At 62.3% G+C, this 56578-nt stretch carries 48 protein-coding genes, 3 tRNA genes and 1 pseudogene (1 of these 52 cut by a window edge); 24 read left to right on the forward strand and 28 right to left on the reverse strand.

The features are described 5' to 3' along the window. Positions 1 to 308 precede the first annotated feature (308 nt). The 10 genes and pseudogenes from MFF34_RS18785 (at position 309) to MFF34_RS18830 (ending at position 11656) form a co-directional block, all read left to right on the forward strand. A complete protein-coding gene (locus tag MFF34_RS18785; RefSeq protein WP_099455110.1) occupies positions 309 to 1952 on the forward strand; it encodes an acetolactate synthase large subunit in 1644 nt (547 codons plus the stop codon). Positions 1953 to 2149: 197 nt separating this feature from the next. Next, positions 2150 to 2482: pseudogene (locus MFF34_RS18790) on the forward strand (FAD-dependent oxidoreductase); the annotation flags it as partial. A 173-nt stretch (positions 2483 to 2655) separates the two neighbouring features. Next, positions 2656 to 3552: a nitrilase family protein gene (locus tag MFF34_RS18795; RefSeq protein ID WP_238215788.1), complete on the forward strand. Its 897-nt coding sequence runs from the start codon at positions 2656 to 2658 to the stop codon at positions 3550 to 3552. 11 nt (positions 3553 to 3563) lie between these two features. Further along, the gene (locus MFF34_RS18800) at positions 3564 to 4715 is read left to right on the forward strand and encodes a hypothetical protein (protein ID WP_238215790.1); all 1152 of its coding nucleotides are present in this window, start codon (positions 3564 to 3566) and stop codon (positions 4713 to 4715) included. Beyond that, positions 4712 to 5701 carry an asparaginase gene (locus MFF34_RS18805; RefSeq protein ID WP_238215792.1) on the forward strand — a complete coding sequence of 330 codons (990 nt, stop codon included), beginning with the start codon at positions 4712 to 4714 and terminating at the stop codon, positions 5699 to 5701. Before MFF34_RS18800 ends, MFF34_RS18805 begins: the two co-directional genes overlap by 4 nt. A gap of 90 nt (positions 5702 to 5791) precedes the next feature. Then, complete coding sequence (locus MFF34_RS18810) at positions 5792 to 6343, forward strand: UPF0149 family protein (RefSeq protein WP_238215794.1); 552 nt, start codon at positions 5792 to 5794, stop codon at positions 6341 to 6343. Positions 6344 to 6516: 173 nt separating this feature from the next. Next, a complete protein-coding gene (locus MFF34_RS18815; RefSeq protein WP_099430232.1) occupies positions 6517 to 7146 on the forward strand; it encodes a glutathione S-transferase family protein in 630 nt (209 codons plus the stop codon). Between the two features lie 29 nt (positions 7147 to 7175). Next, on the forward strand, positions 7176 to 9206 hold the full coding sequence (locus MFF34_RS18820; RefSeq protein ID WP_238215795.1) for a pyridoxamine 5'-phosphate oxidase family protein: 2031 nt from the start codon (positions 7176 to 7178) through the stop codon (positions 9204 to 9206). 86 nt (positions 9207 to 9292) lie between these two features. Continuing rightward, on the forward strand, positions 9293 to 10189 hold the full coding sequence (locus tag MFF34_RS18825) for a LysR family transcriptional regulator (RefSeq protein ID WP_238215797.1): 897 nt from the start codon (positions 9293 to 9295) through the stop codon (positions 10187 to 10189). A 171-nt stretch (positions 10190 to 10360) separates the two neighbouring features. Continuing rightward, on the forward strand, positions 10361 to 11656 hold the full coding sequence (locus MFF34_RS18830) for an MFS transporter (protein ID WP_238215799.1): 1296 nt from the start codon (positions 10361 to 10363) through the stop codon (positions 11654 to 11656). Positions 11657 to 11803: 147 nt separating this feature from the next. Here the strand turns inward: MFF34_RS18830 and MFF34_RS18835 are convergent, their stop codons facing one another. The 9 genes from MFF34_RS18835 to MFF34_RS18875 all read right to left on the reverse strand — a co-directional run bounded on the left by MFF34_RS18835 (position 11804) and on the right by MFF34_RS18875 (position 21714). Then, positions 11804 to 12673, reverse strand: a complete 870-nt coding sequence (locus MFF34_RS18835) for an aldose 1-epimerase (RefSeq protein ID WP_238215801.1) — start codon at positions 12671 to 12673, stop codon at positions 11804 to 11806. Between the two features lie 25 nt (positions 12674 to 12698). Then, the gene (locus MFF34_RS18840; RefSeq protein WP_238215803.1) at positions 12699 to 13622 is read right to left on the reverse strand and encodes an EamA family transporter; all 924 of its coding nucleotides are present in this window, start codon (positions 13620 to 13622) and stop codon (positions 12699 to 12701) included. A gap of 53 nt (positions 13623 to 13675) precedes the next feature. Beyond that, positions 13676 to 14956: a TRAP transporter large permease gene (locus tag MFF34_RS18845; RefSeq protein ID WP_238215805.1), complete on the reverse strand. Its 1281-nt coding sequence runs from the start codon at positions 14954 to 14956 to the stop codon at positions 13676 to 13678. Then, a complete protein-coding gene (locus MFF34_RS18850) occupies positions 14957 to 15484 on the reverse strand; it encodes a TRAP transporter small permease (RefSeq protein WP_238215806.1) in 528 nt (175 codons plus the stop codon). A gap of 66 nt (positions 15485 to 15550) precedes the next feature. After that, positions 15551 to 16522 (reverse strand): TRAP transporter substrate-binding protein, encoded by a 972-nt coding sequence (locus tag MFF34_RS18855; RefSeq protein ID WP_085272382.1) that lies wholly within the window; start codon positions 16520 to 16522, stop codon positions 15551 to 15553. A gap of 63 nt (positions 16523 to 16585) precedes the next feature. Next, positions 16586 to 17464, reverse strand: a complete 879-nt coding sequence (locus MFF34_RS18860) for an SMP-30/gluconolactonase/LRE family protein (protein WP_238215808.1) — start codon at positions 17462 to 17464, stop codon at positions 16586 to 16588. Between the two features lie 24 nt (positions 17465 to 17488). Beyond that, positions 17489 to 18295: an NAD(P)-dependent oxidoreductase gene (locus MFF34_RS18865; protein ID WP_027594703.1), complete on the reverse strand. Its 807-nt coding sequence runs from the start codon at positions 18293 to 18295 to the stop codon at positions 17489 to 17491. A 187-nt stretch (positions 18296 to 18482) separates the two neighbouring features. After that, positions 18483 to 19721 carry an OprD family porin gene (locus tag MFF34_RS18870; RefSeq protein ID WP_238215810.1) on the reverse strand — a complete coding sequence of 413 codons (1239 nt, stop codon included), beginning with the start codon at positions 19719 to 19721 and terminating at the stop codon, positions 18483 to 18485. A 514-nt stretch (positions 19722 to 20235) separates the two neighbouring features. Continuing rightward, positions 20236 to 21714 carry a PLP-dependent aminotransferase family protein gene (locus MFF34_RS18875; RefSeq protein WP_238215812.1) on the reverse strand — a complete coding sequence of 493 codons (1479 nt, stop codon included), beginning with the start codon at positions 21712 to 21714 and terminating at the stop codon, positions 20236 to 20238. A gap of 101 nt (positions 21715 to 21815) precedes the next feature. Between MFF34_RS18875 and MFF34_RS18880 the strand changes: the two genes are divergently transcribed. Further along, the gene (locus MFF34_RS18880; protein WP_238215814.1) at positions 21816 to 22274 is read left to right on the forward strand and encodes a GNAT family N-acetyltransferase; all 459 of its coding nucleotides are present in this window, start codon (positions 21816 to 21818) and stop codon (positions 22272 to 22274) included. A gap of 54 nt (positions 22275 to 22328) precedes the next feature. Here MFF34_RS18880 and MFF34_RS18885 read toward each other — a convergent pair whose 3' ends face one another. The 3 genes from MFF34_RS18885 to MFF34_RS18890 form a co-directional block, all read right to left on the reverse strand. Beyond that, positions 22329 to 23579, reverse strand: a complete 1251-nt coding sequence (locus MFF34_RS18885; protein ID WP_027594698.1) for a ribonucleotide-diphosphate reductase subunit beta — start codon at positions 23577 to 23579, stop codon at positions 22329 to 22331. 490 nt (positions 23580 to 24069) lie between these two features. Beyond that, positions 24070 to 24201, reverse strand: a complete 132-nt coding sequence (locus MFF34_RS28115; RefSeq protein ID WP_283236624.1) for a hypothetical protein — start codon at positions 24199 to 24201, stop codon at positions 24070 to 24072. Between the two features lie 138 nt (positions 24202 to 24339). After that, positions 24340 to 27219, reverse strand: coding sequence for a ribonucleoside-diphosphate reductase subunit alpha (locus MFF34_RS18890; RefSeq protein ID WP_027594697.1), 2880 nt, complete (start codon positions 27217 to 27219; stop codon positions 24340 to 24342). Between the two features lie 623 nt (positions 27220 to 27842). Between MFF34_RS18890 and MFF34_RS18895 the strand changes: the two genes are divergently transcribed. Together MFF34_RS18895 and MFF34_RS18900 are read left to right on the forward strand one after the other, a co-directional pair. Further along, complete coding sequence (locus MFF34_RS18895; RefSeq protein WP_238215816.1) at positions 27843 to 28541, forward strand: response regulator transcription factor; 699 nt, start codon at positions 27843 to 27845, stop codon at positions 28539 to 28541. Further along, complete coding sequence (locus tag MFF34_RS18900; protein WP_099430221.1) at positions 28538 to 30145, forward strand: ATP-binding protein; 1608 nt, start codon at positions 28538 to 28540, stop codon at positions 30143 to 30145. The genes MFF34_RS18895 and MFF34_RS18900 overlap by 4 nt, the downstream gene beginning before the upstream one ends. Before the next feature lie 3 nt (positions 30146 to 30148). On the opposite strand, the gene MFF34_RS18905 is transcribed toward MFF34_RS18900, so the two are convergent. Together MFF34_RS18905 and MFF34_RS18910 are read right to left on the reverse strand one after the other, a co-directional pair. Further along, entirely contained in the window at positions 30149 to 30850 is a 702-nt protein-coding gene (locus MFF34_RS18905) for a 4'-phosphopantetheinyl transferase (protein ID WP_099430220.1), read from the reverse strand. An 80-nt stretch (positions 30851 to 30930) separates the two neighbouring features. Beyond that, positions 30931 to 31722: a dienelactone hydrolase family protein gene (locus MFF34_RS18910; RefSeq protein WP_099430219.1), complete on the reverse strand. Its 792-nt coding sequence runs from the start codon at positions 31720 to 31722 to the stop codon at positions 30931 to 30933. A gap of 129 nt (positions 31723 to 31851) precedes the next feature. Here MFF34_RS18910 and MFF34_RS18915 point away from each other — a divergent pair, with 129 nt between their 5' ends. The 4 genes from MFF34_RS18915 to MFF34_RS18930 all read left to right on the forward strand — a co-directional run bounded on the left by MFF34_RS18915 (position 31852) and on the right by MFF34_RS18930 (position 36315). Next, a complete protein-coding gene (locus tag MFF34_RS18915) occupies positions 31852 to 32457 on the forward strand; it encodes an outer membrane beta-barrel protein (protein WP_027594692.1) in 606 nt (201 codons plus the stop codon). A gap of 130 nt (positions 32458 to 32587) precedes the next feature. Beyond that, entirely contained in the window at positions 32588 to 33265 is a 678-nt protein-coding gene (locus MFF34_RS18920) for a response regulator (RefSeq protein ID WP_238215818.1), read from the forward strand. Continuing rightward, a complete protein-coding gene (locus MFF34_RS18925; RefSeq protein WP_238215820.1) occupies positions 33262 to 34608 on the forward strand; it encodes an ATP-binding protein in 1347 nt (448 codons plus the stop codon). Before MFF34_RS18920 ends, MFF34_RS18925 begins: the two co-directional genes overlap by 4 nt. 384 nt (positions 34609 to 34992) lie before the next feature. Further along, positions 34993 to 36315, forward strand: coding sequence for a dicarboxylate/amino acid:cation symporter (locus MFF34_RS18930; RefSeq protein ID WP_027594689.1), 1323 nt, complete (start codon positions 34993 to 34995; stop codon positions 36313 to 36315). A gap of 60 nt (positions 36316 to 36375) precedes the next feature. Here MFF34_RS18930 and tsaA read toward each other — a convergent pair whose 3' ends face one another. The 5 genes from tsaA to rimO form a co-directional block, all read right to left on the reverse strand. After that, on the reverse strand, positions 36376 to 37071 hold the full coding sequence (gene tsaA, locus MFF34_RS18935) for a tRNA (N6-threonylcarbamoyladenosine(37)-N6)-methyltransferase TrmO (RefSeq protein WP_099430217.1): 696 nt from the start codon (positions 37069 to 37071) through the stop codon (positions 36376 to 36378). A gap of 6 nt (positions 37072 to 37077) precedes the next feature. Then, the gene (locus MFF34_RS18940; RefSeq protein ID WP_027594687.1) at positions 37078 to 37539 is read right to left on the reverse strand and encodes a DUF1456 family protein; all 462 of its coding nucleotides are present in this window, start codon (positions 37537 to 37539) and stop codon (positions 37078 to 37080) included. Between the two features lie 49 nt (positions 37540 to 37588). Continuing rightward, a complete protein-coding gene (locus tag MFF34_RS18945) occupies positions 37589 to 38299 on the reverse strand; it encodes an rRNA pseudouridine synthase (protein WP_238215822.1) in 711 nt (236 codons plus the stop codon). 112 nt (positions 38300 to 38411) lie between these two features. Continuing rightward, positions 38412 to 38870, reverse strand: coding sequence for a GNAT family N-acetyltransferase (locus tag MFF34_RS18950; RefSeq protein WP_238215824.1), 459 nt, complete (start codon positions 38868 to 38870; stop codon positions 38412 to 38414). 258 nt (positions 38871 to 39128) lie between these two features. Then, a complete protein-coding gene (gene rimO / locus MFF34_RS18955; protein ID WP_027594684.1) occupies positions 39129 to 40460 on the reverse strand; it encodes a 30S ribosomal protein S12 methylthiotransferase RimO in 1332 nt (443 codons plus the stop codon). 236 nt (positions 40461 to 40696) lie between these two features. Between rimO and MFF34_RS18960 the strand changes: the two genes are divergently transcribed. Further along, entirely contained in the window at positions 40697 to 42607 is a 1911-nt protein-coding gene (locus tag MFF34_RS18960; protein ID WP_027594682.1) for a potassium transporter Kup, read from the forward strand. A gap of 246 nt (positions 42608 to 42853) precedes the next feature. Here MFF34_RS18960 and MFF34_RS18965 read toward each other — a convergent pair whose 3' ends face one another. The 5 genes from MFF34_RS18965 to MFF34_RS18985 all read right to left on the reverse strand — a co-directional run bounded on the left by MFF34_RS18965 (position 42854) and on the right by MFF34_RS18985 (position 47551). Continuing rightward, positions 42854 to 44146, reverse strand: a complete 1293-nt coding sequence (locus tag MFF34_RS18965) for a virulence factor family protein (RefSeq protein ID WP_099430214.1) — start codon at positions 44144 to 44146, stop codon at positions 42854 to 42856. Then, positions 44146 to 46788: a bifunctional lysylphosphatidylglycerol flippase/synthetase MprF gene (mprF, locus tag MFF34_RS18970; RefSeq protein ID WP_238215826.1), complete on the reverse strand. Its 2643-nt coding sequence runs from the start codon at positions 46786 to 46788 to the stop codon at positions 44146 to 44148. Before mprF ends, MFF34_RS18965 begins: the two co-directional genes overlap by 1 nt. 265 nt (positions 46789 to 47053) lie before the next feature. Continuing rightward, positions 47054 to 47130 (reverse strand) — tRNA-Met (locus tag MFF34_RS18975). A 133-nt stretch (positions 47131 to 47263) separates the two neighbouring features. Further along, a tRNA-Met gene (locus MFF34_RS18980) sits at positions 47264 to 47340 on the reverse strand. 134 nt (positions 47341 to 47474) lie between these two features. Next, positions 47475 to 47551: transfer RNA gene (locus MFF34_RS18985), tRNA-Met, on the reverse strand. A 221-nt stretch (positions 47552 to 47772) separates the two neighbouring features. Between MFF34_RS18985 and dinB the strand changes: the two genes are divergently transcribed. Continuing rightward, on the forward strand, positions 47773 to 48831 hold the full coding sequence (dinB, locus tag MFF34_RS18990; RefSeq protein ID WP_238215946.1) for a DNA polymerase IV: 1059 nt from the start codon (positions 47773 to 47775) through the stop codon (positions 48829 to 48831). Positions 48832 to 48859: 28 nt separating this feature from the next. Here dinB and MFF34_RS18995 read toward each other — a convergent pair whose 3' ends face one another. From MFF34_RS18995 to MFF34_RS19005, 3 genes are all read right to left on the reverse strand, one after another. Beyond that, positions 48860 to 49813, reverse strand: a complete 954-nt coding sequence (locus MFF34_RS18995) for a hypothetical protein (protein ID WP_027594678.1) — start codon at positions 49811 to 49813, stop codon at positions 48860 to 48862. Positions 49814 to 49833: 20 nt separating this feature from the next. Next, the gene (locus tag MFF34_RS19000) at positions 49834 to 51549 is read right to left on the reverse strand and encodes a proline--tRNA ligase (RefSeq protein WP_027594677.1); all 1716 of its coding nucleotides are present in this window, start codon (positions 51547 to 51549) and stop codon (positions 49834 to 49836) included. Positions 51550 to 51709: 160 nt separating this feature from the next. Next, positions 51710 to 52993, reverse strand: a complete 1284-nt coding sequence (locus MFF34_RS19005) for an OprD family porin (protein ID WP_027594676.1) — start codon at positions 52991 to 52993, stop codon at positions 51710 to 51712. 765 nt (positions 52994 to 53758) lie between these two features. Between MFF34_RS19005 and MFF34_RS19010 the strand changes: the two genes are divergently transcribed. Both MFF34_RS19010 and MFF34_RS19015 read left to right on the forward strand, forming a co-directional pair. Further along, positions 53759 to 54181: an HIT domain-containing protein gene (locus MFF34_RS19010; RefSeq protein WP_238215828.1), complete on the forward strand. Its 423-nt coding sequence runs from the start codon at positions 53759 to 53761 to the stop codon at positions 54179 to 54181. Position 54182: 1 nt separating this feature from the next. Beyond that, complete coding sequence (locus tag MFF34_RS19015) at positions 54183 to 54389, forward strand: SlyX family protein (RefSeq protein ID WP_027594674.1); 207 nt, start codon at positions 54183 to 54185, stop codon at positions 54387 to 54389. Between the two features lie 39 nt (positions 54390 to 54428). On the opposite strand, the gene MFF34_RS28120 is transcribed toward MFF34_RS19015, so the two are convergent. Continuing rightward, positions 54429 to 55022: a cold shock domain-containing protein gene (locus MFF34_RS28120; protein ID WP_027594673.1), complete on the reverse strand. Its 594-nt coding sequence runs from the start codon at positions 55020 to 55022 to the stop codon at positions 54429 to 54431. A 277-nt stretch (positions 55023 to 55299) separates the two neighbouring features. Between MFF34_RS28120 and MFF34_RS19025 the strand changes: the two genes are divergently transcribed. The 3 genes from MFF34_RS19025 to MFF34_RS19035 form a co-directional block, all read left to right on the forward strand. Further along, complete coding sequence (locus MFF34_RS19025; RefSeq protein WP_027594672.1) at positions 55300 to 55773, forward strand: Dps family protein; 474 nt, start codon at positions 55300 to 55302, stop codon at positions 55771 to 55773. 181 nt (positions 55774 to 55954) lie between these two features. After that, entirely contained in the window at positions 55955 to 56284 is a 330-nt protein-coding gene (locus tag MFF34_RS19030) for a ribbon-helix-helix domain-containing protein (RefSeq protein WP_238215829.1), read from the forward strand. A gap of 92 nt (positions 56285 to 56376) precedes the next feature. Next, on the forward strand, positions 56377 to 56578 hold the 5' portion of the coding sequence (locus MFF34_RS19035; protein ID WP_027594670.1) for an FmdB family zinc ribbon protein. It continues 20 nt past the right edge of the window; 202 of the gene's 222 nt are visible here — the first part of the coding sequence; its start codon is at positions 56377 to 56379; its stop codon lies off the right edge, out of view.

Genomic DNA, 56578 nt, shown 5'->3' on the forward strand with positions numbered 1-56578 from the left:
AGTAGGTCATCGTCAAGATTCTTTTCGCAAAACCCCTATCTGCGCGAGCAGGTAGGGGTTTTGTCTTTCTGCCGTTTGTAGCCGCAGATCCGCTGTCTCCAGGCAAAGATGTTTTGTCCGTCTTGTACCTCTCCAAACGCGCTCAAGGGTGCGACAATTAATCCTGTTCGCGCACGTGACTTTGCCCTGCCTAACCTGCGTCAAGACTTAGGTTCGGGGCACCCTCGCGCCCGAATAGAGCGATGCCAGCGTGCCGTGCTGCGCATTTATGGACTTTCACCGTCCTATCACTTGAGGTAGAGAGCAAGATGGCTAAGGCCGCCGATGTCGTTGTGCAATGCCTGGAAAACGAAGGTGTCGAGTATGTGTTCGGCATCCCTGGTGAGGAAAACCTCGACCTGCTGGAATCCCTGCGCAAGTCGAAGATCAAGCTGGTCCTGACCCGCCACGAACAATCTGCGGGCTTCATGGCCGCCACCTATGGCCGCCTGACCGGCAAGACCGGCGTCAGCCTGTCGACCCTCGGCCCTGGCGCGACCAACCTGGTCACCGCCAGTGCATACGCCTACCTCGGCGGTATGCCGATGATGATGATCACCGGCCAAAAGCCGATCAAGAAGTCCAAACAGGGCCGCTTCCAGATCATCGATGTGTGCGGCATGATGGCCCCCATCACCAAGTACACCCATCAGTTCGCCTCGGCCGACAACATTCCTTCGCGCATGCGTGAAGCGTTCCGCCTGGCTGAAGAAGAAAAACCAGGCGCCGTGCACCTGGAACTGCCGGAAGACATCGCTGCCGAGCAGACCGATGCCATGCCGATCCCGCGTAGCCTGCACCGCCGCCCGCTGGCCGAGCACGTGGCCATCGAAGCCGCCATCGAAAAACTGCGCACCGCTCGCAGCCCGATCCTGGTGATCGGTGCCGGCGCCAACCGCAAGATGACCGCCAAGGTCCTCAAGCAGCTGATCGACAAGACCGGCATTCCGTTTGTCACCACCCAGTTGGGCAAGGGTGTGGTCGACGAGCGTAGCCCGCGCTTCCTGGGCAACGCCGCGCTGTCGTCCGGTGACTTCGTCCACCGCGCAATCGAAGCGGCCGACCTGATCATCAACATTGGCCACGATGTGATCGAAAAGCCGCCGTTCTTCATGGTCCGTGGCGGCACCGAAGTCATCCACATCAGCTTCCGCTCCGCCGAAGTCGATGCCGTGTACTTCCCACAGGTTGAAGTGATCGGCGACATCGCCAACGCGGTCTGGCAGATCGCTGAAGGCCTGGGCGACACCTCGCACTGGGACTTCACCCGCCTCATGGCCATCCGTGAAGCCAACGAAGCGCAAATCGCCGAAGGTGCCGACGACGACCGCTTCCCGGTCTACCCGCAGCGCCTGGTCGCCGACATCCGTCGTGTGCTGCCGTCTGAAGGCATCGTTGCCCTCGACAACGGCATCTACAAGATCTGGTTCGCCCGTAACTACAAGGCCCACAAGCCGAACACCGTGCTGCTCGACAACGCCCTGGCGACCATGGGCGCCGGCCTGCCGTCGGCGATGGCAGCGCACCTGGTGTACCCGGACCGCCCGGTAATCTCGGTATGTGGCGACGGCGGCTTCATGATGAACAGCCAAGAGCTGGAAACCGCAGTCCGTCTGGGCATGCACGTCACCGTGGTGATCTTGCGTGATGACGGCTACGGCATGATCCGCTGGAAGCAGGCCAACATGGGCTTCACCGATTTCGGCCTGGACTACGGCAACCCGGACTTCGTCAAATACGCCGAAGCCTACGGTGCCAATGGCCACCGCGTGGAAAGCGCCGAAGGCTTGCTGCCGCTGCTCGAGCATTGCATCAAGACCCCTGGCGTACACGTGATCGACTGCCCGGTCGATTACAGCGAGAACGACCGCATCCTCAACAGCGAGCTGCGTGAGCGCGCGCTGGCGGTATAAGGCTTAACGGCCTATTCGCGGGGCAAGCCCGCTCCCACAAGTACTGCACAGTTCCTGAGGGCTGTGCTTACCTTGGGAGTAGGCACGCCCCCGCGAATGCTTTGCGCCAGATACCAAGTGGTATTAGATAAACACCGCGCCTGTCACTCTACGATTCTCCATTCTCGCGTTCCCCAACCCTTGGCGAACACGAGAACATGACGATCGGATCGACTCACAACCACCCCGCATACTTGGCCGTTGAGCCGTCATCCCCAGCCCAGCCATGGGCTGCACGTTACCCCAATCCACCCGATCTCTGTTTTGATTACCGCCGGTTGCTCGAGCAAGCGGGAGGTATAGCCCGTGCTACTCAGCCGCATCACCGAATATGCATTATCGGTGCTGGTCTAACGGGTTTGACCGCCGCACGGGAGTTGTTGCGTTGCGGTTTTACCCATATCACCCTGATCGAGCAATCGAAGCGTGTGGGCGGGCGTCATTTGACTGTGGTGAACACGCTTGGGGATCACAAGCACCCCACCACCCCATTACCCGCATTATCAAGTGCGGTAATCAGGGCGTCGGCAATCAATATGTAGGACCCTTCCCTCAATAATTCTTCCTTTTCCCTACGATCTTGTGGGAGCGTCCTGACTGTCGCTCCCAGGCTCAACCCCGCTTTACTGGCGCCCTTCCACAACAAATATAAAAGGAAGCCGCCATGTCTGAACACTGCACCCCTGTCAGCCCCGTGCGCATCGCAGTCATCCAGTATGACCCTCAAGTGGGGGTCGAGCACGGTGATAGCAATGTGAGCAGGGGCCTGGCATTGGCCCGGCGCGCCGTGCGCGAAGGTGCCAACCTGATTGTGCTGCCAGAGCTTGCCAACTCCGGTTATACGTTCCACTCGCGGGCAGAAGCCTATGCCCATGCGCAGACCCTGCGCGACGGGCGCAGTGTCCAAGCCTGGGCGGACTTTGCGCGGGATCATCACATCTATCTGGCGGCGGGGTTCGCCGAACGGGATGGGATGAAGCTGTATGACAGCGCCGTACTTTTCGGCCCCGAGGGAATGCTTGGGCACTACCGCAAAGCGCACTTATGGAACCAGGAGAAGCTGTGGTTCACGCCCGGTAACCTCGGCTTCCCGGTGTTCGAAACCCCCATTGGGCGTATCGGCCTGCTCATCTGTTGGGATATCTGGTTCCCCGAAGTCCCCCGCCTGATGGCTGCACAAGGCGCCGACATCCTCTGCAGCCTCAACAACTGGGTGTGGACGCCGCCGCCGCTGTTCGATGAGGCCGGGCGCTGCATGGCTTCTTACCTGACCATGACCGCAGCGCACGTCAACAACGTCTATATCGCCGCTGCCAACCGAATTGGCAGCGAGCGTGGCGGTCGTTTTCTGGGCTGTTCGCTGATTGCCGGCACCAACGGCTGGCCGATCGGAGAAGTGGCAAGCGCGGAAGAGGAAAGCATCCTCTATGCCGATGTGGACCTCAGTGCGGCTCGGTCTGCGCCGATCTGGAACAGCCTCAATGATCTGCCGCGAGATCGGCGTACCGATCTTTATGACCACACCCTCGGTTATCGCCTGCATGCCCCGATGCCGCGCTGAGGAGGCAGAACATGAATGAGATAAGCATTCCGAACAGGCAAAGGCCACCGCTGGTGATATTGGCCTGCCTGACCGTATTGCTGATAGTTAGCTTGGTTTTCGGCCAATGGCCGGACTACGCACAGCTCACCGCCACACTAGATCAACCCCTGAGCCGTTTGCGCTGGATAGTCGGCGACATCAGCGAAGTCGCTTTCTACAAGCACGAGTTGCCGGCTTTGGGCCTGCTGCTGGGGGCCTGTCTGGCGCATTGGGCCGGTCTTCGTGGCTACCGCTGGCAAGGCTTTGCCATTTGTTATGGCTCTGGGCTGTGGCCGTGGGTGTTCACCAGTTCGCTGCTCGGCCTGTTGCTCAGCCACGTCTTGTGGGGGTGGACGCTGGCTGGGGGAGGGTGGCAACCGACCTTCGTCGCTTTCGTGTCGCTGCCGGCTGCCATGGTATTGCTGTTTGGCGGAGGCTGGCAGGTGACGATTACCGGGGCGCTACTCGGTGCGCTGCTGGTAACGCCTACCAGCCTGCTCCTGGTCAATTACCTGTGCATTCCTTTGCAGTTGCCGGTGGTCATCGGCAACGTTGGCGGCATGGCCGTGGCGAGCGTAGTGGCTTTCCTGCTGTGCAAGCTTTTCCCGTCATGGGTGCACCAAGGCAAAAGGCCCGCGGGGTTGCAGCCCGTCACCCGTCAACCTGATTACGGTGTGGTCTGGACCTTTCGACGTGTGTTGGCTGACTTCAGCGAAGCGCCATTTTTCGGCAATGAGCTGGCCAGCCTCGGGTTGTTGCTAGGCCTGCTATTGGCCTACGTGATTGCCCCTGCTGCACCGGCCTACGGTTCGCAACTGGTCGTGCAGATGGTGGCAGGCCAGGCGCTGGCGTCATTGGTGGGGGTGCTGGTGTGGCGTCGTCAATGGCAGGCCCGCGGCTGGTACCCCACTTACATTCCCATTGTATCGATCGTTCCGGCTGCCGTGCTGATTCACGGTGGTGACTGGCAGGTTGTGGTAGCCAGCGCGGTGCTGGGTGCGCTGGTAGCGCCGCCATTGGCGGTGGCCATCAGTGGCCGGTTGCCAAGCTATATGCATGGCTACATCGGCAATGTCTTGTCCATGGCCTTCAGTACATTGGCGATCGTGCCGCTGGTGGGGCTGATAGGGGGGGCGGCATGACTGAGTCTCCACAGTTGCCCCGGCTGTCGATCGCCAGCCTGGGCGGCACCGTCAGCATGCAGGTCGATACGGTTGACGGTGGTGTAACGCCAACGCTCGATTGTGAGAAGCAACTGTCCTTGCTGCCAGCGCTCAGGCAAATGGCGCACCTCGAAGTGGCGACGCTGGGCATGCTGCCCAGCGCCTCGCTTGGGTTTGTGACGCTGCTTGAAGTGCTGGCGTGGGCGCGTGGTCAGATAGCGCGCGGCGCGCGGGCCGTGATGCTCACTCAAGGGACCGATACGCTGGAGGAGACGGCTTACTTCTTCGACCTGCTCTGGCCATTCGATGCTCCCTTGGTGCTGACCGGTGCCATGCGTTCGGCCAGCCAACCGGGCTGTGACGGGCCGGCCAATCTACTGGCGGCCGCGCAAGTGGCGTTAGCCCAGGCCAGTCAGGGGCGTGGCGTGCTGGTTGTGATCAATGACCAGATCCACAGCGCCGCGAAGGTTCGCAAGGTCGCCAGCCTGGCGATGTCCGCTTTTGAGTCACCAGGCAGTGGCCCCGTGGGCGAAGTGGTCGAAGATGTTGCGCGCTATCACCTCCAGCCTTCACCACGGGAGGTACTGCCACTGCCGCATCGTCTCGATCATCGCGTTGCCCTGTTGGAGGCCTGCCTGGATGCGGACACTGCCTTGTTGCAGGCCTTGCCGGCGCTGGGTTACGAGGGGCTGGTGATTGCGGGGTTTGGTGCCGGGCACGTCTCGGGCGCCTGGTCCGAGATGCTGGGCCAGCTCACGCCCGGCTTGCCAGTGATCATGGCTACCCGCACAGGCAGGGGGCCTACGGCGCTGGCGACCTATGGGTTTGTCGGCGGCGAGATCGACCTGCAGAAAAAAGGGCTGCACATGGCTGGGCAACTTTGCCCGCGCAAGTGCCGAGTCCTGCTCTGGCTGCTGATCGGGTCAGGCAGGCAGGCCCTGCTGCCCACGTGGTTGCCACGCTAGCGAAACTGCCCGCAGCCTCGTCGCTGCGGGCAGCCTTCTGGTGCGTGCTGTGCTAGGGTGCGTGCACTTTTGCTTTTCAGGACAACCCCCATGCTCCCCGCGCTCAGCGAAAAAGAACTCGACCGCCTCGAAGACCTGCTGATCACCTACGGCAACGATTATTCGGTACTCAACCTGGCCGAGCTCAATGGTTTTTTTACCGCCCTGGCCAGTTCCCCAATCACCGTCCACCCCGAACAATGGTTGCCAGCCGTGGCGGGTGGCAAAGTGCCGAAATTCAAGAAGCCCGCGCATGAAGAGGCGTACACGGCGTTGATGTTGCGTTACGCCAGCCAAGTGGCGGGCGAACTGGGTGACAACATCGATCAGTTCGAACCACTGTTCGAGGAAAATGAAACCGACGATGGCGCTGTGATCATCATGGAAGAGTGGTGCTTCGGCTATATGCGCGGTACCCAGGTCGCCAGCTGGGACGCGTTGCCGCCTGAGCAGGATCAACTGCTCAAGGCCATTTCCCTGCATGGGCTGGAGGACAACTTCGAGTTGCTCGATCAAATGCGTGAAGAGGACATTCAAGCCTGTGTGCCTCAGGTGATCGAGGCAGCACGCCAGTTGTTCAAGTTCCATAATCAGCGGCACTGAGCCGAAGATGCAGCCTAATCACTCCACTGTAAAAGCGGCCTAGCGCCGCTTCTACAAGCATTATTCCGGCACGCGAAATTATGGTTTCCCCCCAGCACTGATTCTGCTGCCAGCCGAATCGGTCCAACATGGCCTCCACCAGCCCATTCCGGCGCTGATCAGGAGCCAAGCCCATGTCGACCGCGATCAAACTCTACAACTTCCCCAAGTCTGGCCACGCGCACCGTATCGAGCTGATGCTCTCGTTGCTGAAGCTGCCCACCGAGCTGGTTTTCGTCGACCTGGCCAAAGGTGAGCACAAGCAGCCCGCGTTCCTTGCCCTCAACCCGTTCGGGCAGGTGCCGGTCATCGACGACAACGGCACCGTCATCGCCGACTCCAACGCCATCCTGGTGTACCTGGCCAAGAAATACGACAACGGCACCTGGTTGCCCGAGGAGCCCGAAGCCGCAGCGCGCGTGCAGCGCTGGCTGTCGGTCGCCGCAGGCCCATTGGCCTTTGGCCCGGCTGCCGCTCGCCTGGTGACCGTGTTCGGCGCCGCGTTCAACACCGATGAAGTCATCGGCCGTGCCCACACCCTGCTCAAGGTGATCGACGCCGAACTGGCCAAGGCCCCCTTCCTGACAGGCAGTGAGCCCACCATCGCCGACGTTGCCAACTACTCCTACATCGCCCACGCACCAGAGGGCAATGTCTCGCTGGAGCCGTACGCCAACGTGCGCAGCTGGCTGGCACGGATCGAGGCGCTGCCAGGTTTCGTGCCGATGCCGCGCACCGCCACGGGCCTGCAAGCCGGCGATTGAGCCCAACCCCCCCTTCGAGGAATGCCACCATGCACCAGCTTCCAGGCCATCGCGCGTCACCTTGGCACAGCGGTGAGAAGATCCTGCAGGAAAAGGTCGGTGTGTCGGAGCGCATGGAGGTGTTCGGGCAGAAGGTCATTCGCGACTTCATGCCAGACCAGCATCGCGCGTTCTATCAGCAGTTGCCGTTCATGGTGGCGGGCAGTGTGGATGCCCACGGCAGGCCGTGGGCGACCTTCCTGGAAGGCCCGCAAGGCTTCGTCAGCTCGCCCGACCCACGCCAGTTGCTGATCAACGTGGACCTGAAAGCGGATGACCCCGCCACACCAGGGCTGGCGAGCGGGCAGGCAATCGGGCTGCTGGGCATCGAGTTGCATACGCGCCGGCGCAACCGAATCAACGGCCTGATCGGCCAGGCACGTAACGGGCAACTGGAAGTGACGGTGGAGCAGTCGTTCGGCAACTGCCCTCAGTACATCCAGCTGCGCGAGTACACGCGTAGCGATGAGCCGGCAAAAGGGCGCGTCGATGCCACTGCACTGGATGCCCGCGCGGTTGCCATGATCGAAGCGGCCGATACCTTTTTTGTCGCAAGCTACGTCGAGCAAGACGATGGCCCGCGTTCGGTCGATGTGTCCCACCGCGGCGGTCGGCCTGGGTTCGTAAAGGTCGAGGGCAACCGCCTGACCATTCCCGACTACGCCGGTAATTTGCACTTCAATACGCTGGGCAACCTGTTAGTGAACCCGGTGGCAGGGTTGCTGTTCATCGACTTCGCCACCGGCAATGTACTGCAGCTTTGCGGGCATGCCGAAGTGGTACTGGAGAGCCCTGCCATCAACGCGTTCGAGGGCGCCGAGCGGCTGTGGACGCTGGACGTCGAGCACGTGGTATGGCGCCCGGCAGCTGTGTCGCTGCGCTGGGCCTTTAAAGAATACGCGCCGACCAGCCTGATGACCGGCACCTGGGCCGAGGCCGGCGAACGCCTGCAACAGCGTGAGCGTCAGCGTCAATGGCAGGCGTGGCGGGTGGTGCGCCTGGAGCAGGAGAGCCGTGATATTCGCTCGTTCTACCTGGCGGCAGATGCACCCGTGCAGTTTGCGCCAGGGCAGCATATTCCTGTGCGTATCGCGCTGGGCAGCGATGCCCCGCTGATTCGTACCTACAGCGTTTCCAGCGCCCCGTCGGACGGTTACCTGCGCATCAGCGTCAAGGCCCAGGGTCCGGCATCGCGCTATCTGCATGAGCGCATTGCGGTGGGGGACCTGCTCGATGTGCGCCTGCCCATGGGCAGTTTTACCCTGGATGAGCAAAGCGCACGGCCGATTGTACTGATTGGCGCGGGCGTGGGTATCACGCCATTGATCGCCATGCTGCGAGCACAATTGGCCAGGCGTCAGGCGCGGCCTATTCACCTTTTTCACGGTGCGCGAAGCCTGGCTGACTTGCCCTTCCAGCAAGAACTGGCGGCGCTGCGCCAGCAAGCGGGCGAATGGTTGCGTGTGCACCGTTGCCTGAGCCAGCCTGAGGCCGAGGCGGTCAGGGGGCGCGACTACGAGCATGCTGGCCGGCTGGGCATTGAGCAGGTGAAAGCCCAGCTGGCGCTGGATGACTACGATTTCTATGTGTGTGGCCCAGCGAGTTTTACCCAGGACCTGTACGAAGGGCTGCGTGCCGTGCATGTACCCGACGCACGCATCCATGCCGAAGCCTTTGGCCCATCGACGCTCAGGCGGCACACCGACGACGACCAGCCGGTACTGCAGCAGCCCCCGGCTGCCAGCGAAGCGGTGCCGGTGTACTTCGCCAGCTCGGCCAAGGAGGCACGCTGGGCACCGGGTAGCGGCACTTTGCTGGAGCTTGCCGAGGCGCGTGGGTTGTCGCCGGATTTCAGCTGTCGGGGTGGTTCATGCGGCACCTGCAAGACCAAGGTGGTGAGTGGGCAGGTGCATTACCCGAACCCGCCTGCCGAGATGCCGGAAAGCGGTACGGCGCTGATCTGCTGTGCCGTGCCGGCTAAAGTGGAGGAGGGCGCGCAGGCCTTGGTGCTGGAACTGTAGTGCTGACTGTTGTGGCCTGCGCACAGGGCAGCGAAAAAACCGCAGATAATCGATAATCCACACCCCCCGACATCCCAGGAGCCGGCATGGATCAGATTCACCTGATGAAGGTGTTCGTAGCAGTCGGCGAGCTGGAAAGCTTCGCCGCTGCCGCCCGCCGGTTGGACATCTCGCCCGCCGCGGTAACCCGTGCTGTCAGTGCCCTGGAAGACCAGTTGGGGGTCAAACTGCTGCTGCGCACCACCCGCAGCGTACGCCTGACCGAAGCGGGTGGCCGCTACTTGGAGGACACCCGGCATATTCTCGCCAGCATCCACGAGGCCAATGAAGCCGCAGCCGGCATCAACGCCACGCCCAAGGGTGACTTGGCCGTTACCGCGCCGATCCTGTTCGGCAAGAAGTTCGTCATGCCGTGCATCGTTCGTTACCTGCAGCAATACCCCGAGGTCGACGTGTCTGCGTACTTCCTCGACCGGGTGGTGAACATGGTCGAGGAGGGCATGGACGTGGCTGTGCGCATCGGCCCGCTGCCAGACTCCGGCCTGAAGGCGCTGCGGGTGGGCAGGGTGCGGCGCATGCTCTGCGCCTCGCCGGACTACCTGGCGCGCCACGGCGTGCCGCAACACCCATCGGACTTGCCAGGCCATGCGGTGATCGGCACCACCAACTTGTCGCCCCGGGCCGGTTGGCGCTTCGGCGTGACGGATGAGCCGACCCTGGTCCGCATGAAACCGCGACTGACGGTGACCAGCAATGATGGGGCGATTGCCGCAGCCAGTGGCGGGCTGGGGATCGCACGGTTGCTGTCATACCAAGTGGCAGGCGAGATAGCGAACGGGCAGTTGCAGGTCATTCTGGCCGAGTATGAAGAAGCCCCCTGGCCGATTCATGTGCTGCATCGGGAGAGCAAGTACGGGTCCGCCAAAGTCAGGACCTTCATCGACATGCTAGCCCATGCGCTTCGAGCCCAAGGGCTGGATTGAGGTCGTACAACCCCCAGCAATAGCACCCCTGAAGATACACATCCGTTAACAATTTATGTTGTACGACGACCTACGACATGGCAATCTTGCGCCTGAAACAAATTGTCTCAATTAGCGCTGCCAGCGTTGAGGCACTCACCCGCACCTCTAAAAATAAGATTCAGGTGAACCATGAAGATGAAAGGCATCCGTTGGTGGATGGTCAGCCTCGTCACGGCTGGGCTCGTCGTCAACTACCTCGCCCGCAATACCCTCTCGGTGGCTGCCCCCACCTTGATGACCGACCTCTCCATCACGACCGAGCAATACGCCAAGATCGTCGCCGCCTGGCAGGTGTGCTACGCCCTTATGCAGCCGATCGCCGGCTGGTTTATCGACTTCATCGGGACCAAGCTCGGTTTTGCCGTGTTCGCCATGGCCTGGTCGGTGGCGTGTGCTGGCGCAGCTTTGGCCACGGGCTGGCAAAGCATGGCCTTCATGCGCGGCCTGCTGGGCATGACCGAAGCAGCCGGCTTGCCTGCCGGGGTCAAGGCCACCACTGAGTGGTTCCCGGCCAAAGAGCGGTCGGTGGCGATCGGCTGGTTCAACATCGGCTCCTCGCTGGGTGCCTTGCTGGCGCCGCCTCTGGTGGTGTGGGCGATCCTGCACAGCGGCTGGCAACTGGCCTTTGTGATGGTCGGGGTGTCCGGCATCGTCTGGACGGTTTTGTGGATGCTGTTCTACAAACACCCTCGCGATCAGAAGCGCTTGAGCAGCGAAGAGCGTGACTACATCCTGTCTGGCCAGGAAGCGCACTTCAAGGAAGAGAAGCGCGAGAAGGGCGCCTGGAAACGTATCTTCAAGACCCGAAACTTCTACGCCATTGCCTCCGCGCGGATCCTCTCGGAGCCGGCCTGGCAGACCTTTAACGCCTGGATCCCGTTGTACCTGATGACCGAGCGGCACATGAACATCAAGGAAGTGGCGATGTTCGCCTGGCTGCCGTTTCTCGCGGCCGACATCGGCTGTGTGCTCGGTGGTTACCTGAGCCCGCTGTTCCACCGTCACTTGAAGGTTTCGCTGTTCACCTCGCGCAAGATGGTGCTGGTGTTCGGTGCCAGCTGCATGATCGGCCCAGCGTGCATTGGCTTGGTTGAAAGCCCGTATACCGCGATTTTGCTGCTGTGCATTGGTGGCTTTGCGCACCAGACGCTGTCGGGGGCGCTGTATTCGATCACGTCGGACTCGTTCAGCAAGGACCAGGTGGCCACCGCGACAGGTATGGGCGGGATGTGCGGCTACCTGGGCGCGGCGGTGTTTACCCTGGTGTTCGGCATCCTGGTGACGCAGATCGGCTACAGCCCGCTGTTCGTGGTGCTGGCAGCGTTCGATATCATTGCGGCGGTGCTGGTGTGGAAGGTTGCGCGTGAGGTACGGGGTGAGCCGGTCGCGCGTCAGGGCGTGGCCACCGGCGAAGTGCTGGTTTAAAGCTTGAGATCGCGGGGCTGCTCTGCAGCCCATCGCCGGAAAGCCAGCTCCCACCCGAACTGTGTAGCCTCCAAGGCTAGCGCCGCACCTGTGGGAGCTGGCTTGCCGGCAATGGGTCGCAAAGCGACCCCTATAGAGGCAACCCCCTTACAGTGCCCGATACTGCATCTTGAACCCCAAGCTCATCGCCTCACCCTGCTGCAACAACCGCAACCCTGGCCGCCCTGGCAGGTGATGCGCGTTGATCGGGTGGCTGACCGGCTCGAAGCAGAAGAACGCCTTGCCCGGTGGGCAGAACAACAGAAAATGCTCACACCCACTGGCCGTGCACTCCAGGGCATAGCCTGCGCTGGGCTGTGCGATCACGCAGCTGCCAGGCCAACCACCGAACGCATGATCGACCACCCTGGTCGGCAACCCGCCCGGGGTGTCGAAGCACCAGTCATCAGGCAGCTCAGCCGGGTACGACGGCAGCCGCCCCTCTTCTGCCAGCCACACATGCTGCGCCATAGCGCTTAGCTGGGTGTCCGGATAGCGCGGGAAATAAGGATGCAGCCCCAGCCCATACCAGGTGGCCGTTTCATCCAGGTGGGTCACATGCAAGTCGAGGTTCAGGCACCCGTCGAGCAGGTGCACATCCAGCGTCGCCCGGTAGGCAAAGGGCAACTGGCTGTCGAGCGTTAGCCGGGCACGGCGTTCACTGTGGTGGTCCACCTGCCAGGCCTGCTGCCAGGCGGTGCCATGAATCGGGTAGGGGTCGTGTGCGGTGTTAGGCGCCAACGCCAGCCAACCCTCGGGGCGCTCGAACCCCCCTTGGGCAATCCGGTTGGACCAAGGCGCCAGTGGGTAGCACGCCAGTTGCCGCGGCGTGCCGCTGGCCAGCGCGTCTTGGTCCGAGTGGCGCAGCAGCGCCTGCCCGGTCGCTTTCACTTCCCAGTTGATCAGGCTGGCGCCCAGGTCCGGCGCCATGCTCAGGCGGGTCAGGTGGTCTTGCAGGTGCAGTTCGGTAACAGCCATCAGCGGCTCCTTTCAGAATGTTTGCTCAGCTCGCTCGGCGATAGGTCAGCAGCACGATGCCGCACACCACCACGGCACCGCCGATCAGTTGCAAGGTACTCAGGCGCTGATCCAGCAACGCCCAGCCCAGCAGCAAGGTGGCGATCGGTTCGATGTTCATCACTGGCGCGTTCTGCGCCATGTTCAGCCGGGGCACACAGACAAACAGCAGGGTGAAGGCCACGCCATACAGCACCACCAGGCTGGCCAATGCCGCCCAGCCGCTGCTGCTGGCAGGCAGCGACAGCCCGGAAGGCATCACGCCGCTTGCGCCTGCCACCAGCATGCTGGAGAAGACGATCAGCAAGGTCAGCAGGCTGCGTACCGGGCCGCGCACGGCGGCCAGTTTGTGATCGGTGATCCACAGCGCGCAGGCGAAGGCGCACGCGGCGCAGAAGGCCAGGCTGACGCCCTGGGCCCAGTGCGGGTTGGCGTCGGCGCTGTCGGCCAGCCGTGCCGGTACATCCAGCGCCAGCACCAGCCCGCAGAGGATCAGGCCCATGAACAGTACGGTGCGGCCAGTCGGGCGCGCGCCGCCCAACGCCCACGTGAGCAGCGCCAGCAACATCGGGAAGGTATTGCCCACCAGCAGCGCCAGTGCCACCGGGATGCGCGCCACCGCCGAATACAGGCACAGGCTCTGCGTGGCGATCAGCAGGCCAAGCAGTAATTGCCAGCGCCGTGTGCCGGTCGGCAGGCCCACTGCCTGGCGTTGCCACAGCAGCAGGCAGGCCAAGACCAGAAAGGTGATGCCGGAGCGGCAGAGAATCGCCAGCAGCACGCCGGTGCCGTCATCGAAGGCGATGCGTGCGGCAACGTGGTTGGCGGCGAACGAGCAGGCCAGCAGCGCCAGTAGCGCCAGCGCCAGCTTGCGAGGAAAGAGGGGAGTGGCAGAGGAGGGAACAGCCATGTGCAGGATCCATTTGCAAAAGAGGATGGGGCCGCAAGCGGCCCCATTTGGCTTTACAGCACCACGCTGGGCAGCCAGAGCGAGATGGCAGGGATGTAGGTCACGGCCATCAATACCAGGAACAACGCCAGGTAGAAGGGCAACAGCGCCTTCACCGTCGACTCGATGCTCACCTTGCCGACGGCCGAACCGACGAACAGCACCGCGCCCACCGGCGGTGTGATCAGGCCGATACCCAGGTTCACCAACATGATCATGCCGAATTGCACCGGGTCTACGCCGATGCCCGTGATCACCGGCAGCAGGATCGGGGTCAGGATCAGGATCAACGGCGCCATGTCCATCACCGTGCCCAGCAGCAACAGCATGAAGTTGATGCACATGAGGATCACGTAGCGGTTATCCGACAGGGTCAGGAACGCCGTGGTGATCTTCGAGGGGATCTGCATCAGCGTCATCACGTAGCCGAAGCTTGCGGCAAAACCGATCAGGATCATCACGATCGAGATGGTGCGTACCGTGCGGTGCATCAGCTTGGGCAGGTCACGCCACTTGTAGTCGCGGTAGATGAACATGGTCACGAAGAACGACCAGACCACGGCCACGGCGGCCGACTCGGTCGCGGTGAATACGCCCGACAGGATACCGCCGAGGATGATGACCATCGCCATCAGCCCCCACAGCGCTTCGCCAGCGATTTTCAGCGCTTGGCGCAGCGGGATCACTTCGCCTTTGGGGTAGTTGCGCTTTTTCGCAAAGATCAGGCACAGGCCCATCATCACCGCGCTCAGCAACAGACCAGGCATCACCCCGGCCATGAACAGCGAGGCGATCGACACCGTGCCCCCCGCGGCCAGCGAGTACAGCACCGAGTTGTGGCTGGGCGGGGTCAGCAGCGCCTGCACCGAACCACTGACGGTCACGGCGGTGGAGAATTCACGCGGGTAGCCTTTGCGCTCCATCTCTGGGATCAGCACCGAGCCCACCGACGCGGTGTCGGCCACCGACGAGCCGGAAATCGCGCCAAAGAAGGTCGAGGCCATGATGTTGACCAGCGACAACCCGCCCCGCACGAAGCCCACCAGTACCCCGGCGAACGCCACCAGCCGCCGGGACATGCCGCCCTCGGCCATGATCGCGCCAGCCAGTACGAAAAACGGAATCGCCAGCAACGAAAACTTGTTAACCCCACTGGCCACTTGGATCATCATCGCCTGCAGCGGGATATCGATCCACCAGGCGCCGATCAGCGCAGATAGGCCTAGGGCGTAAGCCACCGGCATGCCGATCAGGATCAGCGCGATGAAACTGCCCAACAGAATGAACGCATCCATTTACGCAGCTCCTTCGCTTTCTTCAGCCAGGTCGAAACGCACCACCTTGCGGTTGCTTTGGTCGCCCAGCAGGAGTTTTTCCACGACAAAAATCAGCGTCAGCACGCCCCCCACCGGGATCGGCGCGTAAGTCATGCCCACGCGTATGCCTGGCAGCGAGGCCAGCGACTGGTTCCAGGTGGTGATGCATAGCTTGGTGCCGTAATAGGTCATGAACACGCACACCACGATCATCAGCAGTTGCACCAGCAGTGAAACCAACTGGCGCTGCAGGGTGGGCAGGCGGTCGGTGATCATCGCCACCGCCATGTGCGCGCCGGCCCGGTAGCTGGCGGCGGCGCCGACGAAAGTGAACACCACCATCAGCAGGATCGCGACCGGCTCAGGCCAGCTGGAACCGGTGCCCAGCACGTAGCGGGCGAAGATGCCCCACGGAATGATCAGCGTCATGGCCAGGATCGACAGGCCCGAAATCCAGATGCAGCCGCGGTACAGCGTGTCGTTCACGCTCAGGAAAAGCGATTTCATAGGCATCACCAAAGCGACAGCGCGGCGGCCGCCGCACTGTCGAGGTCGTCTTGGAAGGGGCCGGTATTACTGGACGGCGTCGATACGCTTCATCAGGTCGGCGTACGGTGCACCGTACTTCTCGCGGACCGATGCGGTGGCGTCGAAGAACGGCTTCTTGTCGACGGTGATGAACTCGACACCGGCCGCCTTGAGCTTCTCTTCGCTGGCCGCAGACTTGGCGTCCCACAGCGCACGCTCTTCCATCTGCGCTTCACGCGCGACTTTCTTCACCAGTGCCTGCTGGTCTGCGGTGAGCTTGTTCCAGGTGGTCTTGGACATCACCACCGGCTCCGGCAGGATCAGGTGGCCAGTGAGGGTGTAGTACTTGGCGCTCTGGAAGTGGTTGTGCTCGAGCAGCGTCGGCGGGTTGTTCTCGGCGCCGTCGATCACGCCGGTCTGCAGGGCGCTGAAGATTTCGCCGGTGTCCATGGCAATGCCGTTGCCGCCCATGGCGTTCATCATGTCGATGAACAGTGGGTTGCCCTGCACACGGATCTTCATGCCCTTGAGGTCTTCAAGGCTGCGCACCGGTTTTTTCGTGTAGATGCTGCGCGAGCCGCCATCCATCCAGGCCAGGGCCACCAGGTTGAATTCGGAGTTGGTGATCTTGTCGAGGATTTCCTGGCCGATGTCACCGTCGATGATCTTGCGCATGTGTTCATGGTCACGGAACACGAACGGCATGTTGAACACGTTCACGTCCGGCACCACCGGCCCGACGATCCCCAGGCTGACGCGGGTCATCTGCACGGCACCGATCTGTGCCTGCTCGATCACTTCCTTCTCGGAGCCAAGCACCCCACCGGGGAACATCTTGAAGGTGATCTCGCCATTGCTGGCGGCTTCGAGCTTTTTGCCCATGTTCTGTTCGGCGACCACGGTCGGGTAGCCGGCCGGGTGAATCTCGGCGAACTTGATGTCCAGCGCGGAGGCCGGCATCGACAGGCTGAAGGCGAAGGGGAGTACGGCAAGGAGCAGCTTGCGTTTGAAGGTCATGGTGAAACTCCGTGGTTTTTATTATCCGGTTTCGTGTGTGCAAGTGTGTGGCAGAGCGGGTGTTCAGCCCCGGTAGGCAGGCTCCTCCAGGCCTTTGACGCCGAGCTCGAAGGCAAATACCCCGCCGGCCAGCGGCTGGTCGGAGAGGTCAATGCCCGCAGGGCGGATCGAGGTGACGAACAGGGTGTCCAGGTTGGCGCCACCAAAGGCGCACATGGCCGGTTTTTTCACCGGTACATTGAGCGAGCGGTCCAGGCGGCCATCGGGGGTGAAGCGGTGGACCTGGCCGGCGTCGTTGCCGCAGATCCAGTAGCAGCCGTCCTGGTCGATGGCGGCGCCGTCGGGGCGGCCAGGGTAGGCATGCATGTCGACGAACAACCGCTTGTTGTGGGGCGTACCGCTGTCGATGTCGTAGTCGAACACCCAGATTTTCTGCACGTTGGGGTGCGAGTCCGACAGGTACATGCGCGTGCCATCGGGGCTGAAGGCCAGGCCATTGGGCACGATCATGCCGTCCTGCTGCAGGTGCAGGTGCCCTTCGCCGTCATGCCGGTACAGCGCCCCGACATGGGCGCCCTGCGGCATGTCCATCAACATGGTGCCGGCCCAGAAGCGGCCTTGGCGGTCGCAGCGCCCATCGTTGAAGCGCATGCCGCCCTGGGCATGTTCGACGGTGCTGAGCAGGCGGCTGTCGAGGCTGCCGTCGGCCTTGGGTTCGAGGTGGAAGATGCCGCTTTCCATCCCCGCGACCCACCCGTGTTCGGTGCGGGCGATGCAGGCGAGCATTTCGTCACCTTGCCACGCCTGCAGGGCCCCATTGGGCTGCCAGCGGTGCAGTGTGCGGGCAGGGATGTCGACCCAGTACAGGGCCTGTTCGGTAGGGTGCCACACAGGGCTTTCGCCGGTACCGTTGCGGGCGTCGACGATCAGTTCGCAGTTCATGGCCGTGCCTCCTGGCGCGCGGGGTCAGTTGAACGGTCCGGCCACGGCGAAGGCGCCGCCCTGATAGACCATGCTCGGGTCATCGGCGGCGGGCGCCGGTTGGGCTTCGACGGCCTCGCGGAACACCTCGGAGGTGTCTTTAGGCGCATAGCCCAGGTGCGCGGCATGGCGGTTGTCCCACCACACGGTGCGGTTGTCGGAGGCGCCATAGACGATGGTGTGGCCGACGTCGGGCGTGAACAGCCCGCGCTCGATCAGCTGGACCAGGTCGTCGTAGCTCAGCCAGGTGCAGAGCATCCGCGGGTTCTGCGGTTGCGGGAATGACGAGCCGATACGAATGCTCACCGTCTCGATGCCATAGCGATCGAAGTAGAAGCTGGCGACATCTTCGCCGTAGCATTTGGACAGCCCGTAGTAGCTGTCGGGGCGGCGCGGGGAGTGGGCGTCGATGCGCTCGTCTTGGCGGTAGAAACCGATGGTGTGGTTGGAGCTGGCGAAGATGATGCGCTTGACGCCATGCTTGCGCGCCGCCTCGTAGACGTGGAACACGCCGCAGATGTTGGGGCCGAGGATGTCTTCGAAGGAATGCTCGGTGGACACGCCACCGAAGTGGATGATGGCGTCTACGCCTTCGACCAGGGCGTGGACCGCTGCCTTGTCGGCGAGGTCGCAAGCCACCACCTCTTCATGCGGGCCCGCGGCAGGTGCCATCGGGCTGATATCGGAAAGGCGCAGGACCTCGGCGTAGCCTTGCAGGCGTTCGCGAAGGACCTTGCCCAGGCCGCCTGCGGCTCCGGTGAGCAGCAGGCGATTGAGGGGAGTTGGGGTCATGGCCGGCTCGTTGTTAGTTGTTGTAGGTTGTCGTATGACTGGGCTGAATTATCGGCAGCGGGTTCCAGAGTTGTCAATGTTAATTCTGTGACCCTGTATGCCTCATTACGGCAAACCCGCACCTACAGGCTTCACGCGGTCCGTGTAGGCGCGGGCTTGCCGCGATGGGCCGCAAAGCGGCCCCCTATTACAACAACGACAACGGATAGTTGAAGATCAACCGGTTCTCATCAAACTCGTTGTTGCTGTAATCCCGGCGAATGCTCGAGTTCCGCCACTTCACACTCAAATCCTTGAACGCCCCGCTCTGGATCACATACGCAAGCTCGGTTTCCCGCACCCACTCCTTGCCATCGGTAACAGCACCGGTGTGCACATCCTGCCCGCTGATATAACGGTTCATCAGCGTCAAACCCGGCACCCCGACGGTGACGAAGTTGAAGTCATGCCGCACCTGCCACGAGCGTTCGTTGGCATTGTCGAAACTGGAGTTGTAGCTATCGTTGGCCAGCGTCCCGCCGCTGGTGCCATTGACCCGCATCCAGGTATCGCCATCGACTTTTTGCAGCCCAACCCAGAAGGTGTTGCCGCCATACTTGGCCGAGAACATCCCCGAGTAGGTCTTGTTGTCCAGCTGCCCGGCACGCTCGGAGCCGTCTTCATCGCCATGGAAGTAGCCCAGGTTGGCGCCCAGGGTCCAGTCACCCACTGGCTGGCTGTGGCTCAGTTGCAGGTATTGCTGCTGGTAGACGTCCTTGAGCACCGCATTCCACAGCCCGACCAGCGTGCGGTCCTGGTTGAACTTGTATTCGCCGCCGACGAAGTTGAAGCGGTCCGAAAGCGCCCCGCCATAGCTCATGTCTTCCATGCTCGCGTCATTGCGCGGGCTGTTGCCACGGAACTGCCCGCCATACAGCGTCAGCCCGGCGATCTCGTTGGAGGTGACCTGCCCCCCGCGGAACGTCTGCGGCAGCGAACGGCCGTCGTCGGAGCGCAGGATCGGCAGCACCGGCATCCATTCGCCGATCTTAAGCTCGGTCTTCGATATCCGCGCCTTGCCCGCCACCGCCAGGCGCCCAAAGTCATCGGCTGGGCGCCCATCGTCGTGGCGCGGCAGCAGCCCGGTGCCGTAGGTGCCGCCACCGCCATCAAGCTTCACCGACCACATGCCCAGCACATCCACACCGAACCCCACCGGCCCCTCGGTAAAGCCCGAGCGGGCATCGAGGATGAAGCTCTGCGTCCATTCCTCGGCCTTGCTTTGCGGGTTGCTGGGGTTGGTGAAGTTGCGGTTGATGTAGAAGTTGCGCAGGCCGAGCGTGGCCTTGGCATCCTCGGCAAAGCCCGCCGCCAGCGTGGTACCCGGCAGGCTGCCGAGCATGCCGACGCCGAGCAGGGCAAAGGGAAGGGTTTGGCAGATTCTCATTATTGTTGTGCTCCACAAAAGGGTGTGGCGGCCCGTCCACCGTGCACGCGCAAGCGGCCAGCGGTAGGGGCGGGTAGGTAACGGGCCGGTCACGGCCAGGGAGGGTGAAACGGGCTTACGGCCCTAGGTGGCCGCAGGTGACGAAATCGGGAAAGGTGCAACGCGGGGGTATAGCGCGATTGAAGTCGACATGGCGATCGTCCACGGATTGTTGTTTTTGTTATGCGTTGTCGTACAACTATGGCGATTTTTATCAAGTGGTGGTGGGGATGTCAACGCTTTGTGGTGTGATGAGGGTGTTTGGAGGCTTGGGTTTTTGGTGAATACGGAAAGCTGAGGCCTCTATTCCGGGGGCAAGGGATTTTTCTGGAGGTACTATGACTGAGGGCTTGAGTGCGTCAGTGCCTGTGAGATCGAGCGCCGCCCCCGCGGCGCTCGATCTCACAGGCGCAGAAGCACTCAGGGCAGACTTCTGTGAACCCAGAGCAGCGCCTTGAATGCGGCTGGGAGCTCTCTATTCCAACCCCGCAAACACCTTCGCCAGCTTCGCCACCGCTACACGCATCTCGCCAGGCGTCAGCGCCGCAAACCCCATCAACAGGCCCGCATCATTCCTCGGCGATGCATACAAACTGCCGAGCCCCAACAGGTCGATCCCCGCCGCATGCGCCGCCCTCACTACCGCATCTTCCGGCAAGTCCTGCACGAAGTGGCAGGGCATCTGCAGCCCCCCGGCCGGAATGCTTGGCGCCAGAAACGCCCCCAAGTGCTTGTGCACAAGCTCTGCCAGCATGTCCCGGCGCGCGGCATACAGCGCCCGCATGCTCCGCACATGCGCCGTGTAGTGCCCGCCCTCCATGAACCGCGCCAGGGTCAGCTGGGCAATGGAGGCCGTATGCCCATCCTGCAGCGTGCGTGCATTGGTCATCGGCGCGACGAGAGCAGGTGGCAACAGCAAGTAGCCGATGCGCAGCCCGGCGAACAGCGACTTGGTGAACGTGCCGATGTACAGCGTGCGGTCATGCGGGTCCAGGCCCTGCACGCAGGCGGTCGGCCGGCCCTCGTAGTGGAACTCGCTGTCGTAGTCGTCTTCGATAATCCAGGCGCGCTGCTGCCTTGCCCACTCGATGGCCTGCAGGCGCCTGTCCAGCGACAATGTGGCGCCGGTGGGATATTGATGGGACGGCGTCAGAAACACCGCCCTGGCAGTGGCGGCCAACCGCGCCATGCGTTCCACCTGCAGGCCGTTTTCATCCACCGGCACGGGCACGCCTTCGAGGCCTGCTGCCGCGACGGCTTTGCGCGTGCCTTGGTAGAGCGGGTCTTCGACCAGTACCTGATCGCCCGCATCCATGAGCACCTGCGCGCATAGGCTAAGCGCCTGCTGCGAGCTGGTGAGGATCAGCACCCGGTCGGCAGACGCCTGCGCGCCCCGTTCGAGGTTAAGGTAGTCAGCGATCGCGCTGCGCAGGCAGGCCATGCCCTGTGGCGCACTGTGCTCCAATGCCTGGGTGCCAAATTCCTTGTACACCTGGCGCTCCAGCCTTTCCCAGACCGCCAGGGGGAAGTGCCGGGTCTCGGCTACTCCCGGTGCAAACGGGCGCGGCCCTTGGAAATTATTCACGCCCCCGCTCTGCAGCACGGCCATCGCCCGGCGGCTCAGTTGAGGTGGCTCATCGCAGCGCGTTTCGCGTTTTTGCTGGCGCTGTGGCAGATGCCGTGCGCGTTGCGAGACGAAGCTTCCGCTGCCCACCCGACGCTCGATGAAACCCTCGGCATGCAACTGGCTGTAAGCCGCCTCCACGGTATCCCGCGAGACGCCCAGCGACTGGGCCAATGGGCGTGAAGCCGGCAGCGATTTACCGACCGGCAGCGCGCCATCAAGGATCAATTGGCGAATCGCCCGCTGGATCCGCACATGCAACGACAACTCGCCATGGGCCGGGTCGCTCATCCAGGCTTTGACCGATTGCAGTTGTGCGTGTTTGAACATTGGTCTGGTTCGCTTGCAAAAAGTGGCGGGGCTATTCAGGCCATTCTATCGCTATAAATGCACCTGTTTTCAGACCATTCCCACATTGAAAGGGGTCCACGATGACAGTTGCACCAGCATTGATGTCAGTCCGCGAGTTGAAGCAGAGCGATTTCCCTCAATGGTCCGCCTATTGGGACCAGTACCAGGCGTTTTACAAAGTAGCGTTGAGCCAGGCCACCACCGAGCTGACCTGGGCCCGGTTTTTCGACCCGGCAGAGCCCGTGCACTGCGCCGTCGCCACGGACGGTGAGCGCATCCTCGGTTTCGTCCATTTTGTGTTCCATCGCTCGACTTGGGGGCGTAACGACTTCTGCTATCTGGAAGACCTGTACGTTTGCCCAAACGCGCGAGGGAGGCAGGTTGGCAAGCAGTTGATCGAGTACGTTCAGGGCCAGGCACGGGAGAAACAGTGCGACCGGCTGTACTGGCATACCCAGGAAACCAACCAGACCGCACAGCGGCTGTACGACTGGATTGCTGAAAAGCCGGGGGTAATCGAGTACCGGATGGCTTGTTAGCACGCAAAAAAAAGGCTGCCCATTGGCAGCCTTCTCGATGCTCAGCCCGGACAATCAGTCCCAGCTCAACGCCCCACCAGTCTGATACTCAATCACACGCGTCTCAAAGAAGTTCTTCTCCTTCTTCAAGTCCATGATCTCGCTCATCCACGGGAACGGGTTGGTGGTGCCTGGGTACTCTTCCTTCAGGCCAATCTGGGTCAGGCGACGGTTGGCGATGAACTTGAGGTAGTCCTCCATCATCGCTGCGTTCATGCCCAGTACACCGCGCGGCATGGTATCGCGGGCGTATTCGATCTCCAGCTGGGTCCCTTGCAGGATCATCTGGGTCGCTTCTTCTTTCATCGAGGCATCCCACAGGTGCGGGTTCTCGATCTTGATCTGGTTGATCACGTCGATACCGAAGTTCAGGTGCATCGACTCGTCACGCAGGATGTACTGGAACTGCTCGGCAACGCCGGTCATCTTGTTGCGGCGGCCCATCGACAGGATCTGGGTGAAGCCGCAGTAGAAGAAGATGCCTTCCAGCACGCAGTAGTAGGCGATCAGGTTGCGCAGCAGCTCTTTGTCGGTTTCCGGGGTGCCGGTGTTGAATTCCGGGTCGGAGATGGCGCGGGTGTACTTCAGGCCCCAGGCGGCTTTCTTCGCGACCGACGGGATCTCGTGGTACATGTTGAAGATCTCGCCTTCATCCATGCCCAGCGACTCGATGCAGTACTGGTAGGCGTGGGTGTGGATCGCCTCTTCGAAGGCCTGGCGCAGGATGTACTGGCGGCACTCCGGGTTGGTGATCAGGCGGTACACGGCCAGGGCCAGGTTGTTGGCAACCAGGGAGTCGGCGGTGGAGAAGAAGCCCAGGTTACGCATGACGATGCGGCGCTCGTCTTCGGTCAGGCCGTCCTGGCTCTTCCACAGGGCGATGTCGGCGGTCATGTTGACCTCTTGCGGCATCCAGTGGTTGGCGCAGCCGTCGAGGTACTTCTGCCAGGCCCAGTCGTATTTGAATGGCACCAGCTGGTTGAGGTCGGCGCGGCAGTTGATCATGCGCTTTTCATCGACCGCAACGCGGGCGGCAGAGCCTTCCAGCTCGGCCAAGCCTTCGGCAACGTCGAGGGCGTCGAGGGCAGCTTTGGCGCGTTTTACGGCTTCGGAGTCAGAAGCGGTAGCGGCACGGGCTTCCAGGGCGGCGGCACCGCCGGCGCTGTCGAGCTTGTCGAGGGTGGCAGCGGCGTTGGCCTGCGCAGGGGTGTTGCCTTTGGCGGCTACTTCGCCGTCTTCCTTGTCGAATTCGTCCCAGCTCAGCATGGTTTGGCTCCTGCTTGAGGGTCGCCCTCAGGCAACCGGTTGGATTTTAAGAATGTGATGCCTGACGCAAGGCCGTTACGGCGAATGGACAGCTCGAGAGGCTGACTCTCGTTACATCTGGATGTGCTTGTGCCTGGCCAGGCCTCACAGAGGGGCCAGGGACTTGAAAGGTGCCCTTTTCAGAGGGGGCGCAGTATACCGGAATTCGCCTTCGATCGGGGTGCGAGTCTGGCCGGCGAGGGTAACTTTTTCGACCGGTTTAGCGCGCATCCGTTCACCAAGGGTGTGCCGTTCGTTCGGGCAAGAGTGTAGCCGCTAAACGAAGGTTTGGCACTATATGTTGTGGTTTTTTGTTTTCTAAACACTGTATATGGGGTTATGCGTCGTGTAGGAGCAGCCTTGTGCTGCGAAGAGGCCGGCGCAAGCACAGCACATTTCGCTGGCATAACCGGCCTCTTCGCAGCACAAGGCTGCTCCTACACAGCGTGTGTTAGCTGCACTGCTTGCGCAGGGTCTCGACCACATGTGTCTTGGGGTGCTTGCGTGCTTCTTCGACCGAGGTGAAGCGGCCGGTTGCAGCATTGCGACCAATTTTGCGAGTTGCCACTTTTTTCCGCGCCATGGGGTACATCCTTTTTTTGAGAGGTCCTGCTCTTTTACCGAGCCGCGCGAGCGGTGGGCAAAGGGCAAGGCTTCTCTGGAACGCGGATACAAAAATGCCGCAAGGGGCACCCGTGGGCACCCCTTGCGGCATCAGGCCTTACTGGCAGGCTTCGCAGTCAGGCTCGTCGATCGCACACGCCTTTGGCACAGGTGCCGGGCCGGCGGCCTGAACCGGGGCGCTGTCGCCGCCGCTGGAAACGGCGTTGAGCTTGCCGGTGTTGATGGTCGACTTCTCGGTGCTGGTCGCAGCCAGGGCACGGAGGTAGTAGGTGGTTTTCAGACCACGGTACCAGGCCATGCGGTAGGTCACGTCCAGCTTCTTGCCCGAAGCGCCAGCGATGTACAGGTTCAGCGACTGAGCCTGGTCGATCCACTTCTGGCGACGCGAGGCAGCATCGACGATCCACTTGGTCTCGACTTCGAACGCGGTGGCGTACAGGTCTTTCAGCTCTTGCGGGATACGCTCGATCTGCTGCACCGAACCGTCATAGTACTTCAGGTCGTTGATCATTACCGAGTCCCACAGGCCGCGGGCTTTCAGGTCGCGAACCAGGTACGGGTTGATCACGGTGAATTCGCCCGACAGGTTCGATTTCACGTACAGGTTCTGGTAGGTCGGCTCGATGGACTGCGACACGCCAGTGATGTTGGCGATGGTCGCGGTCGGCGCGATGGCCATGATGTTCGAGTTACGAATACCTTTTTGTACGCGAGCACGCACCGGCGCCCAGTCCAGGGTCTCGTTCAGGTCGACGTCGATGTACTTCTGGCCACGGGCCTCGATCAGGATCTGTTGCGAATCCAGCGGCAGGATGCCTTTGGACCACAGCGAACCCTGGAAGGTCTCGTAGGCGCCACGCTCGTCGGCCAGGTCGCAGGACGCCTGGATCGCGAAGTAGCTGACCGCTTCCATCGACTTGTCGGCGAACTCGACCGCAGCGTCGGAACCGTAGGCGATGTGCTGCAGGTACAGTGCGTCCTGGAAGCCCATGATGCCCAGGCCAACAGGGCGGTGCTTGAGGTTCGAGTTACGCGCTTGCGGCACCGAGTAGTAGTTGATGTCGATCACGTTGTCGAGCATGCGCACGGCGGTGTTCACGGTGCGTTGCAGTTTGGCGGTGTCCAGCTTGCCATCGACGATGTGGTTCGGCAGGTTGATCGAGCCCAGGTTGCAGACCGCGATCTCGTCCTTGTTGGTGTTCAGGGTGATCTCGGTGCACAGGTTCGAGCTGTGGACCACGCCCACGTGCTGCTGCGGCGAACGCAGGTTGCACGGGTCCTTGAAGGTCAGCCATGGGTGGCCGGTCTCGAACAGCATCGACAGCATCTTGCGCCACAGGTCTTTGGCCTGGATGGTCTTGAACACCTTGATCTTGTTGTACTCGGTCAGGGCTTCGTAGTACTCGTAGCGCTCTTCGAAGGCCTTGCCGGTCAGGTCGTGCAGATCAGGCACTTCCGATGGCGAGAACAGGGTCCACTTGCCGTCATCGAAGACGCGCTTCATGAACAGGTCAGGGATCCAGTTGGCGGTGTTCATGTCGTGGGTACGACGACGATCATCACCGGTGTTCTTGCGCAGCTCGATGAATTCTTCGATGTCCAGGTGCCAGGTTTCCAGGTAGGCACAGACAGCGCCCTTGCGCTTGCCGCCCTGGTTGACCGCAACGGCGGTGTCGTTGACCACTTTCAAGAAGGGTACGACGCCCTGGGATTTACCGTTGGTGCCCTTGATGTAGGAGCCCAGTGCACGCACAGGGGTCCAGTCGTTGCCCAGGCCACCGGCGAATTTCGACAGCATGGCGTTGTCGTGGATCGCGTGGTAGATGCCCGACAGGTCGTCCGGCACGGTGGTCAGGTAGCAGCTGGACAGCTGCGGGCGCAGGGTACCGGCGTTGAACAGGGTCGGGGTCGAGGCCATGTAGTCGAAGGACGACAACAGGTTGTAGAACTCGATCGCACGGGCTTCTTTTTCTTTCTCTTCCAGCGCCAGGCCCATGGCCACACGCATGAAGAATACCTGTGGCAGCTCGAAGCGCACGCCATCCTTGTGGATGAAGTAGCGGTCGTACAGGGTCTGCAGGCCCAGGTAGGTGAACTGCTGGTCGCGCTCGTGGTTGATCGCCTTGCCCAGTTTTTCCAGGTCGAAGTCGGCCAGGGCCGGGTTCAGCAGCTCGAACTCGATACCTTTGGCGACGTAGGCTGGCAGCGCCTTGGCGTACAGCTCGGCCATCTCGTGGTGGGTAGCGCTGTCGGCAACGCTGAGGAAGCCCAGGCCTTCGGCACGCAGGGTGTCCATCAGCAGGCGGGCGGTGACGAACGAGTAGTTCGGCTCGCGCTCGACCAGGGTACGGGCGGTCATCACCAGGGCGGTGTTTACGTCCTTGATGGCCACGCCGTCGTACAGGTTCTTCAGGGTTTCGCGCTGGATCAGGTCGCCATCGACTTCGGCCAGGCCTTCGCAGGCTTCGCTGATGATGGTGTTCAGGCGCGCCATGTCCAGCGGCGCCAGGCTGCCGTCGGCCAGGGTGATGCGGATGCTTGGGTGCGGCTCGACCACGGCGTCGGTGTTGGCGCGGGTGGCGCGCTCTTTTGCACGCTGGTCGCGGTAGATCACGTAGTCGCGGGCGACTTTTTGCTCACCGGCACGCATCAGGGCCAGTTCGACTTGGTCCTGGATTTCTTCGATGTGGATGGTGCCACCCGATGGCATGCGACGCTTGAACGTGGCAGTGACCTGCTCGGTCAGCCGCGCGACAGTGTCGTGGATACGCGACGAGGCGGCGGCGGTGCCGCCTTCAACTGCGAGGAACGCCTTGGTGATGGCCACGGTGATCTTGTCGTCGGTGTAGGGGACGACAGTGCCGTTGCGCTTGATCACGCGCAGTTGGCCGGGGGCGGTGGCAGCCAGATCCTGGTTGGAATCGGCGGCCTGCGGCACCTGGGCCTGCGGGTTCTCGCGAGTTGTGTCGGTTTGCATGGGTGGGTGTCTCCACAGTTTCTATATTGTACAGGCGCCTTTTGGGCGCCCACCGTTCCGTCCACTTGCTCGATTACCCGTGCGGGGATGCGTCATGCGCGCGCATCCGCCCGCTCGGGCGTACCGACTTCGGGACAGACTCAGGAATAAGGGGCAATAGCTTGCCGCTCCCTGGCCGAAGTCAAAGGTTTTGGGCAGTACCCAAAAGCTGTTGCAGTTCAGTAGTCCGCTGGAGCGGTATGGCTGGTCAAATCACCTGAAGTTCAACCGGAAAATCGAATAATTTGCCGGGTTGACTTTTGTGTGTGATTTTGCACGAACCCCAACATGTAGTGGTTCGCTGCGATCGGGATACAAGATAATGCGGTATCAGGGTCTTTGCAAGGCGAGCGCCTGTGGATAAGTTGTGCGTACTTTGTGGGTATGGCCTGTAGGCCTTGTGCCAAGTGGTTTGCAGTATTTTTCTTCAGCGCGCTGCCCCAAGGCAGAATTTTGAGGGCGCGAACCCTACCACAAAAAACGGTTCAGTCCAGTGGCGAGTGCGGTACTGCAGGTCGGTTGGCAGTGCTCAGGGCGGAACGTAGTATCGGCGATAGAAAAACAACAATTGAAAGGCAAAGGCCATGGACCAACCCACCCCCCGCATCCTCATCGTCGAAGACGACCAGCGCCTGGCCGAGCTCACGGCCGAATACCTCCAGGCCAACGGCTTCGAGGTGGCCGTCGAGGGCGATGGCGGCCGCGCGGTGCGACGCATTGTCGACAGCCAGCCTGACCTGGTGATTCTCGACCTCATGCTCCCCGGTGAAGACGGCCTGAGCATCTGCCGCCGGGTGCGCGTCCAATATGCTGGCCCGATCCTCATGCTCACCGCCCGCAGCGACGAACTCGACCAAGTGCAGGGCTTGGACCTGGGCGCCGACGACTATGTGTGCAAGCCAGTGCGCCCGCGCGTGTTGCTGGCGCGTATCCAGGCCCTGCTGCGGCGCAGCGAAGCGCCCGAAAGCAAGCGCTTGGACCTGGCCTTCGGCCCGCTGCGCATCGACAACCGCCTGCGCGAAGCGCGGCTGGGCGAGCAACTGATAGACCTGACCGGCGCCGAATTCGACCTGCTCTGGCTGCTGGCCAGCAACGCCGGCCGGGTTTTGTCGCGCGAGCAGATCTTCACCGCCCTGCGCGGTGTCGGCTACGACGGCCAGGACCGCTCCATCGATGTGCGCATTTCCAAGATCCGCCCCAAGATCGGTGACGACCCGATCCACCCACGCCTGATCAAGACCCTGCGCAGCAAGGGTTACCTGTTCGTCGGCGAGGCGCCATGAACAACTCGATCTTTCTGCGCATCTATGGCGGCATGCTCGCCGTGCTGGTGCTGGTGGCGCTGCTCGGGGTACTCAGCCTGCACCTGGTCAACGAAGTGCGCGCCGCCCAGCACCGCGAGGGCCTGGCCCAAGGCACTTTCAGCCTGATGGCCGACAACCTGGCCGTGCAGAACGAAACCGAACGCAAGCGCTCATTGCTGATGTGGGAGCGCCTGCTTGGGGTGCCGTTGGCGCTGCAGCCGATGTCGGCGCGCACCCTTGACGGTGGCCAGCGGGCCCGGTTGTATCGCGGCCTGGTGGTGGTCGAAAAGACCGGCCCGCACGCCGCCCAGGTGCTGCGCAAGGTTGGCCGCGAGGATGTACTGCTGGTGGCCCAGATCAAGCAGGTCAGCGAGCAGTTGGCCCGGGCCACGCTTTACCTGTTGGCGGACGAGCTGGTGCGTTACCCGGTGACCGAGCAGCAGCAGCGCCTTGCGCAACTCAAGCAGAGCAAGGGGTTTGGTTTCGACATCGCCCTGCAACGGCTGGAGCGGGTCGGCTTGGATGACGACCAGCGGCGGCGGGTAGAGGAGGGCGATACGGTCATGGCCCTGGGCAAGGATGGCGATTCGATCCGGGTGTTCTCCGGGCTCTCGGGGTCACCCTGGGTGCTGGAAATCGGCCCGTTGCATCAGCTCAACCCGTACCCGCCGCAGTTGCTGATCCTGATTGCCTTTCTCGGGCTGTGCCTGATCGGGCTGGTGGTGTATTTGCTGGTGCGCCAGCTGGAGCGGCGTGTGTCGGGCCTGGAGATTGCGGCCACGCGTATTGCCCAGGGTAGCCTGGACACCCGTGTGCCGGCCGGTGACGCCGATTCGGTTGGGCGCCTGGCTGCAGCATTCAATGGCATGGCCGAGCACCTGCAGCGCTCGTTGACCATGCAGCGCGAGCTGGTGCGGGCGGTGTCCCACGAGCTGCGCACACCGGTGGCGCGCCTGCGTTTTGGCCTGGAGATGATCGAGACCGCGAGTACCGACCAAGCCCGCGCCAAGCACCTGGCCGGCATGGATGGCGACATCCAGGACCTGGACAAACTGGTCGACGAGATGCTGACTTACGCGCGCCTTGAGCAAGGTGCGCCGGCGCTGAAATTCCAGCGGGTCGACCTTGATGCCTTGTTTGACCGGGTGATCGAGGAACTGGCACCGCTGCGGGCCGGCATCAAGGTGGTACGCGGTGCTTGCCAAGGGGCTGAAACCGATGGGGCCTGGGTCGAGGCCGAGCCGCGCTACCTGCACCGGGCGCTGCAGAACCTGGTGAGCAACGCCATGCGCCATGCCGAAGGCGAAGTTCGGCTCAGTTACCAACTGGGGCAGCAACGCTGCAGGGTCGATGTGGAAGATGACGGGCCAGGCATCCCGGAGGGCGTTTGGGACCGCATCTTCACGCCCTTCACCCGGCTCGACGACAGCCGCACCCGGGCATCCGGCGGGCATGGGTTGGGCCTGTCGATCGTTCGGCGGATTATCTACTGGCACGCTGGCAGGGCCACGGTAGGGCGCAGCGAGGCGCTGGGCGGCGCCTGCTTCAGCCTCAGCTGGCCGCGGGCACAGGCGCCCCAGTAAAGGTCAGACGCTGATCAGGCTCAGCAGGTGGCCGTCCTGAAGGCAGAACTGGCCCTGCAGTTCACTGCCGCGTTGCCATTCGGGCGACAGGTCGGTGAGCAGGCGCAGGCGGGCCGAACCCTCGGCGGACCACTCCAGCACTTCGGCGTGCTCGAAATAGAAACGCTGGCGAGTCAGCGGGTAGAGGGTCTTGAACAGGCTTTCTTTGAGCGAAAAGGTCAGCGTCACTGTCAGCCCGAGCTGGCGGCGGTCCAGGCGCTCAAGTTCGGCGGGGGTGAGGATTTCCGCCATCAGGCGCTCGGCGCGTTCGTCATCCAGCAGCGACTCCTGATCCAGGCCCAGGCCGCGGCAGCTGCCTTGGCCCGCGACAACGGCGGCGGCCCAGCCTTTGCCATGGGTGATCGAGCCGTGGATGCCGGCCGGCCAGATGGGCGAGCGGTCTTCGTGGGTGCCCGGCACAAAGTCGCGGCCATCCAGGCGTTGCAAGGCGGCGCGGGCGCAGACACGGCCGGCCAGGTACTCGGCCTGGCGCTTGGCTACCGAGCGTTGCAGGCTGGCGCTTTGTGCAATGCCGGCACGCTGGAAGTCGTCGGCAGCCAGGTGGGCCGGGTCGAAGGCACAGCTGACCAGCACTGCACCCGGCAACGGGCGGGGCAGGGGCCAGTGGTGCTGAAGTGGGGAGCAGCAGGTGGGAAGTGTGTTCATGGGGGCTATTGTGCCAGCCGCGACGGCTGTGTGGGAGCGGCCTTGCGTCGCGATGGGCCGCAAAGCGGCCCCGGCGATCGTTACTTGAACACGTTCTTGAAGAAGGCCTGCATATCCGCCCATGAGCTTTCATCGGCTGCCTTGTTGTAACCAATGTCCGGCCCACCATGTTCGCCATGGCTCAAACGGTCGGCGTCCGGGTTGGTGAAGCCATGCTTGGCCCCGGGGATGCTGACGAATTTGTAGTTGACCTTGGCCGCGTCCATTTCCGCCTTGAACGCTTCGACCTGTTGTTCGGTGACCATGCTGTCCGCCGCGCCGTGCTCGACCAGTATGTCGGCCCTGACCACGCCCGGCTTGGCTGGCGTCTGGGTGGCCAGCGCGCCATGGAAACTCACCACGCCATCGAGTTTTTCTCCCCGACGAGCCGCATCGAGCACCACCTTGCCGCCGAAGCAGTAACCCACGGCGCCCAGTTGGTGCTTGTTGACGTTCGGCTGTTTTTTCAGCAACTCCAGGCCAGCGTCGAAGCGCGCGGCCGCCGCAGCCGGGTCTTTCATCGCTTCGGCCATGAACGCCTGAGCATCCTGTGGATGCTCGGTGTGCTTGCCATCGCCGTACATGTCGATCGCTAGCGCTTTGTAGCCCAAGGCTGCCAGGTCGCGGGCGCGGCGCTTGGCATAGTCGTTCAGGCCCCACCACTCATGCACCACGACGATGCCCGGGCGTTTGTCGTCCAGCGCATCGTCATAGGCGTAGTAGCCGACATAGCGCTTGCCATCGTCGTCCTGGTAGGGGATCTCGCGGGTCACTACCGCCGCCTGGGCGAGGGCGGCGCTGCACATCAAGGTCAGGGCCAGCAGGGCGCGCATGTTTACTACTCCTTGTCTTGCAGACAGTTCGTTCAGCCCTGGTTCAGCCAGGGTTCAGTCACGGTTCAGGGTGCCCTCCTTACTCTAGCTTCCAGACAGAAACAGCGCATCCAACTGGAGTACGAAGCCATGAAAACCTTCAACACCTTGCTCGCCGCCATGGCCGTCTGCGCCGCAGGCATCACCACCGCCCAGGCTGCCGACGAAAACTTCGCCAGCCTGACCTACGGCCAGACCAGCGATAAAGTCCGCAAGTCGGGCCTGTTGCAACGCAACACCGACAACCTGAACGCCGACGGCATCATCGGCAAGGACGACACCTGGGGCGTGCGCGTGGGTAAGATCAACGACCAGGGTCGCTACTACATGACCTACGATAACGTCTCTGGTGACCACAGCGGCCTCAAGTTGCGCCAGGAAAACCTGCTGGGCAGCTATGACCTATTCCTGCCGGTGGGCGATACCACCAAACTGTTCGGTGGCGGCAGCCTGGGCATGACCAAGCTGACCCAGGATTCCCCAGGTGCCAGCCGTGATACCGACTATGGCTACGCGGTGGGCCTGCAGGCAGGTGTGATCCAGGAGATCACCGACAAGGCATCGGTGGAGATGGGCTACCGTTACCTGCGCACCAATGCTGCAACCGAGGTGGGCGCCAGCGGCGGGCCGAAAGACGGCACCCTGCGCCTGACCAGCAGTGCACAAACGTACCTGTCGGCGAACTACAAGTTCTGAGGTAGTTGTTATCCTGCACTGGCCTCTTCGCAGCACAAGGCTGCTCCTACAGGCACAGTGGTTGCCCGATGTAGGAGCAGCCTTGTGCTGCGAAGAGGCCGGCACAGGCCATATAAACAAGGAGCTGCACATGAAACTGCTGGTGGTCGAGGACGAAGCGCTGCTTCGCCATCACCTCTACACCCGCCTGGGCGAAAGCGGCCACGTGGTCCAGGCTGTCGCCGATGCCGAAGAGGCCCTTTACCAGGCCGAGCAGTACCACTTCGACCTGGCCGTGATCGACCTTGGGCTACCGGGCATGAGCGGCCTGGAACTGATCGGCCGCCTGCGCGGCCAGAACAAGACCTTCCCCATTCTCATCCTCACCGCCCGTGGCAACTGGCAGGACAAGGTCGAAGGCCTGGCCGCCGGTGCCGACGATTACCTGGTCAAACCCTTCCAGTTCGAAGAGCTCGAAGCGCGCCTCAACGCGCTGCTGCGCCGCTCCAGCGGCTTCACCCAGTCGACCATCGCCGCAGGCCCGCTGCTGCTCGACCTCAACCGCAAGCAGGCGAGCCTGGACGATCAGCCCCTGGCCCTGACCGCCTACGAATACCGCATCCTCGAATACCTCATGCGCCACCACCAGCAGGTGGTGGCCAAGGACCGCCTGATGGAACAACTCTACCCAGGCGATGAAGACCGTGACCCCAATGTCATTGAGGTGCTGGTCGGGCGCCTGCGCCGCAAGCTGGAAGGTGATAACGGCTTCAAACCGATCGACACGGTGCGCGGCCTGGGTTACCTGTTTACCGAGCGCTGCCGATGATCCGTTCCCTGCGGGTGCGCCTGATGTTGGCGGCCGCAGTGCTGGCGCTGCTGTTCATGCTGGCGCTGCTGCCTGCCTTGCAGAAGGCGTTCAGCCTTGCCCTGCAGGAATCCATCGAGCAACGCCTGGCCTCGGACGTGACCACGCTGATCTCCGCCGCCCGCATCGAGCACGGCCAGTTGCAGATGCCGACCTTGCTGCCGGACGAACGCTACAACCTGCCCTACACCGGCCTGCTGGGCTATATCTTCGACCGCGACGGCAACCTGGTGTGGCAGTCGCGGGCCACCGCAGACCAGAACATCAACTACCGCCCCCGCTATGACGGCCGTGGCAACGAGTTCGCCCGCATCCGTCAAGGCGATGGCGAAGAGTTCTTCGTCTATGACGTCGAGATCAAGCTGCTTGGCGGCCAGAGCGCGGCCTACAGCATCGTTGCGCTGCAACCGGTGCGCGAGTACCAGCACACCCTCGATGGCCTGCGCGAAAAGCTCTACCTGGGGTTTGGCGCAGCCTTGCTGGCGCTGCTGGTGCTGTTGTGGGCCGGCCTGACCTGGGGCCTGCGTTCGCTGCGGCGGCTGAGCCGCGAGCTGGACGAGGTCGAGGCCGGCGCGCGTGACGGGTTGAGCCGCGAGCACCCCCGTGAGCTGCTGCGCCTGACCGGTTCGTTGAACCGTCTGCTGCACAGCGAGCGCGAACAGCGCCAGCGCTACCGCGACTCGCTGGATGACTTGGCGCACAGCCTGAAGACACCGCTGGCGGTGTTGCAAGGGGTGGGCGAGAGCCTGCGCCAGCGCAGCGGTGAGCGCGAACAGGCGCGCGTGCTGCAAAGCCAGATCGAACGCATGAGCCAGCAAATCGACTACCAACTGCAGCGCGCCAGCCTGCGCAAGAGCGGCCTGGTGCGTCACAGCGTGCAACTCAAGCCCTTGCTCGACAGCTTGTGCAGCACCTTGGCCAAGGTCTACCGCGACAAGCAGGTCAGCGTCGCGCTGGACATACCCGAGGCCGCGCAGCTGCCGATGGAGCAGGGCGCGCTGCTGGAACTGCTCGGCAACCTGCTGGAGAACGCCTACCGGTTGAGCCTGGGGCACGTACGGGTGAGCCTGGAAGAGGCGCCAGGCCAACTGACGCTGTGCATCGAAGACGATGGGCCAGGGGTGCCGGCCGATCAGCGCGAGCGCATTCTGGAGCGCGGCGAGCGGCTGGACAGCCAGCACCCTGGGCAGGGCATCGGGCTGGCGGTGGTCAAAGACATCGTCGACAGCTATGACGCCGGCTTGAGCCTGGGTGATTCGCCACTGGGTGGCGCGGCGTTCCGGATCACCTTCACGCTGGATTGATCGGCAGTACCGGCCCTTTCACAGGCATGCACATGCTTGAATGCAGTGCCCCCCTGTGGGAGCGGGTTCACCCGCGAAAGGGCCATACCGCCATACACTATGGGCGGATTCCCGCCATCACCCCTGGTACAAATTCCGCCACCGGGCGGAAATCCGCCAGCCTTCCTCAGCTTTTTCGCCCTGTCGTTGGGCAATTACCCCTAGCAATCTCGGCCTTTGCACCCTTCATGGGCATTTTGGCATTGCCCTTGCTATTGATCCTGGCAGAGGCCTGCCCAGGCAGCTCGAACACAACGACAAATCCCTCCATGTGCAGGAGGGTTAGCGATTCAGGTGCCCCATCACCCTGGGAAGGGTGAACCGGCACACTTGAGGAAATTAGCCATGACGACACGTCAGCCGCTGTACAAATCCCTGTATGTCCAGGTGTTGGTCGCCATCACCATCGGCATCCTGCTCGGCCACTTCTATCCCGAAACCGGCGTTGCCCTCAAACCCCTGGGTGACGGGTTCGTCAAACTGATCAAAATGGTCATCGCCCCAATCATCTTCTGCACCGTGGTCAGCGGCATCGCTGGCATGCAGAGCATGAAGTCGGTAGGCAAGACCGGCGGCTACGCGCTCCTGTACTTTGAAATCGTCTCCACCATCGCCCTGATCATCGGCCTCGTCGTCGTCAACGTGGTCAAGCCAGGCGCTGGCATGCACATCGACGTCACCACCCTGAACGCCAGCAGCGTGGCCGCTTATGCCGCCGCCGGCGCACAGCAGACCACCGTTGGCTTCCTGCTCAACATCATCCCCAACACCGTGGTCGGTGCCTTCGCCAACGGCGATATCCTGCAAGTGCTGATGTTCTCGGTGATCTTCGGCTTCGCCCTGCACCGCCTGGGCAGCTACGGCAAGCCGGTGCTCGACCTGATCGACCGCTTCGCCCATGTCATGTTCAACATCATCAACATGATCATGAAGCTGGCCCCGGTCGGCGCCTTCGGTGCCATGGCCTTCACCATCGGCCAGTACGGCGTGGGTTCGCTGGTGCAGCTGGGCTACCTGATGGCCTGCTTCTACGTGACCTGCCTGCTGTTTGTCCTGGTGGTCCTCGGCGGTATCTGCCGCGCCCACGGTTTCAGCGTGCTCAAGCTGATCCGCTACATCCGCGAAGAGCTGATGATCGTGCTGGGCACGTCTTCTTCTGAGTCCGCGCTGCCACGCATGCTGGCGAAGATGGAGCGCCTGGGTGCGAAGAAATCGGTGGTTGGCCTGGTCATCCCGACGGGCTACTCGTTCAACCTGGACGGCACCTCGATCTACCTGACCATGGCCGCCGTGTTCATCGCCCAGGCGACTGACACCACCATGGACATCACCCACCAGATCACCCTGCTGCTGGTACTGTTGGTGGCGTCCAAAGGCGCTGCTGGCGTGACCGGTTCGGGCTTCATCGTGCTGGCAGCCACCCTGTCGGCGGTTGGCCACCTGCCGGTTGCAGGCCTGGCGCTGATCCTGGGCATCGACCGCTTCATGTCCGAAGCCCGTGCCTTGACCAACCTGGTTGGTAACGCCGTTGCCACCGTGGTCGTGGCCAAGTGGGTCAATGAAATGGACAACGACAAGCTGGCTTCGGAGCTGGCATCTGGCGGCGCACCGCTGGAAGACACCCGTCCGACCGACGACCTGGGCGTGGCTGAAGGCCCGGCGCGCTGATCGCGGTTAGGCAATGAAAAAAGGCGACCTCCGGGTCGCCTTTTTTTGTGCACGCTCGGATCAATGATCCAGCACGACTTCCAGCACGCGGATCAGCGCCGGCTGCGGATAATGCCAGCGCACCTGCACATCCCAGAACTTGACCCCATACACCCGCTCCGGTGGTGGCACCTGATACGCCGGCCGCGGGTCTTGACCGAGGCACTGCTCGATCAGCTCCACCAGTGGCTCGCCCAGGCGCAGCGCATGCGCGTGGGCCTGGGGCAGGGCATCGTCGTGCCATTGCACGGCAATGGCGGCGGGCGCTTCGCTGGCCATCTGGTTACTGGCACCGGCAATGCTGTCGGCATACGGTACGTAAGGCTTGATATCCAGCACCGGAGTGCCATCGAGCAGGTCGATCCCGGACAGCAGCAGGCGCCCAGGCTCCACGCCTTCCAGGCGTACCACCGACTGGCCAATACCATTGGGCCTGTGGGTGGCACGGGTGGCGAACACGCCCATGCTCTTGTTGCCGCCCAGGCGCGGTGGGCGCACTTTCAGGCGTGGCTTGTCTTCCAGGGCCTGGTGGAACAGAAACAACAGCCAGACATGGCTGACCTGCTCCAGGCCCGCCACGGCATCACCCTGGTCGAACGGCGGCAGCAGCTCCAGCACGCCACGCGCCGCAGGTGCCAGGTGAGGCTGACGCGGGATGGCGAACTTTTCCTTGAAGCAGGAGCGGACGATGCCGACCGGTGAAACCGTATGCTGCATGGCCACTTAGCCGCGCACGCGCAGGGTCAGGCCCTTGAGGAAGTTGCGCAGCAGCTGGTCGCCGCAGGGTCGGTAGTTGTCATGGCCGACCTTGCGGAACAGCGCGCTGAGTTCGGGTTTGGAGACCGGGAAGTTGACCGACTTGAGTATCGCGTGCAGGTCTTCTTCCTTGAGCTCGAACGCCACGCGCAGCTTTTTCAGAATGGTGTTGTTGGTCACCGGCAGCTCGACCGGCTGTTGCGGGCGGCTGTCGTCCTTCCCGCGGCGATGAATCACCAGGCCATCCAGAAAGTGCGCCATGACCGGGTCGGGGCAGCGCACGAAGCCGGGCTCTTCCTCTTTCTTGAGGTAGCTGGCCAGGGTCTCGGCGCTGACCTCCAGGCCCGACAGCTTGATGATGCCGACCATTTTGGCATCGTTGATCTTGAGCATGTAGCGCAGGCTGCGCAGTACATCGTTGTGGTTCATTTGACTGAAATCCTGTTCTGAGCCGTGCCATCCGGCGCGGCGGTATTGCTTAGAAACGTTCGCTGGCGGCCATGTAGCGCCACTGGCCCAGTGGCAGCTTGCCCATGGACACACCGCCCAGGCGAATGCGGCGCATGCTGATTATCTGCAGGCGCAGGCTGGCGCACAGTTCGGAAATCTGCCCCGGCTGCGGGTTTTTCAAGGCCAGGCGCAGGTGGGTTTCGTTCTGCCAGCTGGCTTTGGCCTTGGGTAACTCCCGGTCATTGCGCATCACACCACGGGCCAGGCGCTCCAGCGCCTGCGGGGTGGCTTCGCCGCTGACTTCGATGATGTATTCCTGCTCCAGGCGACGCAGTTCGGCGTCGATCTTGCGCGCTACGCGCCAATCCTGGGTGAAAATCTGCAGGCCGCTGGCGCCACGCTCGAGGGGCGCAATGCAGGACAGCTTGGTGAAGTGCCCATGCAGCGGCCGAACACCTTCACGGTGCGCCTCGCTAAGGGTGTCCATGGTCATGCTGATACGGGCCGACTCGGTGTCCAGGCCGGCAGGCTGGTTGAGCAGGAGGGTCACAGGTTCGAGGTTTTCGGCGCGCGCACCGGGCAGCAGCTCGACCTGTTGGCCGTCGACCTTGAACTGCGGCTGCTCGACCACCACGCCATCGACCGTGACCCAGCCGCCTTCGATGTACAGCTCGGCTTCGCGGCGGGAACAGCCGAATTGCTCGATAAGGCGTTTGGACAGGCGGACGGGCTCAGACATGACGGCGATTCGCAAAGGCAGGGAAAGGCCGCCATTGTACCTGCCTGGGCGGTCGAGGGGCTGGGAATCTGTGTCATTTACGCCGTTTTGGCGAGACAACACGGCAGAGGCGTCAGGCCCCTGCGCGGATCAGCCGCAGGTGCAGCAAAGGGTAGGGCTGCCCCAGCCCATCGGTCTGCGAACGGCCAACTACCTCAAAACCTTCGTGCAGGTAGAACCCCAGCGCCTGCGGGTTCTGCTCGTTGACATCCAGGCGTTCGGCATTCAGTTCATCGATGGCGTAATGCAGCAGCCGCTTACCAATGCCCTTGCCACGGCATGAGGGCGCGACGAACAGCATGTCCACCCGCCCATTGGCCACGCCGGCAAAGCCCTGGATGCGTTGCTGTGAGTCCTTGCAGCAAATCAGCATCACCGCATCGAGGTAGCGGTGCAGCACATGTTCGCGCAGCAGCAGGATATAGGCATCAGGCAGGAAATCGTGGGTCGCGCGCACCGAGTCTTCCCAAACCTGGGTCAGCTCGGGGTAGTCGCGCAGATGGGGGGTGTGCAACGCCGAAACCTGGCGCATCCGTGTAATCCTCCTGGGGACTGAGGAAAACGATAGATGCAAATGCAAAGGTCGGCGTCAGATCAGCCTAACCATTCCACTGAGCAGCCTTGTGCTGCGAAGAGGCCAGTGGTAATTCCGTCAATCTTCGCTGCTAGCACCGGCCTCTTCGCAGCACAAGGCTGCTCCTACCGGGAGTGCGCATGACCGGAGGGTGTGGGCGGATGTGGCAACACAAGGGGCGCAATGCGCCCCCGGTATTTCAGCGATTTGCGTTGATCAGACAGGCTCTGCCCACATGTCGTACTCGTCGGCATCCACCACCCGGCAACGCACTTTGTCGCCGGGTTTGAAGCCATGGTCGCCATCGATGAACACGCTGCCGTCGATCTCTGGCGCATCGAAGAAGCTGCGGCCTACCGAACCTTGCTCCTCGACTTCGTCGATCAGCACTTCGATCTCTTTGCCGATGCGCAGCTGCAGGCGGGCGCTGCTGATGGCTTGCTGATGTGCCATGAAGCGGTCCCAGCGGTCCTGCTTGACGTCATCCGGCACTTCGTCCAGGCCCAGGTCGTTGGCCGGGGCGCCTTCGACAGGTGAATACTGGAAGCAGCCGACGCGGTCGAGCTGGGCTTCGGTCAGCCAGTCGAGCAGGTACTGGAAGTCTTCTTCGGTTTCGCCAGGGAAGCCGACGATGAAGGTCGAACGGATCACCAGCTCAGGGCACTGCTCGCGCCAGTTCTTGATGCGCGCCAGGGTACGGTCTTCGAAGGCCGGGCGCTTCATCGACTTGAGCACTTTCGGGCTGGCGTGCTGGAACGGGATATCCAGATACGGCAGGATCTTGCCGGCGGCCATCAGTGGGATCACGTCGTCGACGTTCGGGTACGGGTACACATAATGCAGGCGGACCCAGGCGCCCAGGCTGCTCAGCGCTTCGCACAGCTCGAGCATGCGGGTCTTGACCGGGCGGCCGTTCCAGAAGTCGGTCTTGTACTTGACGTCGACGCCGTAGGCGCTGGTGTCCTGGGAAATCACCAGGATCTCCTTGACGCCCGCCTTGACCAGGCGCTCGGCCTCGCTCAACACTTCACCCACCGGGCGGCTGACCAGTTTGCCGCGCATCGACGGGATGATGCAGAAGCTGCAGCTGTGGTTGCAGCCTTCGGAAATCTTCAGGTAGGCGTAGTGACGCGGGGTCAGCTTGACGCCTTGAGGCGGCACCAGGTCGATCAGCGGGTTGTGGTCCTGGCGTGGCGGCACCACTTCGTGCACGGCGTTGACCACTTGCTCGTACTGCTGCGGGCCGGTAACCGACAACACACTCGGGTGCACATCACGGATGCTGCCTTCCTCGACACCCATGCAACCGGTGACGATGACCTTGCCGTTTTCCTTGATCGCTTCGCCGATCACTTCCAGCGACTCGGCCTTGGCGCTGTCGATGAAGCCGCAGGTGTTGACCACCACCACGTCGGCGTCCTCGTAGGTGGGTACGACTTCATAACCTTCCATGCGCAGCTGGGTCAGAATGCGCTCGGAATCGACCAGGGCTTTTGGGCAACCCAGGCTTACGAAACCTACCTTAGGAGTGGCGGGAGTGGTGGACATGACTAACCTCGGTATTGAATACAGGTCGCCCGACCGGAAACGGGGGCGATCTTGACGGGCGCTTTTTGGCGCCTCTGATCAAAAAGTGCGCAATTCTAGCGAGCGCAAGGTCGCTTGACTAGCAGAAATACGACGAACGCTGCGCTATGCTTCGCGCCGTTGCGTCCGGGTATCTGCCATGCCCTGGCGTGGGGGTGAATTCTATCGGCCGAGAGGGCCGTCTGCGGGAGTGGTCGATGGTTCAGGCAAGCAGTCATGCCGAAGGCGGGCACGAGGGGAAGCAGGGTGCGACGCGGTCGCTGGGCCTGCTCGTGGCGGCGGTCGGGGTGGTCTATGGCGATATCGGCACCAGCCCGCTGTATACGCTCAAAGAAGTCTTTACCGGCGGCTATGGCGTGCCGGTCAACCATGACGGTGTGCTGGGGATCCTGTCGTTGATCCTCTGGTCGCTGCTGTGGGTGGTGTCGTTCAAGTACGTGATGTTCATCCTGCGTGCCGACAACCAGGGCGAGGGCGGCACCATGGCGCTTACCGCGCTGGCGCGGCGGGCCACGGCGGCCCATCCGCGGCTGCGTACGCTGATGGTCATCTGCGGGCTGATCGGCGCTTCGCTGTTCTATGGCGACAGCATGATCACCCCGGCGGTGTCGGTCCTGTCGGCGGTCGAGGGCATGGGCCTGGCTTTCGACGGCATCGATCACTGGGTGGTGCCCATTTCGCTGGTGGTGCTGGTCGCGCTGTTCCTGGTGCAAAAGCATGGCACCGACAAGATCGGCAAGCTGTTTGGCCCGATCATGGTGGCCTGGTTCGTGGTGCTGGGGGCCTTGGGGGTGCATGGCATCTCGCAAAGCCCTGAAGTGCTCAGGGCATTCAACCCCGGTTGGGCGGTGAACTTTTTCATTGTTCACCCCGGCATGGGCGTGGCCATTCTTGGTGCCGTGGTGCTGGCGCTGACCGGTGCCGAGGCGCTGTACGCCGACATGGGCCACTTCGGCCGCAAGCCGATTGCCCGCGCTTGGTTCGCCCTGGTGCTGCCGGCGCTGGTGCTCAACTACTTTGGCCAGGGTGCAATACTGCTGCAGAACCCGGAGGCGGCGCGCAACCCCTTCTACCTGCTGGCACCGTCCTGGGCGTTGCTGCCGCTGGTGGGGTTGGCGACCATGGCCACGGTGATCGCCTCGCAAGCCGTGATTTCCGGGGCCTTCTCCCTGACGCGCCAAGCTATCCAGCTGGGCTACATACCGCGCATGCAGATCCAGCACACGTCCAGCGATGAACAGGGGCAGATCTACATTGGTGCGGTGAACTGGACGTTGATGGTCGGTGTGGTGTTGCTGGTCATCGGTTTTGAATCGTCCGGCGCCCTGGCCGCGGCCTATGGTGTGGCGGTCACCGGCACCATGCTGATGACCACCATCCTGGTGTCGTCGGTGATGCTGTTGCTGTGGAAGTGGCCGCCGGTGCTGGCAGTGCCGATTCTGCTGGGCTTTTTGTTCGTGGACGGGCTGTTCTTCGCCGCCAACGTGCCGAAGATCGTGCAGGGCGGGGCCTTCCCGGTGTTGGCGGGCGGGGTGTTGTTCCTGTTGATGAGCACCTGGAAGCGCGGCAAGCAGATTCTTGTCGAGCGCATCGATGAAGGCGCGCTGCCGCTGCCGGTGTTCATCAGCAGCATCCGCATCCAGCCGCCGCACCGGGTTGAAGGGACGGCGGTGTTCTTGACGGCGCGCCCCGACGCCGTGCCCCATGCGCTGCTGCACAACATGTTGCACAACCAGGTGCTGCACAGCCAGGTGGTGCTGCTGACGGTGGTCAGCGAGGACCAGCCACGGGTACCGGAGCAGGAGCGTTTCGAGGTGGAGGCCTATGGCGACGGGTTCTTCCGCGTGCTGTTGCATTTTGGCTTCATGGACGAGCCGGACGTGCCGGCGGCGTTGAAGCTGTGCCACCTGGAGGACCTGGATTTCAGCCCGATGCGCACGACGTACTTCCTTAGCCGCGAAACCGTCATTGCGTCGCGGCTGGAGGGCATGTCGCGCTGGCGCGGGAACCTGTTTGCGTTTCTGCTGAAGAACGCCAACGGCAATCTGCGCTTCTTCAATCTACCGTTGAACCGGGTGATCGAGCTGGGGACCCAGGTCGAGATCTGAGCCAGGTCGGGCTGCTGGAATTGCGCAGCCCGTTCTGCCCTCATCGCCGGCAAGCCGGCTCCCACAGGTTCAACAGCGCCCTCAAGAGCAGCACACTTCCTGTGGGAGCAAACTGTCTTGTGGTGCTTGTTCCGGCCTCTTCGCGGGCAAGCCCGCTCCCACAGGTGCGGCGCTAGACTTGGAGGCTACAGAGTTCGGGTGGGAGCCGGCTTGCCGGCGATTGGGCCGCATGGCGGCCCCTTTCTATCAGTTCTGCTCCGCCACGCTCGACTTGCCCTGGCGCGTCTCGATCTCGCCGATCAGGCGCTTGGCCAGCGCGGGGTAGTTCTCATCGAAGTGGTGCCCCCCCGGTAGCTTCAGTCGCTCACCGACGGCCGTCTTGTCGGTGCAGCCGCTTTCGTCGGTCTCTTCCACGCCGTAGACGCACACCACTTTGGACGCTGGCAGCCTGGCCATTTCTGGCCCGGTTGGCGCCTCCTGGCCTTCTTTGCCCAGCCAGCCCTCGACCTCGATCTCGAAGCTGCCGCTGCGGGCGAAGGCCAGCAGCATCACCGCGTCGATGCGTTGCTGGTCTTCGGCCGGCAGGCGGTTGTAGATGGCGGGCAGCACGTCGGCGCCAAACGAATAGCCGGTCAATACAAAGCGCTTGGTACCCCATTTCTGACGATAGTGCTGCATCAGTTCCGACAGGTCAGCGGCGCTCTGTTCCGGGGTCTTGTGTTGCCAGTAATAGCGCAGGGTGTCGATACCGACCACCGGGTAGCCCAGCTTGGCCATTTCCCCGGCGACGTCCCGGTCCAGATCGCGCCAGCCACCATCCCCGGACAGGAACAGGGTGACGGTGTCGGTGGTTTGCCCAGCCGGCACCTCAACCACCGGGATGGCCAGGGCGTTCCCGTCATGCCCGACCAAGGCTTGGGTCAGCTGCGATTTGAGTACCTGGGGCAAGTGGATGTCGTAATCGCTGATGCTGGTTTCAGCGTTGGCCTGGTCGCGCACGAAGGCCGCGCTGGCGTCATCCGGGTTGTCGTTCCAGGCGACGTTCCAGTGGCCGTGGGCCGCCGACTTGGGCAGCGTGGCCTGGCAGCCGGGTTGCTCCAGGGTGAAGTCGACGGAAATGGCCCGCGCCTTGTCGTCAGTCTGTGCGGCCAGCCAGCGCCAGGCTTGTGCCGCACCCGGGCCGATGCCGGCTACCAGGGTCGGTTTCTCGGCGAGCTGGGTCACTGCCAGGTCCAGCGCTTGCTGCTGCTTGCTGCAGTCGCTAGGCGGCAGGATGACCTGCACCAGCTGGGCTTCCCCAGCCTGGCTCAGGTCCAGCAACTGCTTGTCGGTCAGGGCCTGGTCCTGGGGAACGCCGATGGCGACCCGGGCTTTGGCATGCACGCCAGGGGTGACACGGGTGATGTGGGTGTCATTCAGGGTCAATTGCTCAAGGCGCGCCTCGGGGGCCGGGCGCGTCCATAGCCAGAAGGCCGCGGCCCCGCCAAGGGCGGCCAGCAGCAGCGCAATCACCAGGTACAGCCAATAGCGTCGGATCATCAGCGTTTCACCAATCCAGTCAGGCCGCCAGCAATCAGGGCGGCAGTGTCGGCCAGTGCCACCAGCGGGTCGAGCCCTGCTGGCACAGCCATGTAACGGGGTTCCCAGTCCGGTTGGAACTTGTCCTTGAAGCGTCGAAGCCCCTGGAAGTTGTAGAGCTGTTCGCCACGGCGGAACACCATTGAGCCCAGGCGTTGGGTCAACGGCGCGCCACGCCTTGGCTGCAGCCCGGAAAGCGGGACCATGCCCAGGCTGAAACGGCCGTAGTCATGGCTTTTGTAGTGCAGGATCAGGCCGATCATCATGAATTCCATGGTCAGCTTCGGCGCTTCTGGGTGGGCGCGCATCAGGTCGAGGCTGGCCAGCTCGTTGCTGTGGGTTTCCAGCAGGTTGGCAAATGCAACGGGCCGGCCCTGGAAGCGAATCAGGGCAATCCGGAAATGCTGCAGGTACTCGGGGCTGAAGCGCCCGAGCGAGAAGCCTTTCTCGCGCACGTTCTTGCCGCTGAGCCAGGCGTCGGAGATTTCCTTGAGCTCTGCCAGTGGGGCGTGACCGGGCTCATGGATCTCCAGGCTAAGGCCGTCACGGCCGCCACGGTTCCAGGTGTAGCGCAGGTCTTTCATCTCCTTGCCCTTGGCGTCGAGGTCGAAACGGCGCAGGTCGACCCGGGCTTCCTCGCCCAGCTTGAGGGCGGTCAGGCCAATGTCCATATAGAAGGGCAGGTTCTCTGCGCGTACCTGATAGAACACCGGCCGGGCGTGGTGCAGGTCGCACAGGTCACGGAACTGCCAGATCATCTCAGCGCGCTCCTGTGCGGGGCCGATCGGGTCATACAGGGCCACCAGGCTGCGACCGCGACGGGCATACATCAGGAAGGCGTTGTCGCGTGGGTGGAACAGCAAGGCCTTGTCCCCCGTCAGCGCCAGGCCGCCATCGGGCTGGTCGGACGCCAGCAGGATGCGGTTGGCGCGTTGCAGCTCTTCGTCATCGGGCAGGTGGATGACCGGCGGTGCGGTGCGCAGCAGCCAGGTCAGGGCCACGGCCACCAGCAGCACGGCGCTGCCCATGGCTGCCCGCAGGCCGCGCGGGGCATCGGCATCCAAGGTGAACTGCCACCACAGCTGGTGGCTGTAGGGTACATCCTGGTAGGCAAACAGCAGCAGCCACACCGAAGCACCCACCACGCAGGCGCTGGCCACCAGGAACACCGGTGAGAAGGGCAGCTCCAGCAAGCGGCTGGGGCGGTAGAAGGAGCGGCGGAACAGGGCAAGCAGGGCGGCGGTGAACGTGAGCAGGCACGCCTCTTCCCAGTCAAAGCCTTTGAGCAGCGAGAGCAAGGCACCGACCAGCAGCAATGTGGTGGTCAGCAGCCAGGCCGCCGACAGGCGCCGGCGCAGCCCTTGGGCCAACAGCAGGCAGAGCACGCCGATCAGGCTGGCGCCGAAGTGCGAGGCATCGATCAGGCGATGGGGCACCAGAAAACCCATATGCTCCAGGCGCGTGTCGATCTCCGGCGTGGCACCGGAGAACAGCAGCACGACGCCGGACAGGAACACCAGGATCGACAGCACCGGCGCGGCCAGCCCTGAAGCCACCTTGATCGCCTGTTGCGCGAACAGCAGGCGCCGTGCCTCGTTGGCCAACAACAGTACGCAGGCCAGCAGCAGCGGCAATACCACGTAGATCAGGCGATACAGCAACAAGGCTGCCGCCAGTGGCGCGGCGCCCAACTGGTCGGCAAAGGCTGCCAGCAAGATCGCCTCGAACACCCCGACACCGCCGGGTACATGGCTGAGCACGCCGGCGGCCAAGGCCAGCAGGTACACCAGGATGAACGCGCCAAAGGGCGGGGCTTCGGGCAGCAGCAGGTACAGCACGGTGGCTGCGGCGGCCACGTCCAAGGCAGTGATCAGCAATTGCAGCGCGGCCAGGCGGGCACCTGGCAGGCGCAGCGTGCGGCGGCCCAGTTGTACCAAGAGGTTATCGGCCACGGGTTGTTCGGCCAGGCGCCTGCGATAGAGCCCGATCACCAACACTGCAAACAGCACCAGTACAGCAGCGGCGATACCCGCCAACAGGCCCGGCGAAAGGCCCAGCGCCGTGGAGGCGGCGGGCAGATCGCTCAAGGTCGCCAAGGCAGCCAGGGGCGGCAACGCACACCCCAGCGACAGGCTGGCAAAAACGGTCATCCGCGCAACTTCGGCAGCCCCAAGGCCCTGGCGTGCATACAGGCGGTAGCGTACCGAACCACCCGACAGCATCGACAGGCCGATGGCGTTACCGATGGCGAAGGCGCTGAAGCCGCCCAGGACCAGGCTGCTCGCGGGCAGTTTCACGCCGGCATAGCGGCTGGCCGACCATTCGTACCCCAGCAGGATCACGAACCCGATGACCGTCGCCAGCAACGCACCGAGCAACGACTGCGTCGGCACGCTGAGCATGGCATCGTGCAGTGCATAGATGTCCAGCTCGCTCAGCAGGTGGCGGCAGGCAACCAGCGCCATGGCGAACAGCACCAGCGTCACCGCCAGGCCAATGGGCTGACGATAGCGGCTCAAGCGCTCGATCATGGGCAGGCGCTGCGCAGCAGTCGGTAGCGCCGATGCGAGGGGCACCGGAGGTTCAGGGTTGTGGGAAGTCATCGATTGGTACCCCGAGCCGGCAGCGCGAGGTAGGGGAGAGGTGCGGCCAAGTGAAAGTCCCTTAGGAAAACGTATCCAATAGTACTCCGTGCACAGGCGCTTTCAGCGTTCTGGCCGGGTTAAAGATAGTTCATCCTGAGAGGGGTATCTCAAGCCTGAGGGGCAGGCGAGTGGCAGCTTGGTGCCGTGGCGGTGGAAAACGTGGGGCCATAAAACAACAAACCCCGCGCTGCTGTTACACAGGCGGGGTTTGTTCTGACGAATATGGTTGCGGGAGCCGGATTTGAACCGACGACCTTCGGGTTATGAGCCCGACGAGCTACCAGACTGCTCCATCCCGCGTCAGAGGTGCGCATTCTACAGCTTGTTGAATCTGTGTAAAGCGTTAATTGTTGATTTCTCAACCTTTTTTCTTCTGCATCATTTTCGATGCAAAGAAAAAGGCCACTGCGTTAACAGTGGCCTTCTCTTTGTTTGGTTGCGGGAGCCGGATTTGAACCGACGACCTTCGGGTTATGAGCCCGACGAGCTACCAGACTGCTCCATCCCGCGTCTGTGGGGCGGATTCTACAGTTTATTGACGGTGTGTCAAGCGTTAGCTCTTGATTTATCGTCAATTTTCCACAATGACTTTTTTGAGGCCAAAGAAAAAGGCCACTGCGTTAACAGTGGCCTTATCTCGAATCTGGTTGCGGGAGCCGGATTTGAACCGACGACCTTCGGGTTATGAGCCCGACGAGCTACCAGGCTGCTCCATCCCGCGCCTGTGAGATCGAATTCTACGGATTTCCCACCCTATGTCAAGCATTATTCCAAGAAAACCCTTTTTCGTTCAAACCCTTAGCGTTTGAGCGAGGCGCGCGGGGCAGGCGCGGCGGGCCTTGCAGGCCAATTGTCGAGGGATGCGCCGTGCAGGCTGTTGCGCCAGAGGGGCCATGCGATACTATCTGTATGAATCTACAGTACTGACGGTCATCCATGTCCTTGCGCAAGATCATCCATGTCGACTGCGATTGCTTCTACGCCGCGATCGAGATGCGTGATGACCCGCGCCTGGCCGGTCGGCCCATGGCGGTCGGTGGGTCGGCCGACCACCGCGGGGTCATCGCCACCTGCAACTATGAAGCCCGTGCCTATGGCGTGCGCTCGGCCATGTCCTCGCGCCATGCGCTCAAGCTGTGCCCTGACTTGTTGATCGTCAAACCCCGTTTTGAAGCCTATCGCGAGGCATCGCGTGAGATTCACGCCATTTTTCGCGATTACACCGAGCTGATCGAGCCCTTGTCGCTGGATGAAGCCTACCTGGATGTCAGCGACAGCCAGTGGTACGCCGGTAGCGCGACACGGATTGCCGAGGACATTCGCCGGCGCGTCGCCCGTACCTTGCATATCACGGTGTCGGCGGGTGTCGCCCCCAACAAGTTCCTGGCCAAGATCGCCAGTGACTGGCGTAAGCCTAATGGCCTGTTCGTCATCACCCCGGGGGAGGTCGAGGCGTTTGTCGCGGCCTTGCCCGTCGCCCGGTTGCACGGGGTGGGCAAGGTCACGGCGGACAAGCTGGCGCGCTTGGGTATCGATACCTGCCTGGACCTGCGCGCGTGGTCCCGCCTGGCCCTGGTGCGTGAGTTCGGCAGTTTTGGTGAGCGGCTTTGGGGGCTGGCGCGGGGGATTGATGAGCGTGCTGTGCACAATGACAGCCGCAGGCAATCGGTCAGCGTGGAAAATACCTACGATACCGATCTGCCGGACCTGGCCAGTTGCCTGGAGCGTCTTCCCGCGTTGCTAGACAGCCTGAATGAACGCATTGCCCGCATGGACAGCAGCTACCGGCCGGACAAGCCTTTCGTCAAGGTCAAGTTCCATGACTTCAGCCAGACGACGATGGAGCAGGCGGGGGCAGGCAGGGACCTGGAAAGTTACCGGCAATTAATGAAGAAGGCCTTCGCGCGGGGTGACAAGCCGGTGCGTTTGCTGGGGGTCGGGGTCAGGTTGCGGGATTTGCGCGGTGCGCTTGAGCAACTGGAGCTGTTCCCACCTAAATGAACAAGGGCCGCTAAGCGGCCCCTTTCATTTATTGCACGCCTGGGTCAGCTACCAGCCGCCCGGTGGCCTTGGTCAGGGATTGCAGGAATTCCTGCTGCAGTTCCGGATCGTTGCGCGTCAGCTCGATCAGGCTCTGCTCCATTTCACTGGCTTCCTCTTCCAGGCCCAGTTCGGACAGGCGTTTGACCCGGTGCACCCACTGGCTGACATCATCGTCTTCCAGGTCGTCGAAGATCAGCTCATGCGCTTCAAGCAGCTTGTTGCGCAGCGTGGCGCTGACCAGCAGGCTGGCGTCACCGCGCACCGCATTGTCCTCATCGACCACCTGCAAGTGCAGGGTGCCGATGTGGTTGAGGTTCTGCTCGGAGAACGGGCTGTCGAGCAGGTTCAGGCGCAGCACGCCGTTTCTGTCGGTGGTCAGCTCGTGGGTGAGTTTGCCGGCCTTGACTTCGACCAGGCGCTCGCTCCAGGGCAGGCTGGTGGACTCCTCGCGCTGGTCCTTCTGCACTTCGCTGATCCCGGCAAGGTTCTGCTGGGCGCGACCGTTGGACTGCACGTTCATGAACGGGTTAAGCCCCGCCACGCCGTAGCTGAGCCAGTCGTGGGTCACGCTTTCAGGCAGGTTGCCCAAGGCGAACACGTTGACCACGTTGGCACCCACGCCCGCCACGACAGCCACCGCACCCAGTGGGATCTCGTAGATCTCCCGCCAGGGCTGGTAAGGCGTGTAGCGGTCGTAGCGCCGGGTAACTTCGAACTCGGTGACTTCGAAGCGCTTCAGCTCATGCACGCGCACACGTCGTTGCGGCAGCTCCATCACCTTCGGCTCGCCGACATCGATCTGCAGACTGTGTTCGAGCAGTTTTCGCTCGACGCGCTCCTCGTGCTCGCTGCGCTGGGACATCTGGTTGGCGCAGCCGCTGATGAGCAGGGCGCCGCACAGTGCGGCGCCCCCCAGGGGAAAGGTACTTCGCTTGGACATGATCACTCGTGCATTGATTATCAGCGGCGAACGCGGGCCTGCAGGAACGACAGCACTTCATTGAGTGGCAGCGCTTGAGCATCCTGTTCGGTGCGGTGCTTGTATTCCAGGTTGCCTTCGGCCAGGCCGCGGTCACTGACGACGATGCGGTGCGGGATGCCGATCAGCTCCATGTCGGCAAACTTGATGCCTGGGCTGGTCTTCTTGTCGCGGTCATCCAGCAGCACTTCGAAGCCAGCGGCGGTCAGTTCGGCGTACAGCTTGTCGGTCGCTTCGCGGACCACGTCGGTTTCATAGCGCAGCGGCACCAGGGCGATCTGGAAAGGCGCCAGGGCGTCGTTCCAGATGATGCCTTTGTCGTCGTAGCTCTGTTCGATGGCGGCGGCGACCACGCGGGACACGCCAATGCCATAGCAACCCATGGACAACACGACAGGCTTGCCGTTCTCGCCCAGTACCTGGCACTTGAGTGCCTCGCTGTACTTGGTGCCGAGCTGGAAGATGTGGCCCACTTCGATGCCGCGCTTGATCACCAGGGTGCCCTGGCCGTCTGGGCTTGGGTCGCCTTCGACGACGTTGCGCAGGTCGGCGACTTGCGGAACCGGCAGGTCGCGCTCCCAGTTGACGCCGAAGTAGTGCTTGTCATCGATGTTGGCGCCGATGCCGAAGTCGCTCATCAGGGCAACCGAACGGTCGATGATGCATTCCAGTGGCAGGTTCAGCGGGCCGAGCGAGCCTGCACCGGCGCCGATGGCGTCGCGCAGTTCAGCTTCGGTCGCCATGACCAGCGGGTCGGCAACCTGTTCCAGCTTGGTGGCCTTGATTTCGTTGAGCTCGTGGTCGCCACGGACGATCAGGGCGATCAGCTTGCCTTCTTCGGCGCCGCGCACGATCAGGGTCTTGACGGTCTTCTCGATCGGCAGGCCGAAGTTTTCGACCAGTTGGGCGATGGTCTTGGCGTCCGGCGTGTCGACCAGGCGCAGCTCCTCGGAAGGGGCAGGGCGCACGGTTTCACGCGGGATGGCCTCGGCCTTCTCGATGTTGGCAGCGTAATCGGAGCTGTCGCTGAAGATCACATCGTCTTCACCGGATTCGGCCAGCACGTGGAATTCGTGCGAGTAGCTGCCACCGATGGAGCCGGTGTCGGCTTGCACAGGGCGGAAGTCCAGGCCCAGGCGGGTAAAGACGTTGCTGTACGCCTGGTGCATGCGGTCGTAGGTTTCCTGCAGGGAAGCCTGGTCGGCATGGAAGGAGTAGGCGTCCTTCATGATGAACTCGCGGCCGCGCATCAGGCCGAAGCGTGGGCGGATCTCATCACGGAATTTGGTCTGGATCTGGTACATGTTGAGCGGCAGCTGTTTATAGCTGGACAGCTCGTTACGGGCCAGGTCGGTAATGACTTCTTCGTGGGTCGGGCCGACGCAGAAGTCGCGGTTGTGGCGGTCTTTCAGGCGCAGCAGCTCTGGGCCGTACTGCTCCCAACGGCCGGATTCCTGCCACAGTTCGGCGGGCTGGATGCTGGGCATCAGCACTTCCAGGGCGCCGGCGGCGTTCATTTCCTCGCGTACAACGGCTTCGACCTTGCGCATCACTCGCAAGCCCATCGGCAGCCAGGTGTACAGGCCAGAGGCCAGTTTGCGGATCATGCCGGCGCGCAGCATGAGCTGGTGGCTGATGACCACTGCGTCGGCAGGGGTTTCTTTCTGGGTGGCGAGCAAATATTGACTGGTGCGCATGGTGGGCCGTGTCGATTGCCTAAGACGTTGAAATGACCCCGCATTGTACGGGGGCGAAACGAAGGCGTACAGGATGCCCCAGGGCGTGACACTTGTCAGCCAAGAAAAAGCCCGGCGTGATCGCCGGGCTTTTTCAAGTGCGGGGCACTGCAAGCCAGGCTTACAGGATGCTCAGCGGGTACTCGACGATCAGACGCAGTTCGTCGATCGAGCTCGAACCGTAGTACACACCGTCGCTGGAGCGGTAGGTGGCCTGGCGGACACGGAAGCTCAGGTCTTTCGCTGGGCCGCTCTGCATGACGTACTTGACGTCTACGTCGCGTTCCCATTCCTTACCGTCGTCGGTGGTGCGGGTGGTTGCACCGGTACCGCGTGCGTAACGGGTCATGAAGGTCAGGCCTGGTACGCCGAACTCGGCGAAGTTCAGGTCGTAGCGAGCCTGCCAGGATTTCTCGTCTTCGGCGTTGAAGTCGGAACGGGCGATGGAGTTGGCCAGGAACACGGTACCGCCGCCGTCCACGCCGTAGGCGTAGTCACCGTCGCCGCTGACTTTCTGGTAGGCCAGGGTGAAGGTGTGGGCGCCGATGTTGTAGGCAGCCGACAAGCTGGCTGCGATGTTGTCGAGCTCGTTGGTGCCGTCGGACTTGGTGACGAATGCACCGGTACGGTTGGCGCCGATCGACTTGGTGTCATAGATGTTGAAGTCGAACACCAGGCCTTGCTTGTCGCTGATCGGCAGCGCCCAGTTGATGTTGCCGTACCACTTACGGAAGTGATCTTCGATGTGCGAGTAGTAAACGCTGGTGCTGAGGCTGTCAGTGAACGCGTAGGTACCGCCGAAGATGTTGGCTTCGGTCAGGTTCAGGCTGTCATGGTAGGTCTGAGCCTGGGCGTTCATGGCGGTGAAGTGACCGGCGTTCAGGGTCAGGCCATTGATCTCGTTGCTGGTGATCAGGCCGCCTTCGGCAACTTCCGGCAGCAGGCGGCTGTCGTCAGTGGCGAATACTGGCATGGCGGTGAACTGGTCACCGAACTTCAGCACAGTATTGGAGATGCGCATTTTTACAGCGCCGCCGCCTTCGGAGTAATCATCCTGCGAACGGCCGTCGGAGCCTTGTGGGAACAGGCCGGTGCCGGCGCGACCTTTGCCGCTGTCCAGTTTCAGGCCGAGCATGCCGATGGCGTCGACGCCGAAGCCTACGGTGCCCTGGGTGAAGCCCGACTCGTAAGTGCCGAGGAAACCAAGGCCGGTTTCTTCCACGCGGCTTTGAGTGCCGGCTGGGTTGTTGCGGAAGTCACGGCTGAAGTACAGCATGCGAGTTTTAACGTTCAGCTGGCTGTCTTCGATGAAACCCTTGGACTCGTCTTGTGCAGAGGCGAAGGCCAATTGCGAGGTCCCTGCCGAAACGGCCAGGGCGATCATGCTCCACTTCATCACGCGCATCGTGATTTGCTCCTTTGGTTTTTTAGGAAGAGTACCGCTGCGCCCAAGTCTTTTAGTTATATGGGGCAGCTCTTTCTTGTTATGTCGGCGGAAATGTATAACACGCTGACTGTTGTTGGCGATATGGGCATATCCAAGCTTTCGGGAACTTTATGGCCATGTCGCTTTCAGGTATTTCCATGTCGCAAATCACGTCCCGGATTCCCGGGTCGTACAACGCCAGCGCTGTTCCTGTCACCGTAACGAATCTGTAACTACAGGTTCCGGTTAGGGAAACTCCCTGGTGTATCCAAAGCGGCTGTTGTTATTTGTTGCGTACATCGCTTGATGCAGATGTCGTGCCGACTTGGCGGGAGAGGAATGCAACAAGCGTGCTCAAAATTACCGCCGGTTCATGAAATTTTCACAAATGAGGCTGCCGAAGGTCGGAAAGTACCGTAAATACGGGGCGGGGCTTGTCTGATGGTGTGCCACAACACTGGCGGTTTTCAAATTCAAAACCTGCCATAAAAGTCAATGTGTTACCGGCAACTGTTCATGCGGAGTCATTCGTGTGGGTAAAAGCGTAGTGGTGTGCTCGTTTGCGGCCTCATTTTGGTGCGAAAAGTAGCGGTGTGTTACCGCGACTGTGCAGGCAGCAGGTATTCATGAACTTAAAGTGTGCAGTGCCGGGCTGCTGTTGCATGCCGGCGTGCGCGAAGCAAGGTATCCTTGCGCAATGTTCCCGTGTCACGCGGGCCCGTTATCGAGTATTGGAGGTTGGCAGTGGTTGAGATGGATTCGCGTTTGCAGCAAGACACCTATGTACTTGGAGACTTCCCGTTGTGCCGTGTGTTGCTCAGCAAAGACGCCAATTACCCTTGGTTCATCCTGGTGCCTCGTCGCCCTGGGGTGAGCGAATTGTTCGACTTGAGCCAGGAAGACCAGGTGCAGTTGTGGAAAGAAACCACGTACTTGGCTGAAGCGCTGAAGGGCGAATTCAAGGCTGACAAGATGAACGTTGCCACCCTGGGTAACGTTGTCAGCCAGATGCACATGCACGTCATTGTCCGTCACACGCATGACGCTGCTTGGCCAGCGCCGGTATGGGGCAAAGTGCCCGCCGTCGAGTATGCGCCGGGGCAAGTCGATGCCATTGGTCAGCGCCTGCGCGCGCTGCTCAACGATGACTACCAGCAGGTGGCCTGAAGTGTCCTCTGAATCGCGAATCATCGAGCTGGAAACCCGCCAGGCCTTCCAGGACGACACGCTTCAGGCGCTGAATGATGTGGTGGTCGAGCAAGGGCGTGTGATCGAGCGCCTGCAACTGCAGATGGCCGAGCTGCTCAAGCGTTACGAAGAAATGGTGGGGCAATACGGCAGCGAAGGTGAAGAGGCGCCGCCCCCTCATTATTAAGTTGAGGCAGCCCTGGCCTTGCACCAGGGCTGCACACGGTCAGCGACGGGTTACCGCGACCACATCTTCGGCCTGCAGGCCTTTGTCACGGTGCATGACCGAAAACTCGACGCGCTGGCCTTCGACCAGAATGCGGTGGCCTTCGCCGCGGATGGCGCGGAAGTGCACAAAGATGTCATCGCCCGAATCGCGGGAAATGAAGCCAAAGCCTTTGGACGTGTTGAACCACTTGACGGTGCCCGTATCGCGGTTGCCGGCCTCCAAGGGGGCGCTTTGGCTGGTGCGGGCTTTTCGGTTGGCTCGGGCGAAGCCCGCAGCCAGGTGCAGCACCACGGCCAAGGCCGCGCAGACCAGGGCGGCCAGGTTGCCCATCTCGGGGCGAGCCAGCAGCGTCAGGGTCTGCAATACCACGGCCACCACCAGCAAGGCGCAAGCCAAGTGCTGCAATTGTTGCCGGGCACCTCGGTAATACAGCGGCACGACCGGGGCCAATACCAGGTTAAGCAGGCCGAGCAGTGCCAGGTATACCGCGTCGGGTTGCTGCAGGAAGGGTGTTGCGTCGGTTTTCAGGCTGGGTATGAGCGATAGCAGCAAAGCCGCTACGCCCGTCACCAGATGGACGATCTTGAACATGGGTTGGCTCACAGTTGACAAGCTGATCACAGGAAGAGCTGGCGACACGGTGCGCATGAGGTGTAAAGCGCGAACACGTGGTGGGCCAGCCTATGCACCCGGCAATAACAGTCCGCACGGGTGGCACCCTGCCTATTTAACAGCAAAGGCGCAGGCTACTCAAACCGCAGGCCGCCACAGCCGATGTGTTGCGCCATGTCACAGGCGGGTTGCGCCAAGTGTTGATACAGTTGGAAGGGCCCGCTTGATCATCAAGCCTTATGGAAAGGGGAACTTCATGGCAATTGATATCGGTATCAGTGAAGAAGATCGCAAGTCCATCGTCGATGGGCTGTCCCGCCTGTTGTCGGATACCTACGTGCTGTATCTGAAAACCCATAACTTTCACTGGAACGTCACCGGTCCGTCGTTCCGTACCCTGCACCTGATGTTCGAAGAGCAATACAACGAGCTGGCGCTGGCGGTGGACTCGATTGCCGAGCGGATCCGTGCCCTAGGCTTCCCGGCACCGGGGTCCTATGCTTTTTATGCGCGGCATTCTTCGATCAAGGAAGAGGAGGGCGTGCCGGCCGCGGAGGAGATGATCCGTCAGCTGGTGCAGGGCCAGGAGGCGGTCGTGCGTACCGCGCGCAGCATCTTCCCGGTGGTGGACAAGGTCAGCGATGAACCGACCGCCGACCTGTTGACTCAGCGTATGCAGGTGCACGAGAAGACCGCCTGGATGCTGCGCGTCTTGCTGGACGGGCAATAGTCGCCGCGTAGCGTCAGAAACGTCTGAAAAGCCCGGCTGCCGGCAGTGCAGCCGGGCTTTTTGCGTTTCTGCGGGAAGGTTTTGCCGCTGCTTCGAAGGCGCAGGCTGGCGCTTCATGGTTGCCCTAGGGCCCCGGGTATAGGGGCAATGGCAGTCGCGATGGAGTGGCCGGATGATAGGCATGATGCAACAAGACAAGCGAGGCGGTGGTCAGGGGCGTTGGCCGGGCAAGCAATGCGTCGACCCCTTCAAGGCCGACTTCGACATGCTGCAGATCAGGCCGGTGTCGCGTTCGGTCCGGCTCAACGGGTTTTCCACCTGCCTGCGCCTGGAAGCGGTCTACTGGGGGATCCTGGAGCGTATCGCCGAGGCCAACCGCTGCTCGGTCAGCGCGGTGTTGTCCTACGTGGACCGCGAGGTGCATCTGCGCCAGGGCGGGGTGCGCAACTTCAGTGGCCTGATCCGCGTCATCTGCGTCGCCTGGTTGCTCGATCCGCCGAGTACACGCTGATCGCCAGGCGGGCTGCGCAGTGCTTGCTAACCATATATAATCCCGCTTTTTGCTGCCCCGGCAGCCAGTGTTATGGTTGACGAGAGACACCCATGCCCCTTTATGACTATCAATGTGCGTCCTGCGAGCACCGCATGGAAGTGCTGCAGAAGATCAGCGCTGCGCCGCTGACCGATTGCCCGGCCTGTCAGGCGCCGGCACTGAAGAAGCTGCTGTCGGTACCCGGCTTTCGCCTGAGCGGCACCGGCTGGTACGAAACCGACTTCAAGACCGGGGCAAAAAAGAACCTTGCAG

This window comes from Pseudomonas sp. PAGU 2196, assembly GCF_022179005.1.
GTDB classification, from domain to species: domain Bacteria; phylum Pseudomonadota; class Gammaproteobacteria; order Pseudomonadales; family Pseudomonadaceae; genus Aquipseudomonas; species Aquipseudomonas kermanshahensis.

Bases quoted from the DNA above. Each gene is read 5' to 3' on its own strand.
- MFF34_RS18785 (WP_099455110.1), top strand. From the start codon at position 309: ATGGCTAAGGCCGCCGATGTCGTTGTGCAATGCCTGGAAAACGAAGGT.
- MFF34_RS18795 (WP_238215788.1), top strand. From the start codon at position 2,656: ATGTCTGAACACTGCACCCCTGTCAGCCCCGTGCGCATCGCAGTCATC.
- MFF34_RS18800 (WP_238215790.1), top strand. From the start codon at position 3,564: ATGAATGAGATAAGCATTCCGAACAGGCAAAGGCCACCGCTGGTGATA.
- MFF34_RS18805 (WP_238215792.1), top strand. From the start codon at position 4,712: ATGACTGAGTCTCCACAGTTGCCCCGGCTGTCGATCGCCAGCCTGGGC.
- MFF34_RS18810 (WP_238215794.1), top strand. From the start codon at position 5,792: ATGCTCCCCGCGCTCAGCGAAAAAGAACTCGACCGCCTCGAAGACCTG.
- MFF34_RS18815 (WP_099430232.1), top strand. From the start codon at position 6,517: ATGTCGACCGCGATCAAACTCTACAACTTCCCCAAGTCTGGCCACGCG.
- MFF34_RS18820 (WP_238215795.1), top strand. From the start codon at position 7,176: ATGCACCAGCTTCCAGGCCATCGCGCGTCACCTTGGCACAGCGGTGAG.
- MFF34_RS18825 (WP_238215797.1), top strand. From the start codon at position 9,293: ATGGATCAGATTCACCTGATGAAGGTGTTCGTAGCAGTCGGCGAGCTG.
- MFF34_RS18830 (WP_238215799.1), top strand. From the start codon at position 10,361: ATGAAGATGAAAGGCATCCGTTGGTGGATGGTCAGCCTCGTCACGGCT.
- MFF34_RS18835 (WP_238215801.1), bottom strand. From the start codon at position 12,673: ATGGCTGTTACCGAACTGCACCTGCAAGACCACCTGACCCGCCTGAGC.
- MFF34_RS18840 (WP_238215803.1), bottom strand. From the start codon at position 13,622: ATGGCTGTTCCCTCCTCTGCCACTCCCCTCTTTCCTCGCAAGCTGGCG.
- MFF34_RS18845 (WP_238215805.1), bottom strand. From the start codon at position 14,956: ATGGATGCGTTCATTCTGTTGGGCAGTTTCATCGCGCTGATCCTGATC.
- MFF34_RS18850 (WP_238215806.1), bottom strand. From the start codon at position 15,484: ATGAAATCGCTTTTCCTGAGCGTGAACGACACGCTGTACCGCGGCTGC.
- MFF34_RS18855 (WP_085272382.1), bottom strand. From the start codon at position 16,522: ATGACCTTCAAACGCAAGCTGCTCCTTGCCGTACTCCCCTTCGCCTTC.
- MFF34_RS18860 (WP_238215808.1), bottom strand. From the start codon at position 17,464: ATGAACTGCGAACTGATCGTCGACGCCCGCAACGGTACCGGCGAAAGC.
- MFF34_RS18865 (WP_027594703.1), bottom strand. From the start codon at position 18,295: ATGACCCCAACTCCCCTCAATCGCCTGCTGCTCACCGGAGCCGCAGGC.
- MFF34_RS18870 (WP_238215810.1), bottom strand. From the start codon at position 19,721: ATGAGAATCTGCCAAACCCTTCCCTTTGCCCTGCTCGGCGTCGGCATG.
- MFF34_RS18875 (WP_238215812.1), bottom strand. From the start codon at position 21,714: ATGTTCAAACACGCACAACTGCAATCGGTCAAAGCCTGGATGAGCGAC.
- MFF34_RS18880 (WP_238215814.1), top strand. From the start codon at position 21,816: ATGACAGTTGCACCAGCATTGATGTCAGTCCGCGAGTTGAAGCAGAGC.
- MFF34_RS18885 (WP_027594698.1), bottom strand. From the start codon at position 23,579: ATGCTGAGCTGGGACGAATTCGACAAGGAAGACGGCGAAGTAGCCGCC.
- MFF34_RS28115 (WP_283236624.1), bottom strand. From the start codon at position 24,201: ATGGCGCGGAAAAAAGTGGCAACTCGCAAAATTGGTCGCAATGCTGCA.
- MFF34_RS18890 (WP_027594697.1), bottom strand. From the start codon at position 27,219: ATGCAAACCGACACAACTCGCGAGAACCCGCAGGCCCAGGTGCCGCAG.
- MFF34_RS18895 (WP_238215816.1), top strand. From the start codon at position 27,843: ATGGACCAACCCACCCCCCGCATCCTCATCGTCGAAGACGACCAGCGC.
- MFF34_RS18900 (WP_099430221.1), top strand. From the start codon at position 28,538: ATGAACAACTCGATCTTTCTGCGCATCTATGGCGGCATGCTCGCCGTG.
- MFF34_RS18905 (WP_099430220.1), bottom strand. From the start codon at position 30,850: ATGAACACACTTCCCACCTGCTGCTCCCCACTTCAGCACCACTGGCCC.
- MFF34_RS18910 (WP_099430219.1), bottom strand. From the start codon at position 31,722: ATGCGCGCCCTGCTGGCCCTGACCTTGATGTGCAGCGCCGCCCTCGCC.
- MFF34_RS18915 (WP_027594692.1), top strand. From the start codon at position 31,852: ATGAAAACCTTCAACACCTTGCTCGCCGCCATGGCCGTCTGCGCCGCA.
- MFF34_RS18920 (WP_238215818.1), top strand. From the start codon at position 32,588: ATGAAACTGCTGGTGGTCGAGGACGAAGCGCTGCTTCGCCATCACCTC.
- MFF34_RS18925 (WP_238215820.1), top strand. From the start codon at position 33,262: ATGATCCGTTCCCTGCGGGTGCGCCTGATGTTGGCGGCCGCAGTGCTG.
- MFF34_RS18930 (WP_027594689.1), top strand. From the start codon at position 34,993: ATGACGACACGTCAGCCGCTGTACAAATCCCTGTATGTCCAGGTGTTG.
- tsaA (WP_099430217.1), bottom strand. From the start codon at position 37,071: ATGCAGCATACGGTTTCACCGGTCGGCATCGTCCGCTCCTGCTTCAAG.
- MFF34_RS18940 (WP_027594687.1), bottom strand. From the start codon at position 37,539: ATGAACCACAACGATGTACTGCGCAGCCTGCGCTACATGCTCAAGATC.
- MFF34_RS18945 (WP_238215822.1), bottom strand. From the start codon at position 38,299: ATGTCTGAGCCCGTCCGCCTGTCCAAACGCCTTATCGAGCAATTCGGC.
- MFF34_RS18950 (WP_238215824.1), bottom strand. From the start codon at position 38,870: ATGCGCCAGGTTTCGGCGTTGCACACCCCCCATCTGCGCGACTACCCC.
- rimO (WP_027594684.1), bottom strand. From the start codon at position 40,460: ATGTCCACCACTCCCGCCACTCCTAAGGTAGGTTTCGTAAGCCTGGGT.
- MFF34_RS18960 (WP_027594682.1), top strand. From the start codon at position 40,697: ATGGTTCAGGCAAGCAGTCATGCCGAAGGCGGGCACGAGGGGAAGCAG.
- MFF34_RS18965 (WP_099430214.1), bottom strand. From the start codon at position 44,146: ATGATCCGACGCTATTGGCTGTACCTGGTGATTGCGCTGCTGCTGGCC.
- mprF (WP_238215826.1), bottom strand. From the start codon at position 46,788: ATGACTTCCCACAACCCTGAACCTCCGGTGCCCCTCGCATCGGCGCTA.
- MFF34_RS18995 (WP_027594678.1), bottom strand. From the start codon at position 49,813: ATGTCCAAGCGAAGTACCTTTCCCCTGGGGGGCGCCGCACTGTGCGGC.
- MFF34_RS19000 (WP_027594677.1), bottom strand. From the start codon at position 51,549: ATGCGCACCAGTCAATATTTGCTCGCCACCCAGAAAGAAACCCCTGCC.
- MFF34_RS19005 (WP_027594676.1), bottom strand. From the start codon at position 52,993: ATGCGCGTGATGAAGTGGAGCATGATCGCCCTGGCCGTTTCGGCAGGG.
- MFF34_RS28120 (WP_027594673.1), bottom strand. From the start codon at position 55,022: ATGTTCAAGATCGTCCATCTGGTGACGGGCGTAGCGGCTTTGCTGCTA.
- MFF34_RS19025 (WP_027594672.1), top strand. From the start codon at position 55,300: ATGGCAATTGATATCGGTATCAGTGAAGAAGATCGCAAGTCCATCGTC.
- MFF34_RS19030 (WP_238215829.1), top strand. From the start codon at position 55,955: ATGATGCAACAAGACAAGCGAGGCGGTGGTCAGGGGCGTTGGCCGGGC.